This is a genomic window from Acidihalobacter sp. (assembly GCF_037381185.1).
Lineage (GTDB): Bacteria > Pseudomonadota > Gammaproteobacteria > DSM-5130 > Acidihalobacteraceae > Acidihalobacter_A.
In genome coordinates this window covers 1-57671 of sequence record NZ_JARRQY010000001.1, presented here as the reverse complement: position 1 = coordinate 57671, position 57671 = coordinate 1, and the positions used below count along the sequence as shown (strand labels likewise).

The following is a 57671-nucleotide window of genomic DNA, read 5'->3' as shown; positions in this document are numbered from 1 at the left end:
GGCCGGGTGCGCGTACCGATCGGCGTCGCCTATGGCACGGATACCCAACAGGTCAAGGAGATACTACTGCGCGTCGCGCGTGAACATCCGCTGGTCATCCAGGACAGCAGCGCCATTCCGAATCCCCATGTCCTATTCCTGTCCTTCGGCGACAGCTCGCTCAACTTCGAACTGCGCGCCTACATCCGCGATGTCGGCGAACGCCTGTCGGTGCACAGCGACCTCAATTTCGCCATCGACGCCGCCTTTCGCGAAGTGGGCATCCAGATTCCCTTCCCGCAGCGCGACATACACATCATTACGCCGCCGCAAGATCCGCACTCCAGGCCGGACCCCACTGCAGAGCGGGAACCGCCGGCATGAAACACGTCCTCGGCTGGCGCGAATGGGCCGCGCTGCCCGCGCTCGGCATCGAGCGCATAAAGTGCAAGGTCGACACCGGCGCCCGCACCTCCGCGCTGCACGCATTCTTCACTGAAACCTATATGGAGAACGGGCGGCAGCGCGTATACTTCGGACTGCACCCCGATCAGCGCTCAACCACGCGAGCCATCGAGTGTACTGCCGACGTGGCCGACGAGCGGACGATATCGGACTCCGGCGGCCATCGCGAGAAGCGCATCGTGATCGTAACCCCGCTTGTGATAGGCAGGATCGAGCGGTCCATCGAGATCACGCTGACCAGCCGCGACAGCATGCGCTTTCGCATGCTGCTGGGCCGCACCGCGATGCACGGAATCTTCACCGTCGATCCGGCCACCTCCTTTCTCGCCGGTTACCCCCATCTGCCCTGAAGAATCCCAGCATGAAGATCGTCATTCTTTCCCGCAATCGCCGGCTGTACTCGACCTCGCGCCTGATCTCCGCCGCCCAGGCGCGCGGCCATGAAGTTCTCGTGCTCGACCCGTTGCGCTGCTACATGAACATCACCTCTCTAAAGCCCTCAGTTCACTACAAGGGTGAGTCGATCGAGAACGTGGATGCCGTCATTCCCCGCATCGGCGCCTCCATCACCTTCTACGGCACCGCCGTACTGCGCCAGTTCGAGATGATGGGAGTATTCCCCGTTAACGAATCGGTCGCCATCACCCGTGCCCGTGACAAACTACGTTCGCTGCAGTTGCTGTCGCGCAAGGGCATCGGACTGCCGGTCACCGGCTTCGCGCATTCGCCGGACGACATCGACGACCTGCTCGACCAGGTCGGCGGCGCGCCGCTGGTGCTCAAGCTGATCGAGGGCACACAGGGTATGGGTGTGGTACTGGCCGAAACCCGCCAAGCCGCCGCCAGCGTGGTGCAGGCCTTCATGGAACTCAAGGCCAACATCCTGGTGCAGGAATTTATCAAGGAGGCCGGAGGCTCTGACATCCGCTGCCTGGTCATCGGCGGCAAGGTGGTCGCCTCCATGAAGCGTCAGGCCAAGGACGGCGAGTTCCGCTCCAATCTGCACCGCGGCGGCCAGGCCTGCGCCGTTCGCCTCACCCCGCAGGAACGCGCGACCGCGGTCAGCGCCGCCAAGATCATGGGACTCAACGTCTGCGGCGTCGACATCCTGCGCTCCAACCACGGCCCGGTAGTCATGGAGGTCAACTCCTCACCCGGCCTTGAGGGGATCGAAAGCACCACCGGCAGGGACATCGCCGGGGAGGTCATCCACTTCATAGAAACCAACGCGCGCCCGCATCGCACGCGCACGCGTGGGCAGGGCTGAAGCCCGATCGCTGAATCGCTAGAACCAGCCCGCGCGCCTGAACAACCATACTTCCACTGCAACCAATGCCCCCAACGCCCCGGAAAGCATCCAAAACGCACGCGGATTCTGACCTCCGGGAACCCCTCCGACGTTGACGCCGAGCAGACCGGTGATGAAACCCAAAGGCAGAAACACCAAGGACACCATGGCCAGCACGTACATCTTGCGATTCATCTGCTCCGAGACGCGCGATAGCAGCTCCTCCTGAACGACCACCGCCCGCTCGCGCAACAATTCGAGATCCTCGACACTACGTGCCGCCCGGTCCGCCTGTTCGCGCAGACGCAAGCGATCATCGTCCGTCAGCCAAGGCAGGCGTTCGGTGAACAACCGGTTGAAGGCCTCGCGCTGCGGCACCAGATAGCGCCTGAGGCTCACCGCCTCCCGCCGCACCGCGGCGATGCTTGTACGTATCTCGCGCAGTTCCCCCGCCAGCATCGACTCCTCCAAAGCATCGACATCCTCACCAAGTTCGCCGATGACCTCCGACAGGCGCACCACCAGACACTCCAGCACGAAGGCTACGAAGCCCCCCGGGCTGGCCGGCCCGCGGCTTTCCGCCAAAGCTATACGCACATCCTCGATCGACTGCAGCCGACGTCTGCGCACCGTGATGATGCGACGTTCCTCGACCCATATGCGCAACGCCACCATATCTTCCGGATTCGCACCGGGATTGAGGTTGGCTCCGCGCGCCACCACCAGCAGCCCCTGATCCATGGGCACGCTGCGCGGACGCGGATCATCCGCCAGCAGAGCCTGCGCGACCAGCGGCGACAGCCCGCTTTCGCGGCTCAACCACTCGCGCGCCCCGGGATCTGCGCGATCCAGATGCAGCCAGACGTAACCGTTCCCCGGCGCCGCTGCGTCCGCTGGCGGCAACTCGACACCATGACCGCCGGAGTCGATTCGGTAGCTCGCCACGAAAGGGGATGCTGGGGGCATGGCGGTATCTCCTCGCTACTATCTGGCTGAATATCGGCAGGTCTGGACAGAGCGCTTCGGCACAAGGAATATGTACATCCCAAAGCCAGCGCAGGCAGCTTGCAACATATGAACTTCAGCATGAAACTGATTTTCGAACGGGTGACCAGCGCCGTCTTCGCGGTCATGCTGGTGTTCCTCACGATCGGCATCATCATCGGCACCGGCCGCCTCTTTCTGCTGCTGCTCGAACTGTTCAGAGATGCCAATGTCGCCGAGGGCTATCTGCACGTCGTGTCCGAGGTCTTGTCGCTGTTCGTGCTGATCGAGCTGTCGCGCTCCCTGGTGGAGTACTTTAGCGTCAACCGCCTGCGCCTGACCTTCATCGTCGACGCGGCCATCGTCTTCGTACTGCGCGAGGTGATGATAGGCCTGTTCGAGACCAAGCTCGCAGTGGATAAAGTGTACGCCCTCAGCGCGCTGCTGCTGGTGCTAGGCCTGCTGCGCATCGGCTCGATCATCGTCCACCAGCGCTCGGTAGCCCTCGAACGCGAATCCTCGGAGCACCCCTGATCGACGCCACAAGCAAAGCGGTTGACGCGACACCGGTTTATCATAACGTCTCGCCCCGCCGCCCGGTGAACCAGCACGCCGAGTCCGGCCAGTAATCCATCTGCTAGGATTACTCTTCTCGATGGACGAGATGTCACGCAAGGAGATGGCGAAAAATGAGCAAAGACACCGTAACCCTTACAGATAACGCCACCGGCCGCCAAGTTGAACTGCCCGTGCTGCGCGGCAGTACCGGGCCGGCGACGATCGATGTGCGCAAGCTGTACAAGGAGCTTGGATATTTCACGTTCGATCCCGGCTTCATGTCGACCGCAAGCTGTGAAAGCGCGATAACCTTTATCGACGGCGACCAGGGGGTGCTGCGCTACCGCGGCTATCCGATCGAACAGCTCGCCGAACACAGCTCCTATCTGGAAGTCTGCTATCTCCTGCTCTACGGCGAATTGCCCAACGGCGGCGCGCTCGACAAGTTCGAACACAGCATCACCCGCCACACCATGCTGCACGAGGCTATGCGCCGCTTCGTTGGCGCCTTCCGCCACGATGCCCACCCCATGGCGACCATGGTCGGCGTAGTCGGCGCTCTTGCGGCCTTCTACGGCGAAGCGAGCAATGTCCACGACCCCGTCGAACGCGAAATGGCCGCCCACCGCCTGATCGCCAAGATGCCCACCATTGCCGCCTGGAGCTACAAGCACTCCATAGGCGAACCCTTCGTCTACCCCGACAACAGTCTGAGCTTCACCGAAAACTTCCTGCGCATGATGTTCTCGGTGCCTGCCGAACCCTTCGTGCCAGACGAGCGCTTCGTGCGGGCTCTGGACCTGATCCTGATCCTGCACGCCGATCACGAGCAGAACGCATCCACCTCCACCGTACGCCTGACCGGCAGCTCTGAGGCCAGCCCCTTCGCCGCCGTCTCCGCCGGTATCGCCTCGCTTTGGGGACCCGCCCACGGCGGCGCCAACGAGGCCGTCATCCGCATGCTCGACGAAATCGTCGCCTCCGGCAATCCGGTACAGCACTATGTCGATCGCGCAAAGGACAAGGAGGACCGCTACCGCCTGATGGGCTTTGGCCATCGCGTGTACAAGAACTACGATCCGCGCGCGGTCATCATCCGCAAGTCCTGTTACGAAGTGCTCGAAGCGCTGGGCCCGGGCAACGACAACCAGGCGCTGTTCGACACCGCCATGCAACTCGAGCGCATCGCCCTCGAAGACGATTACTTCAAGGAGCGCAACCTCTACCCCAACGTCGATTTCTATTCCGGCATCATCCTGCGCGCCATGGGCATTCCGCTGAACATGTTCACGGTGATCTTCGCCATGGCCAGGACCGTCGGCTGGCTCGCGCACTGGATGGAAATGATGGGCGACCCCAACGCGCGCATCGGCCGCCCGCGCCAGCTCTACACCGGCTACGAAGAGCGCAGCTACGTCGACGTGGACAAGCGCTGAGTGTGAAGCTGATATAAATATCATCAATTGCTAATATATGGTGCATCCAACTTTTCAGAGGAATCCACCATGTCCATAGAACGCATCGTCCTGGCTTTCGCAGGTGCCGTCATACTGATCAGTCTACTATTGGGGCATTTTCTCAGCCCCTACTGGTACTGGCTGACCGCCTTCGTCGGCTTCAATCTACTGCAGTCCGCGTTCACCGGACTGTGCCCACTGGCCAAGATCCTCAAGGCTATAGGGGTCAAACCCGGCGAAGCTTTCCGATGATGCTCGGAGCAAGCTGATCCAGAAACCAGAAAGGCCCGGCTAAACGTCCGGGCCTTTTTCATATGCGCCTCCATACACCCCATCCCGAGTGATCCACTCAAGTATTGACTGGATCAATAAAATTTGCTGATATATATATCAGATATCAAGAATATTTAAATTATCAGGAAACTCACACGACTCAAGGAGTGTAGGCATGATTGTTTTCCGCCAATTGTTCGATCCCGACACCTCGACCTATACCTACCTGCTCGCCGACGCACTGACTCGCGAAGGCGTCATCATCGACCCGGTCAAAGAACGACATGCGCGCGATCTCGACCTCATTCGCGAACTCGGCATCACACTGCGCTACAGCATCGAAACCCACGTCCATGCCGACCACATCACCGGCTCCGGTGCCATACGCGAGGCCACCGGAGCCCAGGTGGTAACCGGAGCGGCCACCCGGCTGGAGTGCTCCGACGTGCTGATCTGCGACGGTGAGCAATTAGCCTTCGGCAACGAAGTGCTGACCGCAATCGCCACCCCCGGGCACACCGACGGCTGCACCTCCTTCCGCTGGCGCGACCGGCTGTTCACCGGCGACACCCTGCTGATCAACGCCTGCGGCCGCACGGACTTCCAGCAGGGCGATCCGGAGCGCCTCTACGACAGCATCCAGAAACTGTTTGCGCACCCCGACGAAACGCTCGTCTTCCCCGGACACGACTACGAAGGCCGCCACGTTTCCAGCGTCGGCCAGGAGAAGACCATCAATCCACGTCTTGCAGGCAAAGGGAAACAGGAGTTTGTGGACATCATGAACGCGCTTGACCTGCCTTATCCCCGCCGCATCGACACCGCATTGCCCGCCAATCAGGCATGTGGGCACGCCGCCTGACCGCGCGGCGCGGATGACGAACCAGGAAATCACCATGAACAACGACGACAGCAATTGGATGCCGGACATGCCGCCGGCTTTTGCCGGCGGCATGCGCCGACATATGGGACGCGGACGGGGCCAAAGCATGGACGCCGGACGCATGCAGCGCCACGAACACGATCAGGCAATCTTTCACACTCTGCTGGAAAGACACCGCGAGTTGCAACGCGAGGTGGAAAATCTTCCCGACGGGATCCGCTCGGTAACCACCACCCGGAGCGCGGACCTGGCAGCCCTGCTCAAGGAGCATGCCCATGCGATGCATCGACGCCTGCAGGAAGGCTTCGGCCTGCGCTTCTGGGATGCCGCCTTCGCCGAAATATTCGCGCAGGCCGGCGCCGTCCGCATGCAGATAAACGAGCTGCCCGATGGCGTGGAAACCATCGAGACCAGTGACGATCCCAACGTGGTCAAGCTCATCCAGGCACATGGACAAGTCATCAACGCCTTCGTAAACGAGGGCTTCGAGGCCGCCCGTCGCACGAGCCCCCTACCCGGCGACTACCGCCCTGCCTTATCCTGACACCCTTCGGACAAACCGCCCCAACCCATGAAACACATCACCATCATCGGTGCCGGTTTCGGCGCCCTGAGCACGGTTCGCGAACTGCGCCGCCATGACAAGCACTCCGAGATCACGCTGGTCTCCTCCCGCGCGGAACTGATCTATCTGCCCAGTCTGATCTGGATTCCGTCCAGAGTGCGCAGAACCGACGATCTGCGCATCGATCTGAGCGGTTTCTTCGAGACGCATCGCGTACGCCATGTAGCCGCCCGCGCAATAGGGCTCGAGAACGGCGGCCGCCGCGTGCTGACGGACACCGGAGAATCGCTGGACAACGACGGCCTGGTCATCGCCAGCGGAGGCCGCTTCCTGAAAAAACTCCCGGGCATCGAACACGCCATCACGCTGTGCGAGGGTATCGATGCGGCGCGCAGCATCCGTGACAGACTGAGCCAAATGGAAGGCGGCACCATTGCCCTGGGTTTCGGCGCCAACCCCAAGGAACCCCAGGCGGTTCGCGGCGGGCCCATGTTCGAACTGATGTTCGGCCTGGATACGCTGCTGCGCCGGCAGCGCCGCCGCGAACGTTTCAAGCTGGTGTTCTTCAACGGCTCGCCACGCCCCGGCGCCCGGCTGGGCGAACGCGCCGTGGACGGACTGCTGCGCGAGATGCAGCGACGCGACATCGAAGCGCGGCTGGGGCACAAACCGGTCCGGTTCGAGGCGGACCGGGTGGTGACCGAAGAGGGTGAATTCGCCGCCGACCTGATTTTGTTCATGCCCGGCATGAGCGGTCCCGATTGGGCGGGTGAATCCGGGCTCCCGCTGTCGCCAGGCGGCCTGATCCAGGCCGATGAGCACACCCGGGTCGCAGGCGTCGAACGCGTTTACGTGGTAGGCGATTCAGGCAGTTTCCCCGGCCCGGACTGGATGCCCAAACAGGCGCATATGGCCGATCTACAGGCCGTTGCCGCGGCGCGCAACCTGCTCGCGGAACTGGACGGGCGCCCCGTGCAGGAAACCTTCAAGACCGAACTCGTGTGCATCATCGACACGCTGGAGAAGGGCATCCTGGTCTACCGCAGCCCGAAACGCACCTTGATCCTCCCGGCCTGCCGGCTGTTCCACTGGCTCAAGCGTGCCTTCGAGCACCACTATCTTGCGCTCTACCGCAAACCGAAGCCGCCGCGGTAGCGGCGGGGCTACAACCGCGCGGCCCGCGCTCGTCAGAGCGCGGTGCCGTGCTCTCGCGTGGCGTGGAACTCGATGTCCGGCCAGCGCTCCTGCGTCATCTGCAGGTTGACCCGCGTCGGTGCGATATAGACCAGGTCGCCACCATGATCCAACGCCAGATTGCTTGACGCCTTTTGTCGGAACTCGCGCAACATACGTTCGTCGGAGCAACTGACCCAGCGCGCAGTATTCACGTTCACCGCTTCGAACACGCAGTCCACTCCGTACTCGTCGCGCAACCGCTGAGCCACCACGTCGAACTGCAACACGCCGACCGCGCCCAGGATCAAATCGTTGTTATCCAGAGGGCGGAACAACTGAGTAGCCCCCTCTTCGCACAACTGGGTCAATCCCTTCAACAGCGCCTTCATCTTCAGCGGATCGCGCAGCTGCGCGCGACGGAACAGCTCGGGCGCAAAGTTGGGAATCCCAGAGAACTGCAGCGCCTCGCCCTGGGTGAAGGTGTCACCGATGCGGATGGTGCCATGGTTATGGATGCCGATAATGTCACCGGCATAGGCCCGCTCGACGTGCTCACGGTCCGAGGCCATGAAGGTCAGTGCATCGCTGATCTTGACGTCCTTGCCGATGCGCACCTGGCGTAACTTCATGCCGCGCTCGAACTCGCCCGAACACACTCGCACGAACGCGATGCGATCGCGATGCTGTGGGTCCATGTTCGCCTGGATCTTGAACACGAAGCCTGTAAAAGGCTGTTCCAGCGGCCCCACGGCACGGTCCGAGGTATCACGCGGCTGCGGCGCCGGCGCCCACTCGACGAAACCGTCCAGCAGCTCGGCAACGCCGAAGTTGTTGATCGCCGAACCGAAGAACACCGGCGTCTGCTCGCCACGCAGATAAGCCTCCAAGTCGAACACGTGGCTGGCGCCCTGCACCAGCTCGATCTCCTCGCGCAGCTCGTCCGCCTGCCCTCCGAGCACTTCATCCAGACGCGGGTTGTCCAGCCCCTGGATCAACTCACCCTCCTGCACGCGGCCGCCGTGTGCCGGCGCATACAGATGCACGGTGTCGGTGCCCAAGTGGTAGACGCCCTTGAAACGCTTACCCATGCCGATCGGCCAGGTCACCGGAGCGCACTCGATCTTGAGCACGTCCTCGACCTCGTCCAGCAGTTCGATGGGCTCACGGCCCTCTCGGTCGAGCTTGTTGATGAAGCTCATGATCGGCGTGTCACGCAGCCGGCAGACCTCCATCAGCTTGATGGTGCGCTCCTCGACGCCCTTGGCCGCGTCGATCACCATCAGCGCGGAGTCCACCGCCGTCAGCGTGCGGTAGGTATCCTCGGAGAAGTCCTCGTGTCCGGGGGTGTCCAGCAAGTTGACGATGCGTCCCTTGTACGGGAACTGCATCACCGATGAAGTCACCGAGATACCGCGCTGTTTTTCCATCTCCATCCAGTCGGAGGTGGCATGGCGCGCGGCCTTGCGGCCCTTGACCGAGCCGGCGAGCTGGATCGCGCCGCCGAACAGCAAAAGCTTTTCGGTGATCGTGGTCTTGCCCGCGTCGGGGTGCGAGATGATGGCGAAGGTGCGCCGGCGGGCGACCTCCTGAGCGAGTTCGGGCATGGTTAGGCCAGGCGGATTGAAAATTTGCCATTGTAACTCAATTGGATGCGCTGACGCTGACTTACTCGCTAAGCTGCTGGATGACTTGGCGCAACAGAACGTTTGGAACCGGGATTGCGCTTGGGAATTGGAGTTGGTTTCGATCCCGCACAAACTCCAATCATTCAACTGTAGGCAGTTCGTTTCGGGCGCCATTTGAAGTTTTGGGATTCAATCCGACTCGGTGATGCGCCCAAGCCTTTCCTTGACGTCGCGTTATTGAACCACCCCGGGGTTTTGCGGAGGCTCCAACACTTGAGAGAGTCGAACAAGTTTTCCCCGGAAGTGCGTGAGCGTGCGGTTCGCATGCTCCAGGAGCATCGCGAGGAGTATCCGTCGCTGTGGGCCAAGGTGGAGTCGATCGTCCCGAAGATCGGCTGTGTGCCCCAGACCTTGCTGGAATGGGTCAAACGTGTAGAAATCGATGCTGGGGCGCGCCTGGCTGCAATGGCCAACATCAGTACAACCAAGGATCGAGGCTTGCCAACGGTCAGTTTGAGTTGGACCTATAGCCATGATAGCCAGCCTGTCAGTCCCGGTCTGGGCATGAACAATCTGGCAAGCGAAACGAATAGCAATACGATCGCAACAAGGATCAACATACCGTTGTTCGACGGATTCGATCATGCCTGGAAAGTGCAAGAAGCACGAGACCATGCTACCCAGGAAACTGCGACTCTGGATGATACGCGCCGGAAGATCATACGAAACGTCTGGGCTGCCTACGAACAGTATCGTACCGCTACCGCCGAACTTCAAGATAGCCGAATGGTCGAGAATTACAGCACAGGCTGCGCTGTCAGCAGCGCAGAAAAGATACCGAAACGGGGTTGCATCTATACAAGACCAGACCTCTCTCGCAAACTCTCGACGCCAAAAGACTCAAGCGTTGACCGACTGGCTGATGGCCAGGCTCCAATTAGCTTATGCGGTAGGAACTCTAGGCAGTCAGTTGCCACCACGGTGAGCGAGTAGGTCACTGCATACCTCACTTCACAACCAGAAACGCCCCGAAAAGATCCCCAAACGTGCGCTAATAGCCTAGCTGTCGAGCAAAGCCAACGATTCCTCAAGCCCTGGAACGTCTCGCCTAAAGCGCCTTGGCCATCACCAAGGCATCCTCCCGTTTACCCCCATCCGCCGGATAGTAGTGCCGCCGAATACCCACCTCATTGAACCCTTCGGTATCGTACAGATGCCGCGCCGACGCATTCGATGGCCGCACTTCCAGAAACGCCGTATCGGCCCCGGCCTGCTCCGCACGCTGCAGCACGTTGCGCAACAGATAGCGTCCAAGTCCCTGTCCCTGCGATTCGGGTGCCACGGTGAGATTCAGGATATGGCACTCGCCCACCGCCACGGACGTCACCGCGTAACCGTTCAGAATCTCGTCCAGAGTCAACGCCCAGCAACCATAGCCCGAGCGCAGACAATCGCGGAAAATGCCCTCGGTCCAAGGATAGGGATAGGCGCGCACCTCGATGGACATCAGGAACTCGAGGTCCTCGACATGCAGTTCGCGCACCCGCTTCGCCTCCGGCCTGGGACGCGCGCTCATGCTTCCTCCTCCAGCAGTGCCCGCGCCAGACATAGATCGTCCCAGGCGCGCGCCTTCTGCTCGGGGCTGCGCAATAGATAGGCCGGATGATAGGTCACCACCAAGGGGATTCCCGCATCGCCATAGCGGTGCGCACGACCACGCAATTTGCCCACCGCCACATCGGTATCCAGCAGGTTCTGCGCCGCAATACGCCCCACCGCCAAAATCAGGCGCGGCTTTACCAAAGCAATCTGACGTTCCAGGTACGGCCTGCAGGCCGCGGCCTCCTCCGGCTTCGGATCCCGATTGCCGGGCGGGCGACATTTCACGATGTTCGCGATATATACCGCTTCACGCCTCAGCCCCAGGGCCCGCAGCATGTTGTTGAGCAGTTTCCCCGCGCGGCCCACGAACGGCTCCCCCTGCCGATCCTCCTCCGCGCCGGGACCCTCGCCGATGATCATCCAGTCCGCATCGTGCGCGCCGACCCCAAAAACCGTTTGAGTGCGTCCCGCGTGCAGCTCGCAGAGCGTACATTCCGCCACCCTGGCCTTTAACTCCGACCAGTCGAGCGAGGCGACAGACCTCGTCTCGGCACTTTCCGGCAAGCGAGGCTCTGGCGGCGAAACAGGGGGTTGAGCTTCCGCAACGACAGGTGGCGGTTCGGCTTGGGGCATGTCAGGAACCTGAGCCGATTCCGGCCGCAGACCAGGCAGATCGACACGGCGCTCCCATGCCTGGATGCCCATTGCCTCCAAATACCGCTCTCTCGTTCCGTTCACGTCGTCCCCGCCATTCGCGTTTTCACGTTGCGCACGCATGGCAATTGTAACGTCTCGTCACGTTCTTGCAGGAACAGGCTTTACCGAAGCAGCAAACGCTCTGGACGACGTACAAGACGCCCCGAGGCTTCAATCCGAGTCGACAAACAGAAAACGGGAACGCCCCGGCGGACCACCTGCTCGACCCGGGATTCCGTGCTCACTCCCGAGGCAGCTAAGCAGACGGTTCAGGAGGCACCTACCACCCGGCGCAAAAAGTCCCGTCGGCTCACAGCCGCCTGCTGCCGATGCATTTCGGCAAGCCGTTCCTGGCGATGACGGTCTCGGGCAGCCAACACGCCGTCCCACGCCCCCCATACGGCAGCGGCATCGGGATAGCGCGCGAGATTCTGCACCAGGGGCTGGAGCAGAAAATGGCCATAACCTTCCAGCCATTGCAGATGAAGACGATGCAGTTCTTCGCCGACGGCGACATCCAGCGCCGGCCCGATCAGCTGGACCGGCTGACCGGCGCGAGCCGGCGCACTCCAATCGACCGGCAACTCGACTGGCGGCGCATTCAGCGGAAGATATACCCGTGCCAGCATCCAGGGCATGAGGACGTAGGCGCTGTCCCAGCCGTCCTGCTCCGCCCGGCCGCGCCAGGCATAGCCGACATTCGAATTGCAGAAGGAACGTCCCGCCAATTCCGTGTCGCCAAAGCCGCGCAGTGCGGCGAGGAGAGCGTCGAGACGCCCTTCCGCCGTTTCCCCGGGCGGCAACTGCCAAACCGCGTCGGCTTGTGTGCTCATGTCGTGTGCCCGTGTTCGCCGGCGTGATCGTGCGACTCCTCCGCGGGAAGTCGCTCGAGCGTACCGTCCAGCCACGCGGAAACCGCCTGATCGGGATCGCGCTCCGACGTGGCGACCGCTTCAATGCTTCGTGCTTCCAGCTTGCGCACGAGCCCCGCCCCCATCCCGCCGGTAATCAGTACACGCACTCCGTCGAGGGGATGGGGCGCACGCACGTCGTGCTCATGGAATGATTGCTCTTTGGGCAAATCCAGCATCTCACGTCCGAGAATTTCTCCATTCTCGGTCGAATATACCCAAAACCTGCGGCAGCGACCGGCATGTCCGGTCACTTCCCGGCGATTCTGGCTGGCGACGGCGACTTTCATGACTGATCGAAACTCAGTGCGCTGCCGCGCCGGTCCGCCCTGTTTCAGGCGGCGCCAACGCGCCATGCAGGTTGACGAGACGTTCCCCGAGCTTGCGGTAGAACTGCAAACGGGCCTGTTTCTGCAGCTGCTCGTTGAACCGCGGCAGCCAGTCGGCAAGCAACGTCTGCCGGAATGCGGCCGCATCCTGGTACCGCCCGCCTTCGAGCAGCCACGCCTCGCACTCGAGCAGGCTGCCGAGATAGTCCCCCGGCAAGCCCGGGCTGAGCACGAAGCCCTGCTGCACATAGTACGCCTCGGCGGCACTCGCAGCGGCGCCGTTGAGCATTCCTTCGCGGTGGGCGGACGCAAATGGCGGCGCCAGCCCAGGCGCCACGAAGAGTCGCGCGTGCTCGCCCTGCCAAACCTCCAGATCCATCGCCTTCAATTCGACCAGCGGTTCGACAAGCCAGTGTTGCCAGGCCTCGGCCTCCGCCAGGCCCTCCAACGCCTCTGCAGAGGGCTCCGCCAGACAGGCCGCACAGAACCGCAGCTCCACTGCGGCCGTCTGGAACTCCATTTCCTCAGTGCAGGACATGCGTCACGACATCCGAACCGAGCACACCGAGATGGTGCGCATTGGTCCATGGGAAGTAATAAACACCGGCAGTGAGGAAGTAATGGCGCAGCAAATAGCCACCGATCAGTACCAGCACCGCAGCCAGCATCACCGGAGCGGGCGAGTTCCAAGCCCGCAGACTACCCTTGATTTCAAGCAGCAAGGGCACCAGCAGGCCGAGCACCAGGAAGCCTACGACCCACCCCATATTGCCCATCAGCAGCTCGGCGCTCGCGCGGCCCGACCCGCTTCCCGGCAGCACCCCGTAGAGCAGGAAACCGATCAGGATCATTTCAATGACGATGAGCAGGATATCGAAGCGCTCGTAGGCTCGGGCGAGCGGTCCATGTTCGCGCAACACGGCATATTGGACCAACAGCAGGTAGGCCAAACCGGTCGACAGCGCAGACACCGTGAACAACATGGGAATGACCGGATTATGCCACAGCGCCACGGCCGGAAAGGAACGCAGCAGCAAACCGGTGTAAACCGCTACGGCGATCGACATGACGATGGTCAGCCACGCCAAAGGTCCGGCGAAACGCCGGCAAATTTCCGCGACACGGTGCTCTCGCCCCCCAGCTTTCGGTTCCCGCAGTATCGGCCAGATATACAACAGTCCGAACACCATGGCCCATATCAGAAACTGCGTGCCCCAGGTGATCCAGGCCGTAGGATTCAGAAACACGTTCCACGGCAGCAGAACGCGCCATGCATGGGATGGATCGAGCAGATGGAACAGCAGCAGTAACGAACCGACGGCCAGGCCGACTTCACCGGAGATGACGCCCCACAGCGTGAGACGTGCCGAAGCCTTGTAATAGCGGTGACTGAAAATGGAGATAGCGACCAGCGCCGCTCCAAGGCCGCCGAGGAACAGATACCAGATCACCAATCCGGCCCAACGATTCTGCGTGGTAACCGTACCGAGCAAATGCAGCGTCTCATTCATTGGCCAGCCCCTCCGGAAGCTTGTCGACGTAGTAGACGTTGGGCCCGGTGCCAAGCTCCGGCAACAGGGTCTTGGCCTTGCCGCTGGCGACGATCTTCGTGACGAGGTCGTCCGGTTTGTCCAGATCACCGAAAATGCGCGAATGTGCCACGCAGGTTTCGACGCATGCCGGTTCCAGCCCCTGCTGCAGGCGATCCCAACAGAAGTCGCACTTGTCCACCGCCGGATGCGTGCGCTTGAGGAACTCCTCACCGTAATAGGCCTTTGCCTGCTCGACGTCCTCGCGGTCGATCGGATAGCGGGCATCGTACGGACAGGCCATGGCGCAGGCCTCGCAACCCATGCAGACGTCCGGATTCACGCGCACCGGACCACTCGGCTCCTTCCAGGTGGCCCCGGTCGGACACACCGTCACGCAGGGCGGGTTGTCGCACTGATTGCACAACCGTGGAAAGAACTGCCGCACCCAGCGTCCGTCCTTCTTGAACTCCTCGTCATGTACGTAGGTGCGGAACTTGCTCGAATCCCACACAGGCGTCTGATTGGCCTGCGAGCAGGCGGCCATGCAGGCATTGCAGCCCACACAGGTATCGACGTTTATCACCATCGCATAATGTGCCATCAATCGCTCCTCACAATGCGCGCACGCGCACGGTGTATTCCTGATTACTGGTTCCTCCGCTGACCGGCTCGGTCAGATCGCCCGTGATTCGGTTCAGGGCCGTACCCACGCCGCTTGCGTAACGCAACGCCGGGGTCTTGGCGCCGAAGCCGCTGTACATGAACAGCGTGTCTTCGCGCGTCAGGTGCGTCAGATACGCACTCGCCTCGGTGCGCTCGCCGGAAACGACATTGCGCAGCTCGATTTTCTGTCCCTGACGGATGCCCAGATGCTTGGCCCGATCGGGATGCATCCATACGCCGTGATAGACGTCGCCACGGAAAGCATTGATGCCGACCAACGGCAGGAAATCGTTGTTCGGCGAACAATGCGATACCGTCGGCACCATGCCGAAAGTGAAGAAGAACTCGTCATCTTCCAGCGGCGCATCGACCGCCTTGTTCGCGCGCTCCCGCGGCGGGATGTAGGTCGCCAGCACGTCGAAGAAGGGGTTGTCGTACAAGCCGAACGTGTCGCGCATATCGCCGTACAGCGTACTGAAGAACTCTGCTCGTCCGCTCGGCGTCGGCAAGGGCCGCTTCCACGGCATTCCGCCTTTATCCAACAGCTCCTGAGCCTGTGCGACAGGATAGACGCCCTGCTCGCGCAGCACCTTCTCCAGATGATCCGGCGCGACGTGCAGTTCCTCCGCCTTGCCTTCGAACCGCACCTGGCGCAGCGCCTGATTGAAGGGATCGCGCACCTTCTGCGCACGGAATTTCTCCGTAAGCGCGATGAGGCGGTCGGCCGGCAGGCCGGTAAAGCGTTCGAGCGCGCGCGGATAGTTGTGCTCGTCGCCGCTGAGAACACCGGTCAATTTCAGGAATACGTCCGGCAGCGTCTGCGTATCGAACAGCGGTTCGATCGCCTTGTTGCGCGTGATGAGCATATCGTCGGGATTGACGCCGTTGCCGTAGATGGACGGCTCATCGCGCTCCAGATAGCTGCTCTCGGGCAGGATGACATCGGCGTAGGCCCCTGTGTCCGAGGCCATGACGTCCATCACCACTACCAGTTCGAGCGCCGGATCGGACAGCGCGTCCTTCCACACTTTCTCGCGCGCATCGCGCATCGGGTTGGTGCCGTTTAGCAGTATGGCCTTGGCCTGATACGGCTTGCCCTTATACTTCAACTCGCCCTTGACCGCGGGCAGAAAGCCCACGTCCGTGGACGTCGGCATTGCCGCCCAATGAGCGCTGAGCTTTTCGATACTGTCGCGATGCACGACCGACCAGGCGGGGAAACCGTGGCTGAAATTGTTCGGGTCACCGAACCGCTTAGCGGTCCACTCGACGAACGGCATACCGGCACGGCCCATGGGCGGGAAACCAGGCTTGCCAATATGGTTCTGCATGTAGGCGACCTGATTGCGCCATTCCGCGCCGAACAGCCAGCCGCCGGCGCGGTCGATGCCGCCGACGAGCCCCTGGATCAGCGCCTGCGTGCGCCGCAGCATCTGCATGTTGCCGTAGCGTGCGCCGGACCAGCCCGGCTGCAGAAGCGGCTGCTTGGCCGCGCCGAACTCGGCGGAGATGCGCCGGATCGTGGCCGCCGGAATGCTGGTGATCTTCTCCGCCCACTCCGGCGTGTAGGATTCCAGCCCCGCGAGCTGGGCCTGGAACACGGTAACCAGCGCCTTGCCGTCCTGAGCGAACCCGGCCGGGGCCTGCAAGGCGGGATTCACGGCCTGCCCGGCAACGTCGGCATCGTTCCTGTTGGAAAAGGCCGGCAGGAAGCACAGCTGCCCGCTGGCGGCATCCAGAACCGCCGGCTCGCCGTTGGCCGAGCGGTAGAGTTGCCAAGCGTTGTGCTCATCGCGATAGCACAGGAAGGGCAGATTGCTGTGCACGCGCACGAAGGTGTCGTGGTAGTGCCCGCCCTGCATCAATTCGCGCAGCATCGCCAGCATGAAGGCCAGGTCGCTGCCGGGGCGCACCTGCAGCCACTCGTCGGCCTTGCTCGCGGTTTCCGAAGCGCGCGGATCGAGTACGATCACCTTGGTGCGTTTTTCCTTGGCTTCGGCGAAACGCACCGCACGGCAGGTGGACACGCCGCCGATGGAAGCGTTGCCGATGCAGGCGATGATGTAGTCGGAGTTGCCGTAGTCTTCGATCACCTCACCATGCACGACGTAGTTGCCGGTGAGCGAATTCGTGCCCAGGTGGCCGTTGAATACACAGTTCTGCGTCGGCGAGGTGATGAGGTTGGGGATTTCGTTGGCGAGCGTGAAGGTGAAGGTTTCGGGGATGTAGAAGGAGCAGGTGGACCAGCCGCCGTAAACAGTCCATTCGTAAGGCTTGATGGCCTTGGCCTTGCTCGCGATGTAGGCGTAGGCCTCTTCCCAGCTCGCACTGCGGAACGCCCACTCGCCGCGCTTGGAACCCGGAACACGAATCATCGGGCCCTTGATGCGGTCGACGCTGTAGACCTGACGGAAACCCGACTGACCGCGCGCGCACAGCTTGTCGCCATTGAGGGTCGAGCGCGGATTGCCGCCGAGCTTGACGATGCGCTCATAGCCGTTGCGCTCTTCTATCGTCGCCCGCACCGAGCAGAAAGAGGAGCAGTAGTTGCAAATGGAATACGCTTCACGCGTTTTCCATGTTTGCCCCCAATCGGCTGTTTCGTCCTTGGTGGGACCAGGAAGCTTGATCCATTCAGGCCGATATAGCGTGACACCGAACGCGCTAGCGCCTGTCCCCTTGAGAAAGGAGCGGCGAGTCATCTTCGGGAACTGCCAGGTCATAGCTCCACCACCTCGCTAATTATATTAGATTTTCATGAATCTCTAATATAAAGACGAGGCGATGAAGCACTAAGTGCTAAGAACCGTTTTATTGATCTAGCGCAAAATCCGTCGCCCAGGAGCGACAACTTCCATTAACAATAAAAAGGTTATATGCAGCGCAGCCCGGCTGTGCGATATCACACATCACCCAGTTGCGGATGCGCACGCCGCGTGTCGGTAGACAGTTTGTCCAATGCGCTGAGGTAGGCCCGGGCCGAGGCGATCACGATATCCGTATCGGCGCCCTGCCCGTTGACGATCCGCCCCTCTTTCTCCAGGCGTACGGTGACCTCGCCCTGCGCGTCGGTGCCGCTGGTGATGGCGTTGACCGAGTACAGCTTGAGTTCCGCACCGCTATCGACAATGGACTCGATCGCACTGAAGGTCGCATCCACCGGCCCGCTGCCTGCCGCCTCGGCCCGGTGCTCGACGCCCTCGATGGACAGGGTAATCGCCGCTACCGGAGTTTCACCTGTCTCCGAACACACCCGCATCGACACCAGCGCATGACGTTCGTGCTCCGCCGCCCCGGCCTCGGACACCAGCGCCTGCAGATCCTCGTCGAAAACCTCGTGCTTCTTGTCGGCCAAGTCCTTGAAGCGTGCGAATGCGGTGTTGAGTTCTTCCTCGGATGCGAACTCGATGCCCAGTTCCTTGAGCCGGGTACGCAGTGCGTTGCGCCCCGAATGCTTGCCGAGAACGATGCGATTGGCACTCCAGCCAACATCTTCGGCGCGCATGATCTCGTAGGTTTCACGCGACTTGAGCACCCCGTCCTGATGGATACCGGACTCGTGCGCGAAGGCGTTGGCACCCACGATGGCCTTGTTCGGCTGCACCGGGAAACCGGTGATGGTGGACACCAGACGCGATGCCGGTACGATCTGGGTGGCATCGATGCGCGTGTCGCAGGCGAACACGTCGCGGCGCGTGCGCACGGTCATCACCACCTCTTCCAGCGAGGCATTGCCCGCGCGCTCGCCGAGGCCGTTGATGGTGCACTCCACCTGCCGCGCTCCGTGCTGCACCGCAGACAGAGAGTTGGCCACCGCCAGACCGAGATCGTTGTGGCAATGCACCGAGAACACCGCCTTGTCGGCATTCGGGATCCGCGTCAGCAGCGTTTCGATCAATTGGCCGAACTGCTCGGGTACGTTGTAGCCAACCGTGTCCGGGATGTTGATGGTGGAGGCGCCCGCCTCGATGGCCGCCTCGATGATGCGGCACAGGAAATCCGTTTCGGAACGTCCAGCGTCTTCAGCCGAAAACTCCACATCGTCTGCGAAGCGGCGCGCATGCCTGACGGCCTTGATCGCCTGCTCGACCACCTGCTCCGGCTCCATGCGCAGCTTGTGCTGCATGTGGATCGGCGAAGTGGCGATGAAGGTATGGATACGCGGCGCGGCCGCTTCTTTGAGCGCCTCGCCGGCACGCTCTATGTCCTTCTCCAGAGCCCGGGCGAGTCCGCACACTCGACTGTCGCGTACCGTCTGCGCCACGGCGCGCACGGATTCGAAATCGTCCGGACTGGCGGCCGGGAAACCCGCCTCGATTACGTCCACGCGCATGCGCTCGAGTACCTTGGCGATGCGCACCTTCTCGTCCCGCGTCATGGAAGCGCCGGGGCTTTGTTCGCCGTCGCGCAGCGTGGTGTCGAAAATGATCAACGGTTGGGGGCTCATGCTTCCTCCGGGCGAAACAAGTCAGTTCCTGCGCGTCAAACGGCCGCCTGACGGCGGCGCTTGCGCCAGCGCCGCCAGACGCTGAGGACCGGACCGGACAAGGTGTACAGGCTGAACAGGGTGTACAGCACGATAGCGGGCCACAAGGCCACCAGCACGAACAAGCCCAGCATCAGCAACACGGCGATGAACGGCACCCGCTTGCGCAGATCGACATCCTTGAAGCTGTAGTAGCTGATGTTGCTCACCATCAGCCCGCCGGTGAGCAGCGTCAGCACCAAAGCCGGATACATCAAGGATTCGCCCGACAGCTCGAACTGCTGCGCCACCCATACCGAGCCCATCATCACCGCCGCGGCGGTCGGGATCGGCAGGCCCTGGAAGTAACGCTTGTCGGCAATGCCGATCTGGGTATTGAAGCGCGCCAGGCGCAGCGCGCCGGCCGCGGCGTAGAAAAACGCCACCAGCCAGCTGGCCTTGGCGGCGAACCAGCCCAGGCTGTGCAGGTGGACCAGCGACCACTGGTACATCACCAGCGCCGGCGCCAGGCCGAAGGAGACCATGTCCGACAGGCTGTCGTATTCGCCGCCGAATGCGCTTTGTGTATTGGTCATGCGCGCGACGCGCCCGTCGAGGCCGTCCAGCACCATGGCGATGAACACTGAGATCGCCGCCACGGTATAGCGGCCGTGCATGGCCGTCACGATGGCGTAGAAACCGCCGAACAGGGCGCCGGTGGTAAACAGATTGGGCAGCAGATAAATGCCGCGGCGTTGCTTGGCTTGGCCCGCTTGTTCAGGCTCTTGCGACACGGATAAGACCTCTCTCGCGCAGGGATCAGACAGCACGTCGCGCCGAGCACGACAGATGCACATTCTAGTGAAAAAAGCCGCCGTCAGCCCGTATGGCGCGCCAGTTTGGCCAGCGGTTGGCCGGCGCGCAAGCGGACTCCAGGCTCGACCTCGAGGCGCACATCCGGCGACAGGTAGAGATGCAGGCGCTGGCCGAATCCGGCGAAGCCGCACACCCCGCCTTGGCGTGTCCGCTCACCAGCGGACACTCCGCAGTGCAAATAGCGTATGAGGCGCCCATACCCGACCTCCAGCGTGAGATCGTCGCCTTCGTCCGTTTGTATCAGCAGCGCGACGGCGCGGGAGGAACCACGCAAGCGCTGCAGCTTGCCCTCGGTCGGAGCGTACACGACGTAAGGGCCGGACAGGCTCTGGCGCAAAGTGATGCGCAGCGCCGGTCGTTCCGTGAAGGGATCGCGCCCTTCCTCGACGGCCTCCACCCGCCCGTCCACGGGACTGAGCACCGCCAGCGGGGACGCATCGACCGCACGCGCGGGCTGGCGGAAAACGAAAGCCAGCAGGATCGCCAGCCCCCAGACGGCCCAGGTCGACGGCCAATCGACCGCGATACCGATGATCAAGCCGGCAACCACCACCAGGGTCAGTGGCCAGCGTCCTTCCCGCGCAATCGGCATACGACTCTCGAACGAACGACGGCCGCGGACGGCAATGCCGACCGCAGCCGCAAGGTCGATCAGTTCTTCGACTTGTCGACGATCTTGTTCGCCGCGATCCACGGCATCATGGAACGCAGACGCTCACCGACAGCCTCGATCTCGTGCTCGAAGCCCAGGCGGCGCTTGGCCTTCAGCGTGGCTGCGCCGGACTGGTTCTCGAGAATGAACTCGCGGGCGAACTCGCCGTTCTGGATCTCCTTGAGAATGCGGCGCATCTCATCCTTGGTCTCGTCGGTCACGACGCGCGGACCGCGGGTCAGATCGCCGTACTCGGCGGTGTTGGAGATCGAGTAACGCATGTTGGCGATGCCGCCCTCGTACATCAGGTCGACGATCAGCTTCAATTCGTGCAGACACTCGAAGTAAGCCATCTCCGGCGCGTAACCCGCCTCGACCAGGGTCTCGAAGCCGGCCTGCACCAGCGCGGTGGTGCCGCCGCACAGCACGGCCTGCTCACCGAACAGATCGGTTTCGGTCTCTTCGCGGAAGGAGGTCTCGATGACGCCGGCGCGCGCGCCGCCGATGGCCGAGGCATAGGACAGCGCGATGTCGCGAGCCTGCTCGCTGGAGTTCTGATACACCGCGATCAGCGACGGCACGCCGCCGCCCTGGGTGTAGGTCGAGCGCACCAGATGGCCCGGGCCCTTGGGCGCGATCATTATCACGTCGAGATCGGCGCGCGGCACGATCTGCTCGAAATGGATGTTGAAGCCGTGCGCGAAGGCCAGCGCCGCACCCTGCTTGATGTTGGGCGCGATCTGCTCGCGGTACAGCGCAGCCTGGTGTTCGTCGGGGGTCAGGATCATGACCACGTCCGCGGCGGCGACCGCATCGGCCACGGAGGCCACGGCCAGATCGGCGGCCTTGGCCTTGGCGGCGGACGCGGAACCCTCGCGCAGGCCGACCACGACGTCGACACCGGACTCCTTCAGGTTGTTGGCATGGGCATGGCCCTGCGAGCCGTAGCCGATGATCGCGACCTTGCGGCCCTGTATCAGGGAAAGATCGGCGTCCTTGTCGTAGTAAACGTTCATGAGGCTCCTTGTTGGTCGATTGCGCGAAATATATCGCTAATTAATTGATCAAATGAAAAATTCAAAGGCCTGCGATCAGACCTTCAGCACGCGCTCGCCGCGCGCGATACCCATGGCACCGGAGCGTACGACTTCCAGGATGCGGCCCTCTCCGACCGCATCCATGAAGGCATCCAGCTTCTCGCCAGTACCGGTCAGCTCGATGGTATAGATTTCGGAAGTGACGTCGATGATCCGCCCACGGAAGATGTCGGACAGACGCTTGACCTCCTCGCGCACCTCGCCATCCGCGCGCAGCTTGATCAGCATCATCTCGCGCTCGATGTAGGGGTACTCGACAAGCTCCATCAGCTTGACCACGTCGATCAGCTTGTTCAGCTGCTTGACGATCTGCTCGATGATGGCTTCGTTGCCGCGCGTCACCAAGGTCATGCGCGAAAGCGTCGGATCATTGGTCGGCGCGACGGTCAGGGACTCGATGTTGTAGCCGCGGGCGGAGAACAGGCCCGAAACGCGCGACAGCGCACCGGCTTCGTTTTCCATCAGGATGGAGATGATATGGCGCATGGTTCGTCTCCCCTCAGACCAGGATCATTTCGTTCTGGCCGGCACCGGCCGGAATCATCGGGTAGACGTTCTCGGTATCGTCCGTGATGAAATCCATGAACACCAGGCGGTCGTTCATCGCCAGCGCCTCCTTGAGCGCCCCGTCGACATCCTGCGGGCGTTCGATGCGCATGCCGACGTGGCCGTAGGCCTCGGCCAGCTTGACGAAATCAGGCAGCGCATCCATATAGGACATCGCATAACGCCCCTGATAGAAGAACTCCTGCCACTGGCGCACCATGCCGAGGTAGCGGTTGTTGAGCAGGACGATCTTGAGCGGCAGGCCGTATTGCAGACAGGTGGCCAGCTCCTGGATACACATCTGGATGCTGCCCTCGCCGGTCACGCAGGCCACGGTCGCTTCCGGATGCGCCATCTGCACGCCCATGGCGAACGGCAAACCCACGCCCATGGTGCCCAGCCCTCCGGAATTGATCCAGCGGTTCGGCTTGTCGAACTTGTAGTACTGCGCGGCCCACATCTGGTGCTGACCGACGTCGGAGGTGACGTAGGCGTCGCCCTTGGTCAGGGCGTGCAGGCGCTCGATCACGTACTGCGGCTTGATCAGCTCGCTGTCGCGGTCGTATTTCAGGCAATCCATCGAGCGCCATTCCTCGATCTGCTTCCACCACGACTTCAGCGCGGCCTCCTTGGGCTGCTTGCCAGAGTCGCGCAGCGCGGCTATCAGATCGGCGAGAATCTCCTTGACCTGGCCGACGATAGGCACGTCGACCTTGACCGTCTTGGAAATCGACGCCGGGTCGACGTCCATGTGCACGATCTTGGCGTTGGGACAGAACTTCTCGACGTTGCCGGTGACCCGGTCGTCGAAGCGCGCACCGATGGCGATCACCACGTCGGCGTGGTGCATGGCCATGTTGGCCTCGTAGGTGCCGTGCATGCCGAGCATACCGAGCGACTGACTGTCGCTCGCGGGATAGCCGCCCAGCCCCATCAGGGTATTGGTGATCGGATAGCCGAGTTCGCGGGCGAAGGTGGTCAGTTCTTCCGCCGCACCGCCGAGCACCACGCCTCCGCCGGCATAGATGATCGGCTTCTCGGCCTTGAGGATCATCTCCAGCGCGCGCTTGACCTGGCCGGGATGTCCCTTGATGGTCGGTTTGTAGGAGCGCAGCCGGATCGACTTCGGATACTTGAAGTTCGCTTTCGCCGCGGTGACGTCCTTGGGCAAATCCACCACCACCGGCCCGGGCCTGCCGCTGGAGGCGATGTAAAACGCCTTCTTGATGGTCTCGGCCAGATCAGCGACGTCCTTGACCAGAAAATTGTGCTTCACGATCGGCCGCGTGATGCCGACCGAATCGGTTTCCTGGAAGGCGTCGTTACCGATCAGATTCGTATGTACCTGTCCGGTGAATACCACCAGCGGCACGGAATCCATGTACGCATCGGCGATGCCGGTGATCGCGTTGGTCGCACCGGGACCGGAGGTCACCAGCGCCGCGCCGACCCTTCCGGTCGACTTGGCAAGGCCCTCGGCCGCGTGTACCGCCGCCTGTTCGTGGCGCACCAGTACGTGGCTGACATCTTCCTGCCTGTACAACGCATCGTAGATATGCAGGACGGCGCCGCCAGGGTATCCGAAGAGGATGTCGACCCCCTCCTCCTTGAGGCAACGCACAAAGATCTCGGCACCGGTCAATTCCACAGCGGTCTTCTCCGACAGACGATTACGCGGCGACGCCCGCGGGAGGGCGGCGCCACTTTATATATTTTGTGTTGCCGCCAACGGCGGCGCGAAACGACAGATACTAATATGTCGACACAAAAATATCATCGTCCAGCGGACCGATAATTGGCCGATTCGGCATATTCGCCGAAATTTAACGCCAAATCCCGTATGACGGGATCAACAGCCACCCCCAGGGTCCCGGGACTACCCTGACAGAGACATGGACGAGTCCGCAAAACTCCGCCAAAGTCCCCTGGCAGACATCCAAATACACCACGTTAGGTGACGAGCTATATCCTGCTGAGGATCAACGAGGCGTTGACACCGCCGAAACCGAAACCGTTGCAAAGTGCGTGCTGCACGCTCTGACTCCGGCTCCGCTTGGGCACGAGATCCAGATCCGCCATGGTTTCGTCCTGGCTGTCCAGGTTCAACGTCGGCGGCAGCCTGCCTTCCTTAACCGCCAAGGCCGAAAAGATGCTTTCGATACCGCCCGCCGCGCCGAGCAGATGGCCGGTAGCGGACTTGGTGGAGGAAATCGGCACGTCCGCCAGACGCTCGCCGAATACGCTTCTCAGCGCAGCAATTTCCCCGCGGTCGCCGACCGGCGTGGAGGTCGCATGCGCATTGACATAGCCGATATCGGCAGGTTCCAACCCCGCCATCCTCAGCGCTCCACGCATTGCTGCGGCGGCGCCCGAACCGTCTTCCGCACCGGCGGCGATATGGTAGGCATCGGCGCTGGTGCCATAGCCGCTGACCACGGCCAGCGGCTCGGCGCCGCGGGCGCGTGCATGCTCCAGGGTCTCGATCACCATCAACCCCGCGCCTTCGCCCATGACGAAACCGTCGCGTTCGCGGTCGAAGGGACGCGAGGCCTGCTGCGGCGCATCGTTGCGCGTCGACAACGCCTTCATCGCATGGAAGCCGGCCAGCGACAGTGGATCGATGCAGGCTTCGGCGCCACCGACCAGGGCAACCTCGGCCTCACCGCTGCGAATCATGCGCAGGCCGTCGCCGATAGCCTGCACACCGGCTGCGCAGGCCGTGACCGGGCAGCCTAATGGCCCCTTGAAACCGTAGCGAATGGATATGTTGCCGGCCGCCAGATTGGCGAGGAACGCCGGCACCACGAACGGCGATACCCGCTTCCAGCCCTTGTCCAACAGCGTCGTGTGCGCCTGCGTGATGGTTGGAAAACCGCCGATACCGGTGGCGACGATGGTCGCCGTCGCGCGCTGCTCGGCTTCCGTACGCGGCTGCCATCCGGACTGCTCCACGGCCTGCTGCGCAGCGGCGAGCGCGTAGAACGTGAACAAGCCCAGCTTCTTGAGTTCCTTGTGCTCTATCACGTCCTGCGGATTTAGGCCAGCTTCCACATCCTGCTCGCGGTCGGGCACCAGACCGGCGATGCGCACGGGAAAGTCCTCGAGATCGAATCGGTCGATGCCGCGGATGCCCGAGCGACCTTCCAGAAGCCGTTGCCATACCGCCTCGACCCCGCAGCCCAGAGGGCTGACAATGCCCATGCCGGTAATCACGACGGGAGAATCCATACTTCCTCCATGCTCAGATAACATGAAGAAAACCTTATACCGGCCTAATATATGTTCAAGATCATATTCTCGACCGGGGAAGCGCAATGCCCTATCCCAAGGAACATCGATACCGCACCAAGGAGCGCATCATCCAATGCGCGACCGAACTGTTCTGCCGCTACGGCTTCGACAAGGTCTCCATCGGTCAGATCATGAAACTGGCCCGCATGACCCACGGCGCGTTCTACGCCTATTTCGAATCCAAGGAAGCGCTGTACAACGAATCCCTGCACGAAACCCTGCGCCGCAGCCGCGTCGCACGTCTGGCCAAGGGACCGTTTTCCGTCAAGCACCTGACCTCGCTGGTCACCGACTATCTGAATCTGTGTGAACTCAAGGATAGGAACGGCCCCGGCCCCGAGGCCATTCTATTCAACGAAATCGGCAGCGAGCACACCGAGGTCAAGCGGCTATACGAGGAAGCCTACGAGCGCATGAAAAAAATCCTCGAGACCCGCCTCACCGCGCTCAGCCGCCTCAAGAAACTGCCCTTCAGCGCCGACAGCGAGACCATTGGCGAGAAATCCCGCGCCATCCTCGCCGCCCTGGTCGGCGCGGTGGCCATCGCCAAAAGCATCTCCCAAGAAGAGGAGCAGCACAGAATCCTACAGGCGGCGCAGACGCAGATCCTCGCAATTCTAGGCGTCAAGGACTTCGCAAAGGAAGCGGTGACCTCCTGAAGAGGCAGCATTGCCACCCGACCCACGTAGCGCATAGCCAGCGGGAGAAAGCATTGGAGCAAGCCCAGTTCTTGCGCGAAGTCCGCGCCTTCGACTTCATCGCCCGCCGTCTCTGGCCGCTGCTGCGTCCTGTCGCCCGCTCTCATCTGAAACCGCGCTGTCGCATCTGTGCCGCCCCCTCGGCATACGCCCCGCTGAACGCGGACGGAATCTGCAACGCCTGCCTGCAGCGCGACACCCACGCCACCGCCGACCACGGCCCGGACGAACGCCTCGCGGCCGAGGTGCACGCCACACTGTCGGCAGCGCAGGGCAGCGGATCCGACTACGATGCCGTGTTCCTGTTCAGCGGCGGCAAGGATAGCTGCTATCTGCTGCACCGCCTGCAGCAGGACTACCCGGGCCTGCGCATGCTGGCCCTGCTGGTCGACAACGGCTTCATGAGCCCGATCGCGTTGAAAAACGCCGCCAGCGCCATCGCGCACTTCGACATCGACTTCATCGCCTTCAAGCCCGATCCGGCTTTCGTAAACAGGCTTTTCGGCCTGGCCTTTCGCGAAATTCCCCGGCAACAGGGCTACAGCATCGTCGACATGATGGACGGACAGCTCACCTTCGACAGCGCCCGCAATCTGGCGGCCAAGCTGGAAGTGCCGCTGGTCGTCTGCGGCCTGGGCCGCACCCAGGTCGCCAACATTTTTGGTGGCGTCAGGGCCGAGTTCAGCGAAGAGGACGAACGCAACCCGCTGGTCGCACGCCAGGGTCTGGTCCTGGAGGAACATTTCACGCCCGGTGACATGCGCCATTGGTTCGACCGTACACGCTGGCCGCAGCACGGGAAGCCGCGCGTACTGATGCCGCTGGTCGCCTGGGATCCGACGGAGGCAGACATCATCGCCATGGTCGAAGAACTCGGCCTGCTGCGCCGCGGACACGGCAACCCGCTGCTCACCAACAACGCCTTCATCCCCGTCATCGCCATCAGCGAGGTGGCGAACTTCGGCTTCAACTCGTTCGAGGTCGAGTTCTCCCGGCTGATCCGCGAGGGACGGATTCCGCTGGAATACTGGCGCAACCTGTTCGAAATGGTCGAATATAGCGCCAGGACAGGCCGTTTCGTCAGCACGGGCGCGCTCGAAGTCTTGGAACGCCTCGGCCTGAACAGACAGGACATCGGACTGAGGTGAAGATCTCACTGGGGGAACTCGCCGTGAAACACGCCTATGTCACCGGAGCCACGGGTTGCGTCGGCCGCAATCTCGTCGACGTATTGCAGCAGGCCGGCTGGTCGATCACCGTGCTGCATCGACCGTCCTCCGACCTCTCGCGACTCGACGGCTGCGACGTCGCGTTCCAGCCGGTGGATCTGCATTCCCTGGAATCGGTGCGCAACGCGATCCCCGAAGGCGTCGACGCCATCTTCCACCCCGCCGGCAACGTTTCGCACTGGTCGGCCCATGCCGACGAGCAGTGGAAGGACAACGTGCTCGCCACCCGCAACCTCGTCGAGGCCGCGCTGGAAAAACGGGTCGGGCGCTTCATCTTCACCTCCACCGGCGCCGTGATGCTCTACGGCGAGGTCGATGAAGCCACGGCCAAGAACATCAAGCAGGGCTACATCCGTACCAAACGCCTGTCCGAACTGGAAGTGCTCAAGGGCGTCGAACGCGGCCTCGACGCCGTCATCACGCGCCCGATCATCGTCGTCGGCAAATACGACTACAACAACTACGCGCGCATCTTCAGGATGATCAAATACGACCGGCTGCGCATCGCCATGCCGGGCAAGATCGCCTTCTGCCACGCCGACGACGTCGCCAGGGCCCATCTGAGCGCCTACGAAAAAGGCCGCTGCGGCGAACGCTACATGCTGGCCGGCCCCTACGCTTCGTGGCGGGACTTCTTTCAGGAGGCGGCACGCTGCATGGGCATGGACGTGAAGATCAGGGCGGTGCCAAAACCGCTGTTCGCGCTGATGGCCAATGCCCAGGAATTCATCGCCCGCTTTACCCACAAGGAACCCGAACTGACCTCCGATGTCGTGTTCCTGCTGCAGGAAGTGCCCGAATCGTTCTTCGACGCGCAGCGCCTGTCCGAGCAGGAACTGGGCTACCGTTCCGCCTCGCTGCCGGCCATGATCAAGGACTGCTACGACTGGCTGGCCGAAACCGGCCGCATCTGAGCCCGCTCACCCATCCGCATCCTCGGCGGCGATACGTCGCAGATGCGTCCGGGCGCCGACGATCAGATCTCCCGGCAGGCCATTCTGCTCGGCGATGATCAGCCCCAGCGATTCTCCCGGCACCCCGATGCACAGCTCGTAAGTGGGGCGCAGCGTCTCGGCATCGAAACGCATCGAGGCGTTGCGCAGACCGGGACGATCCGCGGCGTATTCCTTCAACGGCGCCAGATGCGTGTTGACCACGCCCTGCACCCCGCGCGCGCCCAGTTCGTCCAGCACCGCCATGGCCAGCGCCGCCCCCTCCTCCGGATCGGTGCCCGTGCCGAGTTCGTCGAGCAGCACCAGGCTTTGTCCATCGGCTTCGCCCAGCACCCGCTTGAGCACCTCGACGTGGCCGGCGAAGGTCGACAGTTGGTGATAAAGACTCTGGTGGTCGCCCACGTCGACGATCAGGCGCGCATAGCTGCCGACCGTACAGTCGCGCTCGGCCGGGATATGCAGGCCGCAATGCGCCATCACCGCCAGCAGGCCCAGCGTCTTCAGTGCCACGGTCTTGCCGCCCGTGTTGGGGCCGGTGATGACCAGCAGCCGGTCCTGCACATCCAGGCGCAGCGACAGCGGCACCGGCTGCGGCCCGGAGCCGTCGGCGAACTGCACCAGCAACAGCGGATGATAGGCCTCGCACAGCTCGATTTCGGGCGCATCGGTCAGACGCGGCGCATGCGCGTTCGTCGATCGGCTCAGACGCCCGGCGGCCAACGCCAGGTCGATCCAGGTCAGCGCGGAAATCATGCGCTCCAGCGCACCCAGATGCCCGCGCACCGTGGCCGTGATGTCGCGGAACAGGCGCTGCTGCTCGGTGCCGATGCGGCCGTTCAGCGCCTCCAGGCGATTGTTGACCGCCACCGCTTCCATCGGCTCGACCAATACGTCGCGCCCGCCCATACGCGAGTCGCGGCGCACGCCCTTGACGCGTTCGGCATCTCCCGCGCGCAGGGTCAGCACGGCCCGCTCGTGATGCCAGGCAAGCTGCTTGCCATCCTCGAACAGACCGCGGACGTCCGCGCCGGCCATGCGCCGCTCGACCACGCGCTCGGCCTCCTCACGCAGTGTCTTGCGTTCGGCAAACAGCTCTGCGAGTTCCAGGTTGGCGTCGTCGCGCAGACTGCCGGCGCCGACCAGGGTCCGCGCCAGGCGTTCGACTATAGCCGGCGGGGGCAGCAGCTCGTCCAGTTCACCGGGATACACCCCGGAAAAGCCTTGCAGCTCCGCGTGCAGTTGCGTGCAGCCCTGCATCACCTGCTGCAGGTTGAATAGCGCCTGGCCGGACAGGGACGCCCCCACCGTCGCGGCCTGGCGTAGTGCGGCACGCACGTCCGGCAGCGCGCCCAGCGACAAACGCTGCTGCGCCTCGAAAAAGGCACGGGCGGCGCTCACCGCGTCCTGCATCTGCCGTGCAACCTCGAGGCTCGGCGCCGGTTCCAGCGCGCGGGCCGCATCGGCTCCGTAGGGCGTGGAGGTCAGGCGCTCCAACAGCCTGCGTACGGCATTGAATTCCAGCGGTTTGAGATCAGCCTGCATATCGTCTCCAGGTGATTCGGTTCCGCACGCGCGGTCGTGTCCCCCGCCGCACGTCGCTTGCGAGATTCGGGTTGTCCTCAGGCCTTCTGATACATGGCCAGATAGATTTTGCGCTCCATCGGCGGAATGCGCGCCACGGTCAGCAGGTCGTCAAGGTGTTCGGGCGTGCTGATGCCGACCAGCGAAGTGCCCAGTCCAGGCGTGGAGCGATTGAACTGCATGGCGCGCTGCGCCGGGTTGGCGAGGCAGGGCATCGCCTGCGCGATGCCGTCCAGCGACTGCTGCGCTAGATGCCCCTTGAGCATCGTATGGCTGGCCATGGTGTAGACCTCGAGCTGGTGCGCCGCCTGAATCGGCGAGGCGACGTTGCCCTGCCCCGTGGCCGTGTTGAAGCGGGTGAATGCCTCCGGCATGACCTGATTGAAGGGCATCATCACGATCTTGAAGTGATGGCGGGCGTGCTCGTCGCCGCCCGCTTCCTGCGCGGCGCGCTCGGCCAGTCCGATCATCGAAGTGATGGACTGGAACATGGGATTGTCCGTCTCCACCCGCAGACCCTCGAAGGTACTGATACCGTAGCTGCGCAGACGCTTCTCGCGCACGGCGCGCTCCAGCACCTCGAATACCGCGGTCAGGCGGCGGTTGGTCATCTCCTTGCCGATGACGGGAATATGCACCTCCGGCTGGTCGATGAGGAACGCATCCAGCGTTTCCACGCCCATCAGGCGGCGCGACAGCTCCAACTGGTAGTCTATATAAGCCGGGGTGAGCAGATGCGCGCCCTTGGCCAGATCCTCCTTCGTACCCAGGCCCTGAGCGACGATCTCACGCTCGAACCACGCCTGCATGTCCGCCGGCTGCCCGCCTCGCAGGGTGAGAAAACCGCCCTTGGAGATCAGGAACATCGCCTCGCGCGGCACGCCCTGCGCCACCGCGGTACGCACCCCGGCCCCGACGGCGGCCAGCGAGCGGCCGTAGCGGTAGTGCGCCGCGGTATCGACGACGTTGATGCCTTCGAGCAGTGCGCGCGTGACCACCGCCGAAATCTGTGCATCGACCTCGGGCGTGGCCGCACCGCCGAAGGTGCCCACGCCCAGGCTGGACAGGCGCATGCGGGCGCGCAGGAATTCGCTGTAGTGGCCCGCGGCGGCGTGCCCGGCCGCCTGCTGCGATTCGGCATAGGCCTGGGTGGCCTTGGCGTTGGCGTAGCCGGGGATCAGGGCGTTGGCGGTTTCGGCGGTCACGGTGTGGGGGATCCTTTGGCGATTGGGCGATGCGTTAGAAATGGATATCCAGGGGGAACATAGGCGTAGGTCGCCAGTTCGACAGGCTTGGCGCCGTCATAAGATAGTTGGACAGCCCGGGAGTATATTTCGTGCGCGATTCGAAGGGAGCGACTTCGTTCAATCGCGGTGACGCGCCCGAGCACCTTTCTATGACCGCGCAAAGGAAGAGGCGAAAAAAGCGACCGAAAGGCCTTGGCCCTGACGGGAACCGGGGAGTTAAAACAGAACGTACCTCAAACCTGTGAGCTGCGCATTCGCGTATCGAGGGGGTAGGTTGGGGTAAGCGAAGCACACCCCAACGCGGGCGGTGCAGTTCGTGTTGGGGTGCGTTGCACTCACCCCAACCTACGGAAACCGGGTTTTGACGTTCGATCCCCCCTGATCGCTTGCCTCGCGAACGTGCGTCTGGGCGGGGATGGCCGGCAGGGATGCCGGCCAAGCAGCCTTTCGCCCGGACGGCGAATGGCTGCGAGCCCCGTTCAGGCGTGCGTTCGCGAGGTTGCCCGTAGGGACAAGCGATCTCGGGGGTGCGTTTCTTTCGCCGGTTTCTTTGCGCACTCAAAGAAATCGGCTCGGGCGCGTCACCGGGGTCAATCAAAAATACCGTCCGCCGATTCGCGCCCGAAAAGAACTCCAAGCGCGGATGAATACGTGAACTCAATTCACCACAACCGACCAGGACCGCAGACCTAGGCTCACACCCGAGCCCATCCCCAAAACGCCAACCGCCACTCACCTCGCACCCTCACCAGCGAAAGCAGCAACCATCCCCCTCCGCAACCGCGGATGCCCATCCAGCAATCCATCCACCCGCTCATCGATGTCGGCGCGGACATCCCCTTCCTGCGGCCGGTCGATGCGATGGGTGAGCAGCTCGCCATAGGGCGTACCGGCGCGTTCGATTTCCTCTTCCTCGTCATCGTCGTACTCGTCCGCTCCCCAACGCACTTCGCCCAGCAGGCGCTGACCCTCGGGCGGAATCTCCTCGGCCAGATCGCGGTCACTGAGCAAACCCCAAACGCCGGTCCAGCAGCGTGCCAGCACCAGCGGGTGATAACCGCCGCCTCCTGTAATCGCCACGCGCGGCGTGCCGTCGGCATGGCGCGGAGCGTCGGCCAGAACGCGCGCCACGATCTCCAGGAACAGCTGGGTGGAAAGCCTGAACTTGCCCAGCGGGTCGGGCATGATCGGATCGGTGCCCGCCTGCAGCACGATCGCCTCCGGCTGCACCGCCTCCAGCACCGCCGGCCACACCCGGGCGAAAGCATGGCGGTATTCGGTGTCGTTGGTCCCGCGCGGCAACGGCAGATTGAATGCCGTGTCGTGCGGGCCGCGGTTCTCGCTGCCACCGCCCTCGAAGGGATACGCGTATTCGGCGTCCATGTGCAGCGACAGCGTGAAGGCCTCGGGATCGTCGCGCAGCGCCACCTCGACTCCATCGCCGTGATGGGCGTCGATGTCGACATAGAGCACGCGCAGACCCTCACGGCGCAAGCGCATCACCGCCAGTGCGGTGTCGTTGAAAAAGCAGAAACCCTGCGCCCGGTCGGGCATGGCGTGATGCATACCGCCCGCCGGGCTGAACGCCGCCCGCCCTTCCAACACCTGCTCAGCGGCCTGGATGCTGCCGCCGGTGGCGGTGGCCGGGGTAGAGAAGAAATCGTGGAACCAGGGGTTTTCCAGATTGCCGATATTATGGCGCTGACGATAGCGGTCGGTCACCTTACCCAGTGCTTCGCAGCGCTGCATGGCGCTGACGTACTCGCGGGTGTGAAACCATTCGAGTTCGGCCGCCGTGGCGCGGCGCGAACTCAGGTACTCGCCGTCCTCAAGCGCACCGTAGGCACGGATCAGGTCGACGGTCAGCGACACCCGCGGGATGTCCAGCGGATGGTTGTTACCATAGCTGTGGCGCCGGTAGCGCGAAGCGCCGATGAGCACGGCGCCGCTCATCGGCGCAGCCTCAGGTAGATTTCCGGCAGCCGCGCCGGAAGTTCGTCGACGCGGTCGAGCACGGTGTAGTGGCCGGGGCCGAATATCGTCGGCAGATACTGCCCGCCACGCGGATCGAGCGTGATGCAGAAGGGATGCACACCGGCATCCGCCGCCTCCTTCATCGCCATGCGCGTGTCTTCGTTGAGATAGCGCGGATCGCCGCCGTCGTCATAGTCAGCCGGACGGCCGTCGCTGAGCAGCAGCAGCAGGCGATGGCGCGCGTCGACCTCGTCGAAGCGCTTGATCGAATGGCGGATGGCGGCGCCCATGCGGCTCGCCAGTCGCCCGGACACGCCGGCGATGCGCGCGTTGATCTCGGCGCCGCCCGCCTCCGCGAAGTCCTTGAGCACGTAGTAGTTCACGTTGTCATGATACTTGGAGGCGAAGCCGCAGATCGCGTAGGCGTCACCGAGGCTGGACAGCGCCTCGGAGAACAGGATCAGCCCGGAGCGGATGCGGTCGATCACCTTGCCCTCGCCACTGGGATGGCGCGCCATGATCGAAGTCGACATGTCGGCCAGCAACAGCACCGCGGTATCACGTTGCTGCACGGCACGGCGGCGGTAGATCCGCCCCTCCGGCGACAGGCCGGCGCGCTTGTCCACCACGTAGCCGATTGTCGCTTCGATGTCGAGTTCGTCGCCCTCGGGCTGGCGGCGCAGCGGCGCCATGCGCGAGGGGCGTTGCAGTTCCAGCGCGGCACGCAGGCGCTTCAGCGCGCCGGCATGATCCTCGAGAATGTTGGCGGCGCGCTTGGGTTTGCCGTCGGTAACCGGGCGTTCGATGACCTTGGCCCACTCGTGCAGATAGCGCTGCTCGCGGTAGTCCCATTCCGGATAGGGAAGCACGCCCTCGCCGGCCTCGCGGCTGGCGCCGCGCGTGTGCACGTCCTTGGTCGGCATGGGAATGCCCACGCCCACGCGCCCGCCGCTGCCGCTGGTGTTCTCGGGCGGCACGTTGATGTCGGAATCCGGATCGTTCTGACGCTGCTCGGGCGTCTGCGGCGGCGTCTCGCCCTGCTGCTTTTCCTTGGTCTGGCGATGCTCGGCGTAGGCATCGGCATGCGGCGCGTCGTGAATCTCGGCATAGGTGCGGCGCGGATAGACCGCATGCCCGGTATTGAGCCCGTGTCCCGGCAGATAGGCCTCGCTGCGGGCCTCGATGGCGATATCCGGAAAGCCTTCGTCCGCGAACAGCGCCTGCCCTGCCTGGAAGGCATCGAGCAACCGCGCTTCGCCGGCAAGCAATCCCTGCAGCCTGGAGTCCAGCGCATCTCCGCGCAGCAGCCGCTCGTACTGTTCACGGGCGAAGCTGAAGAAGATACCCGGCTCACCTTCGGGCGTTTCGGCGCGCGCGAGCAGGCGCCGCAGGCGCGTGGCGTAGCCGGGCACGTCTGCGCACAGGCGCGCATCCACGCGCAGGTCCTCGCACAGATCGAACAGCACCTGGAAACGGAACATGCGCTCGGCATAGGGCGCGAAGAGGGGACGCCAGGTGATGCGCTGGTCCTCGTCCAGCGACGGGTGTTCGGTGTCGCTGACGACGAACAGCGCCTCGATCTCGCGGGACGCGTAGGTGTCGTAGCGCAGATGGCCGGCGGTATGCAGCGCGGCGACCACCGCTTCGTCGCGGTCATCGAGCACTGCGGGCATGAAAATGGTGCGCCCGTCGCACTCCATCGCCGGCCGGCCGCGCCCGGGGCGCCAGTCGCTGTCGGCCAGCGGAATCTCCTCGTCGAACCAGGCGAGCAGCAGCAGCTGCAGGAAACGGCTGTGGCGGCGCGGCCGATAGCCCGGCAGCTCGTCCAGCAGATGGCGCACGCCTTCGGCGTTCTCCAGCCGGAAGTAGGCCTCGCCACGCGAACGGCCGGTCTGCATGAGGTCGACCCCGCGCCGCGCCCAGGGCCCCAACCCCGGCGTGCCGACCACGCTGCGCGCGATCAGGGCGCCGGGCAGATAGGTCTCCAGCGTCAGCCGCGCTTCCTTGGCGAGCATCTCTGCAGGCGCCATCAGCGCTTCGATGCCGGCGATGCCCTCACCATCGGAGAGCTTGGCGTAATCCGTACCGAAATACGCACGGGCGTCCTCGACGCTGCGCTCGCACCAGCGCATACCTATGTCGTACCAAGCCTGCTCGGCGGCGCCACCGTGTTGGGCGTAGACCTCGCCGGCCTGTTCGAGAAAACCCTCCAGCGCGCGCCAGGAGTTCACCCAGCGCGTGAAGACCAAGGCCTGCGCCGTCCAGCGGCGCACGTCGGGCCACCGGGCGTACAGCTCGGGCGTCGCCCGCATGAAGGCCTTGCCGGCCTCGCGATCGTGGAAGAACAGGTCGCGCGCGGCCTGCAGCCAGAGCAGCCGGGTCTGCGCGTCCTCGCCGTCCAGCGCGGGCAGCGCCTCGCGCGCATCGCGCTGGGCCACGAAACTGATCGCCTCCAGGTGCTGCAGCACCTCTTCGATCTCGACCAGCGCCTCGTTTTCGCCGTTAGCCATGGAGCGGAACCGGGGCTTCAGGCGGCGTTGCCGAAATGCGCCTCGATGATTTCCTCCAGCGCTTCGACCAGCGCCGGATCGTCGGTCAGCGGATAGACCATGGCTGCGCGTGCGGCCGACACCGGCGCCAGGCCTGCATTCATGAGTTCGGCGGCGTAGCACAGCGCACGGGTCGAAGTGGCCTCTTCCAGGCCGTGGTCCTTGAGTCCGCGCGCGCGGCGCCCCGCAGCAACCAGCTTCTCGACCAGTTCCGGTCTCTGACAGCCCGATTCGCCGGCCACGATCCTGCGCTCGAGATCCTCGTCCGGATAATCGAAATTGATGCCGATGAAGCGCTGCTTAGTTGACGGTTTCAAGTCCTTCAGCACGGTCTGGTAACCGGGGTTGTAGGAGATCACCAGCATGAAGTCGGGATGCGCATCGACCATCTGGCTCTTCTTGTCCAGCGGCAGCTGGCGGCGATGGTCGGTCAGCGGATGGATGACCACGGTGGTGTCGGTGCGCGCCTCGACCACTTCATCGAGGTAGCAGATCGCTCCCTCCTTGGCCGCGCGGGTCAGCGGTCCGTCCTGCCAGACGGTTTCGTCGCCCTGCAGCAGGAAACGCCCGACCAGATCGGAACTGGTAAGATCCTCATGACAGGACACGGTCACCAGCGGCTGGTGCAGCTGGCTGGCCATGTACTCCAGAAAGCGCGTCTTGCCGCAGCCCGTCGGGCCCTTGAGCATGACCGGCAGGCGCTTGGACCAGGCCGCACGGAAGATCGCCACCTCGTCCTTCTGAGGCAGGTAGAAAGGCGCCTTGGACGCGCCCGGGCGCTGGATGACGTCGTGCTCGACGCCGCGCATCGGGTTGGACATGGACTCGATCCTCCTCGGTATGTAGTGGCTACGAGCGGGCGCCTCTGCGGGCACTCCGCTCACGGCAGGCGCTGTTCCTGAGCGCAGCGCGTGCGCAGATAGAGATAGATGTGTCGCGCCGTGTGCGCGGTCATCAGCGCGGGATTCGTCGGCAGTGCGTCGGCACGCCCCTCCGCCAGACAGTTACGGTAATAGACCAGCTCGCGCACGTTATCGCGGATCGCGTTCAGACTGGGATCACCCTTGACGAAGACCTTGAAGACCTGGAGCGGGTCGTCGCTGACCGGCATCGGCTTACCGGCATGAGTCGCGTAGGCGCACAGCAGGCCGTTGACGATCCCGATCGTCTCATCGACCAGACCGGGCAGCCCGGTCTCACCGGCACCGGCGCGCACCTCACTCTCCAAGATCGCGATTCGATCGTCGAAAGCGGAGAGTTCCTCGGCCAGGCGCTGCGCAGACGGCATTGATTCGCTGTGTTCGGTAGACATATATGGCTGGAATCCGCTACAAACGTGCTATCATTTTCTGCTTATATCATAACCAACTAATATGCTCGGTCATACCCCATCCACCGCGGGAGGCATGATGAACATGGTGAAACTGGTCAAACTGAACAACCTCCAGTACAACGTCAATCGGGATCCGAACGTCTACCGCCGTGCGGTAAACAAGGAATTCCGCCTGCAGGCGCTGCTCGATGGCGTCGGCACCGCCAAGAGCGTGTTCACTGTCGACGGCGAGGCCCTGGATCGGCTGACGCCCGAATACTACCGCGCGGCCCCAACGGGTCGCGCGGCGGTATTCATCATCCCCCCCAGTCGTACTGCCGCAGAAACTCCGGCAACTTCTCGACCATTTCATCCCGGCCGAAGAAGCGATCCGCGCGCGCCAGGCGCATCTCGTCCTGGATATCCTCGTCTCCGCCGAAACAGAACGCCGGCGTATTGATCTGGTACTGCATGCGCAGCGCACGGATCACGTCCAGTGGATCGAACACCTCCCATTCGTCCAGATCGAGCAGCATGAAGCGGTACAACAATACATCGCCCCACTCGCCCAGTTCCTCGAAATCCGTGCACACCACCTGCGTCCACTCAGGAGGCGTCACGGCCTGCAAGAGACCGATCATGTCCTGATCCGTCGTCATCAACACGTACTTGCGCTTCATGCGCTCGGCCACGGTAGGTGCCGCCATCTGTCCATCTCTCCGTCGTCAAATAGTCCTTGGAGTTTCAACGCCCCGCGTCGCGGCACAACTCCAGCACCCGGGATTCCAACTCAGCAGCTGCCGCCTTGGACATTCCGGACCGTATACCGGCCCGCGACACCAGCCCTTCGCGCAACGACTCGCCGACACAAAGCTGCAGCGCCTGTTCCGCTCCGGCATCCTGCGCCGCCGCACGTTCGACAACGCCGTCGCGCCAAACCAGACGCAGCCACGGCGCAGCGGCGTCCTCCAGCAGATAGCTGTGCCGATTGATTTTGATGCCGGCACGCACCAACCGACGCCCTCCGGTTTCCAGCGGCTCGCCCAGTTCCTTGGCAGCCTCGGCCACGGCCCTCCTCGCCGCGTCGTCGAAGCTACCATCCACGATCGTCCAACGTCTCCGGCAGGACGAACTCAGCGCTTCGACCAATTCCGGCTCAGTGGCCCGGATACCTAGCCGCGACAGATCCGTCATGCCGCGTTCCAGCAGCTCACTCAGCCAACTCCGGAAGCCAGGGCTCGGCGCGGCGACACAGGCCATAAACCGCCCTGCGTCGAAACGCTCCAACAAGCTGGCTCCGAACACCTGTGCCGCACCGATGGCCGCCCCGCCGCTGCCCAGCAACTTCGCACCGCGACTCCAGATATCCTGTTGCCCGACCCGCTCGACCTCCAGGCCCAGACGTCCAAACGTTTCGCACAGTACATCGAGGCAGTCCGCGAAGAAATCCTCGCGTGTGCCGCTGACGGCGGCTGGCAGGATGAAGAACACGCACAGCTGAGCGTCGTCGACCCACACCGTACCCCCGCCCAGGCGTCGCTGGATCACCGGTACGCCAGCCGCGTGACAGGCTGCAAGGTCGAGTTCGGCATCGGCATACTGACTCGCACCGAGTGCGATGTGCCCCCGAGCGCTACGCGCCAGCAGCAACCATCCTGCCCGTTCGTCCGCGGACAATGCCTCGGCAAGCCCCGTGTACGCCGCATGCAACTGCAGCGGCGGAACGCGTCCGAGGTTCAGCAGGCGCAGAGACGGGGCCTTGGAACTCATCTCAAGCACAAACCGCGTTGCTGCCTCCGGCGATCGCCATCACGCGCCCGCGGCGTCCTGCAACGACTTCCGCTCATTCGCTCCCGGCCGGCTCGTCCTCAGCCGCCTTCCCTGAACGCTTGTCGCCGGAACGGTAAAACCGGTCGAAGTAGAAATCGCGCTGACGCAGGTCCTGATACAGCGCGGCGCGTTCCTCCATTCCCTGACGCAGTATCCGCGTCAGCGCTTCGGCCTGCTCGCCGTCGACGATATGCATCTGGCCGACGAGATCCTGATCGACATCGAGGAAATGATTCTGAAAGTCTTCCGGAAAATCACAGTACAGCATGAAAGCCTTGCACTCGGGGTCTTCGCGATCCAGCGGATGCATCACGATCTTGCCGAGCCAGGCCAAGCGCGCCACCTGATTGAACTGATGAATATCGAACTTCTTGCCGCGCTTATACTTGTTCAACTCGTTGCGTATTTCACCCAGATTCGTGACTTTTATTGATTTCATAAAAAACTCCTGCAGGCATAAACAGAACCCTTCTCAAGATACCCGGTTACTTCGACGACTGCTGCCGACGCAACGGGGGGCGAGAAACGTGGTCTGGGGCATTCCGGTGAACGCCGGACGTCAAAGCGGGCGGGGACCTACGCCTTGTCACCCGCACCGGTCGCTGGCAGCGAGGGAAATGGTTCACACGGTATCTTGAGATAGGCTTTCGGCATTCTCTCGAATGCGCCGCACCAAAAAAACCCCGGCACGCCGGGGTCAATGCATATGCGGCCTCGTTGATTGAGGACTGCTCAGTAGAAGGACGACCCGGACTGGGAACCGCCGGCGACCTTGGTCAGCGTGTTCTTGATCGCATCCGGCGCCGACATCAGCGTCATGAACGAATGCTTGCCCATCATCGACAGACCGGGGAAGAACACCGCCATACGGAAACGCAGGTTGAGTGCTTCGACCTGCTTGCCCTTGACCAGAATCTGATAGGGTAGATAGGCGGTCTGCTTCAGATCCCCGAAGTCGACCACCGACATCAGATAAGCGTCGTTGGCGTTGCCGTCGCTCTGGCTGTCCAGGCCCACGCCGAATACGGTCTGGTCAGTACCCGGTACGTCCAACTGATAGACGAATTTGGTGCCGTCCTTGCCCGCTTCGAGCGCCTTCTTGACTGCCGCCACGGCCTGGGCGTGGGAACCGAAGCTGTTGAGCTCCATCGGCTCGTCGACATGTAAGCAACCTGGACCTGCCCATTCATCTGCGTCACGGACACCGACAGCACCGCCCCGTAACCGCCGCGCGGCGTCTTGGCGGCCGCCGCCTGCAGCGCAGGGTTGGTCACCACCAGCACCGTCGCCGCCTGATAGGGATGGTACTTGCTCATGTCCGGACCATAAGTGCCCAGGAGTTGGAAACCAGCCGCCTTCAACGCAGCTTCGACGTCCTGCACCTTGGACATGAAATCGCCCTTGGACACGGATGCCAGCACGAAGGGCTTGATCGTGTCGGCGGCCTGCGCCCCACCCATGAATGCCAGGCCGAAACCCAGCACAACAAATTGCAGGAGTTTGCGAATCGTCATATTTGTGGACTCCTCGTAGTTACCGTCGCGTTATGTAGTCAATGCGCATCGTGACGTGCGCTTTTTCGGCAGACAGCAAAAGGGGCTATGTCTCCATGGCCCCTTTTGAGATGGATCGCTTCAGATGGAAACGAAATTACCCATCGACATCGGCTCAGAACTTGTAGCCGATGTTGAAGGACACGGCCGTTTCGCTCAGGTCGATCTTCTGACCCTTGTTCGGATCGGTCGAAGACGTCGTCATCGGCGCCGTGTAGGTCTTCTTCGGCGCATACATGAAGGCACCACCGAGCTTCCAGTGGTTGTTGAGCTGGTAGTCGAACCCGGCCGTGTAATGACTCTCGACCACCGCCGGCAGGATCATGTTGTAACCGATCGCGTGGCCCTCAATCGGCGACTTGCCGTAGTTGTAGCCGGCACGCACCTGCAGAGCGGGCGTCACCATGTAGTTGGCCGCAATCGCATAGACGGTCTGATCCTTCCACTTCGGCATAAAGCCGCTGTAGTCCTTCGGGCCCGTGATGCTGAGCTTGTCCATCACGTCCTTCCAGCCGATGTACTTAACCTGGCCGGAGATGGACAGCGCGGGTGTGGCGTGCATGGTCACGCCAATCGCCGCCATCTGCGGGGTCTTCATGGTCAGGGTGTACTGCCCGCCCGGATACGACGAACCACCCGCCACGATGTCGCCGGAAGCGAGGTTGTACTTAAGCTTGTAAGTCTGTTCGCTGGTGTAGGACGCGCCAACAGTCCACATAGGATTGATCTTGTACAACATGCCCAAGGTGGCACCAAGCGCGAAAGCGCTGGCCGAACGCGACATGTTGACGCCGTTGATGACCCCCATTCCACTGTTATAAATCTGCTGCTGGAACGAAGCCGACATGTAGCCTATATCCAGCGCGGCGCCCAGGCTCAGCTTGTTGTTGACCTTCCAAGCGAGGGCAGGAGCCATCTGCCAAAGCGATAGGTTGCTGTAGCCACGGAAATAGTTGGTGCCGCCGCCCATCGCCGAGGGATTGGGGCCGTAAAGCGTCTGCGGATAATCCACGCCCATACCGGAGGTGCCGTACATGCCACCACCGAAGTACACATTGGAGCCGTCGGAGGTCGGCGCAGACCAGCCCAGTGCCGGAATGCCATACATGTCGGTGTTGCTCTTGGACTTGCCGCCGCCGGTCGCGTTGAAATTGATGTTCCGCTCCGGCATGAACGCTTCCATGCTGAAGTCGGCCTGCGGGGTGATCTCGGTAAGACCGGCCGGGTTGGTGATGGCGGTCATGGCCGAACCGGGCGCGGAAACCACCGCTCCCGCCATCCCCATCTGATAGCTTCCGATACCGATCAATTCGTAGCCGTTGGTGGCATGTGCGCTACCCATCGCGCCGATGGCTGCAGCGACGGATGCTGCCAGGAGCGAACGCTTCACGATCTGTTTCATCCAGGTGTCCTCCGGTATTCGAAGTATTGGATTATGCTAATATTATGATATATCTGGAATTTCCCCAGTGCGAGCAAGCCTACGCGCAGCCCGGAAAATGTCAAACATCTTTGACTTATCTGTCAATCAAATAAATTCATGCTACAAAACGAGGGCTTATCACAAATAAACCTTCGGACTCCGACTCCCTGCATTGCACAGCAACTCGTAGCTGATGGTCTGCGCATGGCGCGCGACTTCGTCCACAGCGACGCTTCTCCCCCAAAACTCCACCTCATCGCCCACCTGCGCTCCCACCTCGCGCAAATCGACTGTCAGCATGTCCATGGAAACACGGCCGGCGAGGACTGCACGCACGCCGTTTACCGCCACGGGGGTACCAGTGCCCGCATGGCGGGGATAGCCGTCGCCATAGCCGATCGCGACGACGCCAACCGGCATGTCCTCCGGACACGTGAAGGTCGCACCGTAACCCACGCTTTCGCCGCGGCGATGCCGGTTGATCGCGATCAGCGGCGCACGCAGGCTCATTACCGGGCGCAGATCTAGCTCCGCCGCGCTTGTCTGCAGCAACGGCGAACTGCCGTAGAGCATGATGCCGGGGCGTACCCAGTCACGGTGTGCGGTCGGCAGCGACAGCACGGCAGCGGAATTGGCCATGCTGTGCTCGCCCTCCAACTCGGCGACCGCCGAGTCGAAACGCTGCAGTTGTGTGGCGGACAGCGGGTGCCCAGGTTCGTCGGCACAGGCAAAGTGGGTCACGAAGCCGGGCGGCCTCGGCAGACCATTCAGTTTCATCAGCGCGGCATGCACCTGCGGCAACCGTTCGGGCACGAAACCCAGGCGATGCATGCCGGAGTCCACTTTGATCCACAAACCGGGCAGACGACGCGAATTCGCGTTCTCGAGCAGTGCGAGCTGATGAGCTTCGTGCACGACGACATCGAGTTCCTGACTCGAAGCCGCCTGCAGTTCATCCTCGTTCTTGAAGCCCTGCGTCACCAGAATCCGCCCCGGGATACCCGCCTCGCGCAACGCCAGCGCTTCGGGAACGCAGGCGACGCCAAGAGCGTCCGCGCGGCCCGCCAGATAAGCGGCGACATTGAGCAGGCCGTGTCCATAGGCGTCCGCCTTGACCATGGCCACGACGCGGCTGTGCGGTGCGCTGCGACGTGCCTGCGTGAGGTTATGTCCCAGCGCCGCGAGGTCGATGTATGCGCTGGCTGCCCGTCTCACTCGAAGCCGCCCCCGTCTGCATAGACGTCCGACACATGGTTCTCGAAACGGGTGAACTGGCCGAGGAAGGTCAGGCGCACGGTGCCGATCGGTCCGTTACGCTGTTTGGCGATGATGATCTCCGCGGTGCCCTTGTCCGTACTGTCCTCGTTGTAAACCTCGTCACGGTAGATGAACATGATGAGATCCGCGTCCTGCTCGATAGCCCCCGACTCGCGCAGATCGGACATCACGGGCCGCTTGTTGGGACGCTGCTCGAGGCTGCGGTTGAGCTGCGACAGCGCGATCACCGGCACCGACAGCTCCTTGGCCAAGGCCTTGAGCGAGCGCGAGATCTCGGAAATTTCAGTCGCGCGGTTCTCGCTTGACCCAGACACCTGCATCAGCTGCAGGTAGTCGATCACGATCAGGCCGAGACCGTGCTCGCGCTTGAGTCGGCGCGCGCGGGCACGCAGTTCGGTCGGCGTCAGCGCCGGCGTATCGTCGACGAAGATCGGTACCTCGTTGAGCATCTGCACCGCGCTGGTCAGGCGCGGCCAGTCGTGCTCGTCGAGCTTGCCGGTACGCAGACGATGCTGGTCGATGCGTCCGAGCGAGGACAGCAGGCGCATGGTCAACTGCTCGCCGGGCATTTCCATGCTGAACACCGCCACCGGACTGCGCTGCTTGACCGCGCCGTATTCGGCGATATTCATGGAGAAAGTGGTCTTACCCATCGACGGACGCCCCGCGACAATCACCAGATCGCCCGGCTGCAAGCCCGATGTGCGCTCGTCCAGCTCGTCGTAGCCGGTCGCAAGACCAGTCACCGCATCGTCGCGCTCGTTGAGCATCTCGATGCGATCCAGCGCCGGACGCAGCAGCGACTTGATGCTGACGAAGCCGGCACGACCGCGCGCGCCCTGCTCGGCGATCTCGAACACCGCCTTTTCCGCGTCGTCGAGGATATCCTTGGAATCGCGCCCGTTCGGATTGAAGGCGTTGTCGGCAATGCGCGTGCCGACGCTGATCAGCTGGCGCAGCACGGAGCGCTCGCGCACGATATCCGCATAGGCGCGGATGTTCGCCGCGCTTGGAGTTTCCTTGGCCAGCGCGCCCAGATAGGCGAGACCGCCGGCATGCTCCAGCTCGCCCTCGCGCGCCAAAGCCTCGGACAGCGTCACCACGTCGAGCGGGTGCCCTTCTTCGGCCAGGCGCTCGATGGCGCGGAAGATCAGCTTGTGGTCATGGCGGTAGAAGTCCGTATCGGTGATACGGTCAGCGACCTGGTCCCAGGTGGAATTGTCCAGCATGAGACCGCCGAGCACCGCCTGCTCGGCTTCCACGGAGTGCGGGGGGATCCGCAGGGATTCGGGCGACGGAGCGCCGCCGCGTTGTTGTGCCCTGGAAACGATTTCGACCATACGCCCACGTGCGACACAGACCAACGAATAAAGACCCGGCGCCCGCCCTGTGCCGATCACGGCAAGCACCGGACGGCCGTTCCGGGAACGACCGCGCCGCGCCGTCCCGTTCAGAACGTCGCGGCGGCTGGTGCCGGAACGCCTCCTCGGCGCCCGGCTGGATACCTACATCGGCTGAACGCCGATGTCGATCATTCCACGTTCTCGGCCTTCACCACAAGCTTGATCGTGGCGTTGACGTCGCTGTGCAGATGCAGCGCGATCTCGTATTCGCCGGTCTGGCGGATAGCGCCTTCGGGCAGACGAACTTCGCGGCGCTCCAACTCGACGCCGGCCGCGGTCACGGCATCGGCGATGTCCTGCGTGCCGATCGAACCGAACAGCTTGCCTTCGCTGCCGGCGTGCGCGCTCAGCTCGACTTCGAGCCCCTCGAGCTGCGCGGCACGCGCCTGCGCTGCGCTCAGTGCCTCGCCCGCGGCCTTCTCGAGTTCCGCGCGCTTGGCCTCGAACTCGGCGATGTTCGCCGACGTAGCGTACTTCGCCTTGCCCTGAGGGATCAGGAAGTTACGCGCATAACCGGGCTTGACGCGAATCTTGTCGCCCAAACCGCCCAGATTTTCCACTTTTTCCAGCAGGATGATTTCCATGATACCTACCCTTCAATCAATAGTGACAGCCGCCGCACCCGCCTCACGAACGCTTGGCCAAACGACTCCGAATATCCACGAAACAGTCCGCAATACCCACGGCAGCCAACAAGGCCGCCATCTGCAGCATCGCGAACAGCAACAGGGCGTACAGCCCAACCAACCAACCCACGTTGAGCCCGGCCCGCTTCACCAACCCGTGCACCAGTCCCAGCGCCTGCATCAGAAAGGGCACCAGCCCCACGATCATCAGCTCCACCAGCAGCGTATTGCGCGACAGCAACGCAACCGCCGCCACGACCAGCATCGCTCCGGCCAGTAAAGGACTCATACGCCACCGGGTGAACTCCGCGCGGAAACCACCAGGGTTGTAAAGCATCGCCTGCCAGGCCCTGGCAAGCACCAGACTCATGCTGATGCTGAGCACAAGTGAGATGGCAAAAATGCCGGTGAAATACTGCGCCATATGCTTGATCGCAGTAGCCGCCTGATCCGCATTCATCCCCACCCGCTGCAATGTATCCTGTAGGGACTCTTGCAGCACACTGTGCCAAAACTGCGCAATGTTGGGATACCGCACATGGACCGCCAACACCCCGACGACGCCAACCACCCCCAACGCCTGCATCACCAACGCCCAAGATGCCGTGCGCCGCAGTAACAGCGCGAAGGCGAGCACCGGCAACCACTGCGCCAGACCGTAGAACAGACCAAACTGCAGCTGTCCAAGCAGCCCCAGAGACAGCATTGCGAGCAACGCCGTCCCCCAACCCGTGACCAACAGCGCCTGCGTGCCCCCCTTGCGCAACGCCACCAGCGCCACGGCTGAACCGCTCAGCAGGGTCAAAGGCGGCACCACCATGCTCAGGATGGAGAGGAGGACGGCCACGGTCACCGCCTGCAGCCGCCCCGCCATTATGAAGGCCGCTATCTTGCGCATAGTGCTTGCGCCCGCAGAACCGGGCTCAACGATTAGTGCTGATCGGTATACGGCAGCAGCGCGAGATAGCGTGCGCGCTTGACCGCCTGCGCCAGCTGACGCTGGTAGCGGGCGCTGGTGCCGGTCACGCGGCTGGGCACGATCTTGCCGGTCTCGGTGATGTAACCCTTGAGCGTGGCGAGATCCTTGTAATCGATCTGCTCAACGCCTTCGGCGGTGAAACGGCAGTAACGGCGACGACGAAAGAAACGGGACATGATGTCTTACCTCTGAAATGAGCGGGTGATGTTCACTCTTCCTCGGACGAAGCGGCGCTGGCCGAGGCTTCCTCGGAGCGCGGCCCACCGCGGCGTTCGCCGGCGGACTCGCCGCTGTCGCCTTCATCCTTGGACTTGGCCAGCGGAGAAGGCTCGGTCTCGGCCTTCTTGGTGCGCATGATCATGTTGCGCAACACCGCGTCGTTGAAACGGAACGCCGTTTCCAGCTCTTCCAGAGCAGGCTCGCCGCACTCGATATTCATGAGCACGTAGTGAGCCTTGTGCACCTTGTTGATAGGGTAAGCCAGCTGGCGACGCCCCCAGTCCTCGAAACGATGCACCTTGCCGCCATCGCCTTCGATCATGCTGCGGTAGCGCTCGACCATGGCCGGCACCTGTTCGCTCTGGTCAGGGTGGACCAGAAACACCACTTCGTAGTGACGCACGTTGACAACTCCTTTCGGATATAAAGCCTCCCGCCGACGAACGGCGGTGAAGCAAGGAGAGGGCTACCGGCGATCAAGCCGATTACCCGGTAAAAGGCGCGCAATTCTACGGGCTTGCCGGTAGACATTCAACTGTTTGAGGACTTCGACCGGGAAAGCCCGCACAAAAGAGGACAAACAGCGGAAACTACACCCGCCGCTGCCTCACCGCCTCGAACAGACAAACCCCCGCAGCGACCGAAACGTTCAGACTCTCCATCGCCGGCTCGATCGGAATTCGCACCAGCGCGTCGCAGGCTTCAGCAGTCAATCGCCGCATCCCGGATCCCTCGGCTCCCAACACCAGCGCCGTCGAACCGCGCAAATCCTGCGCGTAAAGATCCTGCTCTGCGTCTCCGGCGGTGCCGATCACCCAAATGCCAAGCTGCTTGAGCGACGCCAGCGTGCGCACGAGATTGGTTACCGCCACGAACGGAACCGCCTCGGCAGCGCCGGAGGCCGCCTTGCGTGCAGCCGGCGTCAGCGAGGCCGCCCGGTCGCGCGGTGCCACTACTGCCAGCGCGCCCACGGCAGCGGCCGTGCGCATGCAGGCACCCAGGTTGTGAGGGTCGGTAACGCCATCGAGCACCAGCAGCAGCGGCGCCGTCGCAGCCTCGACCCGATCGAGCAACTCTACCTCGCCAAGCGGCGGCGGCGGACGGTAGTCGGCCACCACGCCTTGATGACGCCCGTCCGGCACGCGCCTGTCCAACGCCTTGCGCGACGTCGGCTGCACCGATATGCCCAGCGTCTTGGCCTGCTTGACCAAAGCGCCCAGACGACGGTCGTCCCGCCCCGCATCGACCCACAGCGTCAGCACCCGCTCCGGGCCATGCGTCAACACCGACTCGACCGCATTGATGCCGTGCACCAACGCGTCGTCGCGCGCCTCCCGGCTCACCGGCTCTTGCGCCGCGGCTTGCGTCGGTGCCTGGAGCGCGGTGCCTCGGCAACCTTCGCCGCTTCCTGCGCTGCGGATTCGGGCATAAAATCGATCTTGCGCTCGTCGAGATCGACGCGCGCCACCCGCACCTGCACCGGATCGCCCAGACGATACATGCGCCCGCTGCGTTCCCCGCGCAGGCACTGCGTCACCGGATCGAACTGATAGTAGTCGTTGCTCAGCGCGGTAACGTGTATCAGCCCCTCGACGTAGACGTCCTTGAGCTGCACGAACAGACCGAAGCTCGTCACCGTACTGACCAGTCCGTCGAACACCTCCCCGACCTTGTCCTGCATGTACTCGCACTTGAGCCAGTCGACCACGTCGCGCACGGCCTCGTCGGCGCGCCGCTCGGTCATCGAGCAATGCTCGCCCAGCGTCACCATGTCGCCATGGCTGAAACGGAAGGTGCCCGGCTTCTTGCCGCTGAGCACGTGATAGATGCCGCGATGCACCAACAGGTCGGGGTAGCGCCGGATCGGCGAGGTGAAGTGCGCGTAAGCTGGATGAGCAAGCCCGAAGTGACCGCTGTTGTCCGGCGCATAGACCGCCTGCTGCAGCGAACGCAGCAACATGGTCTGCACCAGCTCGGTGTCCGGACGTCCCTGGATCTGACGCAGCAGCACAGCGTAATCCTTGGGCGTAGGCGTATCGCCGCCACCCAGGCTGAGGCCGACGCCGGCCAGGAACGCATGCAGCTTTTCCAGCCGCTCGACCGACGGCCCTTCGTGGATGCGGTACAGCGTGGGCATCTTGCGCCGCCCCAGCAGACGTGCGGCGGCCACGTTGGCGACGATCATGCATTCCTCGATGATGCGGTGCGCGTCGTTGCGCACCGTCGGCACGATGCGCTCGATCTTGCGCCCCTCGCCGAACAGGATGCGCGTCTCCTGGGTCTCGAAATCGATCGCTCCGCGCTTGCGCCGGGCGCGCGACAGGGCCTTGAAAAGCTCATACAGCGCATCGAGATGCGGCAGCAGCGCCTCGCGCCGCGAACGATCCTCACCCGTCCGGTCGACCACGATCCTGGCGACCTCGGTATAGGTCAGGCGCGCCGCCGAGCGTATCACTGCCGGATAGAATTCATGACTCTTGAGAGCGCCACCCTTGGACACCGTCATATCGGCCACCAGCGCCAGACGATCGACCTGCGGGTTGAGCGAGCACAGTCCGTTGGACAGGGCCTCTGGCAACATCGGAATCACCTGCCCCGGAAAATACACCGAGGTCCCGCGGCGGCGCGCCTCGACGTCCAGCGCGCTGTCCGGCTGCACGTAATGACTCACATCGGCGATCGCCACCAACAGACGCCAGCCACCGTCGTCCAGCGGCTCGCAGTAGACCGCATCGTCGAAATCACGCGCGTCTTCGCCGTCGATGGTCACCAAGGGCAAGTCACGCAGGTCGATTCGATCGTGCTTGGCGTCCTCGGCCACCTCTGCGCCAAACCTCTGCGCCTCGGCCTCGACCTCGCCCGACCATTCGAACGGCAGTTCGTAGCTGCGCAGCGCGATGTCGATTTCCATGCCAGGGTCCATGTGCTCTCCCAGCACCTCGACCACGCGGCCGATCGGCTGCTTGTGCTTGGTCGGCTGCTCGGTGATCGCGGCCAACACGATCTGGCCGGAGCGTGCGCCGTTGGACTCCTCCGGCGGAATCAGCACGTCGAGCGGAAGGCGCTTGTTGTCCGGCGACACGTAGCTCACGCCACGTTCATCCACGAAGCGTCCGACTATCTGGTGCGTATTACGCTCCAGCACCTCGATCACTGCGCCTTCCGGCCGGCCGCGGTGATCCAGCCCCATGACCCGCACCACCGCGCGATCGCCGTGGAACAACCCGCGCATCTGCCGCGGCGCGAGGAAGACGTCGTCTCCCCCCTCGTCCGGCGCCAGGAAGCCGAAACCATCCGGATGCGCGATCACCCTACCGCGGATCAATCCCTTCTCCGACACCGGCAGGAAAGCGCCGTTGCGGTTGCGCACCAGTTGTCCGTCGCGCTGCATAGCGCGTAGACGCCGATCCAACGCATCCACGTCCACCGGCTCGGAAAGCTTCAACGCGCCGGCGAGCGCGTCGAAGCGCATCGGGCCGTCGGCGGCGTCCAGCAGCTGCAGGATCAGTTCGCGGCTCGGAATCGGACGTTCGTACTTCGCCGCCTCGCGATCAGCATGAGGATCAACGGGAGGCTTGTTGCGTGATTTGCGTTTGCTCATAGATATCCTGAATGCGACGCGAAGGTCCGTTCCCGAACCGACACGCCTTGAAAATCAAGCGCTCCCGCGCAGGGAAACGCCAATGAAGCCAAAACACCATCATAATGCATTGACAAGCACGAAAGCGCGCTGTAAATTGCGCCTCCTGTTGCGGGCCAGCCCCGCAATGCCGAGGTGGCGGAATTGGTAGACGCGCTAGCTTCAGGTGCTAGTGGGGGAAACCCCGTGGAGGTTCAAGTCCTCTCCTCGGCACCATTTCTATCGAAAATTCAGCATCCCTGAGAATCGTCCGATCAGGAATCGCCGGTTTTCGCGCAGGGTCATCACACGTCCGTGTGACACGTCAGACTCCCGGATAACATCGAGATCCGCAGCCGGTCGCACGGCATCGTGCATCGTTATGCCTCCCAGCGTAGCCGGCACCGATTCCGCCAAGTCGGAACGCGCGCAGGCGCGCGCTCCGCCCCGCTCGTCGACTAGCCGATCGCCATCAGACTGGCATTGCCTCCGGCCGCCGCCGTGTTGATCGAAGTGGCCACTTCCTCCAGCAGCCAGTTGAGGCAGTAGGCCTGCGGGTCCTGCAGCAGCTCCTGCGTCGTCGCCGCCTGCATCAGGACCAACGGACCGGACAGCTCCGCAAGTCTGCTGCTGACCTGTACGACCTGCCCGTCGTCGCCTTCGACCAGAGCGCCGGAGAAGGGTCCGTCCTGCTCCCAGTCCTTCGTCCAGGACACGCGTCCGCGTACCGCCTCGGGCAAGCCCGAAAGAACCGCTTCCAAACCCGATCCGGCATCGATCACAGCCGAATTACCGGTCGCCAGCACGGCCGCGAGTTGCCGGTACAGCCCCTCTTCGGTCTGTGGCACCAGCAAAATCCGGCCGCGGGGATGCAATGCGTAGAGATTCAGCTCGCCGACCGGGCCTGGCAGTTCCTTCTCGAGACCGAGCGAGGACCGATCGGAGCAGGCTCGCACCGCCCTCGCTGCATCCCCCTCCCCCTTGCCGCCGAGCCAGGAAACATATGCGGTCAGGAGCGGATTCACCTGGACGGTCTCGTCCCGCGGCGCCACAGGGGCACGTTGCACGATACGGCCGATGTAGAGCGGGCCACCGGCTTTCGGACCGGTGCCGGACAGACCGCGCCCACCGAAAGGCTGCACGCCGACCACGGCCCCGATGATGTTTCGATTGACGTAGAGATTGCCGACCTTGACCCGGCCGGTCACATGCTCGATGGTCTCGTCGAGCCGGGTATGCAAACCGAAGGTAAGGCCGTAGCCGGACGCGTTGATATCGTCGATCAAACGATCGACCTCGCTGCGGCGATAGCGGATGACGTGCAGGACGGGACCGAACACCTCCCGTTGCAGGTCGGACAGCTCCTCCAACTCGATGATGGTCGGCGCGACGAACGTACCCTCCTGCGCGCCGTCCGGCAGCGTCAGCTGCTCGACCGGCCTGCCAAGACCACGCATCCGCTCGATATGCCGTTCGATGTCCGCCTTGGCTTCCGCACTGATGACCGGCCCGATGTCGACGTTGAGGCTATCGGTGCACCCAAGGCGCAGCTCTTGCAGCGCACCCTTGAGCATCTGCAGGGTCCTGTCCGCGATCTCCTCCTGCAGGCAGAGCACCCGCAGCGCCGAGCAGCGCTGGCCGGCGCTGTCGAACGCCGAAGCGATCACGTCGGCCACGACCTGCTCGGCCAATGCCGAGGAATCGACGATCATGGCGTTCTGGCCACCGGTTTCGGCAATCAGCGGAATCGGCTTGCCTTGGTCGGAAACGCGCGCGGCCAGTTGTTTCTGGATCAACTTGGCCACTTCGGTGGAACCGGTGAACATGACGCCGGCGGTCTCTTGCGCGCCGACCAGCGCCGCGCCCACGCTGCCGTCACCGGGCACGAACTGCAGAACGCCCCTGGGGATACCGGCGGCATGGAGGATCTTCACGCCCTCGGAGGCGATGATAGGCGTCTCCTCGGCGGGCTTCGCGAGCACGGGATTGCCTGCTGCCAGTGCCGCGGACACCTGCCCGGTGAAGATGGCCAGAGGGAAATTCCACGGGCTGATGCACACCACCGGGCCAAGCGGAGTCTGCCCGGTGGTCAGGGTATCGCGCGCCTGTTGCGCGTAGTACCTCAGCATGTCGATCGCTTCGCGTACCTCGCCGACGGCATTCGCCGCCGACTTGCCGGCCTCGCGCATGGCGATGCCCATCAGCGTCCCGATGCGGGACTGCATGATGTCCGCCGCGCGCTCCAGGCAGGCGGCACGCTCGGCCGGGGACACGGACGCCCAGCTTGCCGCGCTGTCGGCCGCGGTCCTCACCACGCCTGCGGCGTCCTCGGCCCTGAGTTCGGTCACCTGGCCAACCTGATCGCGATGATCGGCGGGATTGAGGATCGGACGCGTGACGCCGTCCGTCGAACCGTCGGCGAGAATAGGAAGCGCGTGCCACTGTGCGGCGGCGCTATCGGCAAGCGTCTGCGACAGATCGGCCAACGCCGCTTCGTTGGAAAGATCGATGCCTTTGGAATTCACCCTCGCCTCTCCGTACAGGGAGGCCGGGGAGGAAATCAGTTCGTGCGGCGCTCCCGGCGACGGCATCGCCTCGACGGTCTCCACCGGATCCGCGATCAGCGTATCAACGGACACCTTCGAATCCGAAATGCAGTTCACGAAGGATGAATTCGCGCCGTTCTCCAACAGACGGCGCACCAGGTAGGCCAACAGGGTTTCGTGCGTACCAACCGGCGCGTAAATACGGCAGGGCCGGTCCAACTTCCCCTTGCCAACGACCTCGTCGTACAACGGCTCACCCATGCCGTGCAGACACTGGAACTCGTATTCTCCAAGCTCGAAATCCGGCCCCGCCAGATGATAGATGCTGGCCAGCGTCTGGGCGTTGTGCGTCGCGAACTGCGGGAACACCGCATCCAACGCTCCCAACAGCTTGCGGGCGCAGGCGATATAGGCGACGTCCGTATGAACCTTGCGGGTATAAACGGGAAAATCCTCCAGACCGTCCACCTGGGCCCGCTTTATCTCCGCATCCCAATACGCGCCCTTTACCAGCCGCAGCATGATCCGACGCCCCGCCCGCCGCGCCAGATCGATGACATAGTCGAGCACATACGGACAGCGCTTGCCGTACGCCTGCACCACGAAACCGAGGCCATTCCAGTCCTTCAGGTCAGGATCAAGGCAAAGTTCCTCCAGCAGGTCCAGAGACAATTCCAGGCGGTCGGCTTCCTCGGCATCGATATTGAGACCGATGTCGTACTGTCCGGCCAGCACCGCGAGCGCCTTGACCCGGGGCAACAGCTCGCCCATCACTCGATCCGCCTGGGCGCGAACGTAGCGCGGATGCAACGCCGACAGCTTGATGGAGATGCCAGGACCTTCGTAGACGCCCCTACCGTCGGAGGCACGCCCAATAGCGTGGATAGCCTGCTCGTAGTCGTCGTAATAGCGCTGCGCGTCGGCTGCGGTCATGGCGGCCTCCCCGAGCATGTCGTACGAATAGCGATACCCGCGAACCTCCAGGGAACGGGCGCGCTTTAGAGCCTCTCCTATCGTCTGACCGGTGACGAACTGCTCGCCCATCATCCGCATCGCTCGATCCACGGCGCTGCGAATGACTGGTTCGCCGTAACGGGCTACGATGCGGGTCAGAGCGCTCAGCAGATTGCGCTCGCTGACCGTTGCGGTGAGCCTGCCAGTCACCACCAGGCCCCAGGTCGCAGCGTTAACGAACAGCGAGCGCCCGTCGCCGATATGCGATTTCCAATTTCCCGTGGATATCTTGTCCCGAATGAGCGCATCGCGCGTCGCGGCATCTGGAACGCGCAGCAAGGCCTCGGCAAGACACATCAACGCCACACCTTCCTGGCTGGACAGCGAATACTCCTGCACCAGACCCTGAACGCCGCCGCCGCCGCTGTGCTTGGCGCGCAGCGCCGTGACCAGCTTACGCGCGGTTGCCGCAATGCTCTCCTTCAAGGGCTCGGCGAAGCTGGCCGCCTCGATCAGCGGTTCCAGACACTCGGGCTCCGGACGCCGATACGCCGCCGTAATGGCCTGACGCAGTTCGCTTTGCGGCCTGATCGGCGGCGCGAAGCGCGCAAACGGAGGCCGTACGCCGGTATCGGAGGAAATCGAATCGATCTGTGGATTCTGCATGGGAAAGCCCGCCGGATGATTGTGGAACGTCAAATGCCGACAACCCTGCAAGCCCCGGCAATCCATGGGCTTGGCGGATTTCGATACGCAACCGTGGACACGCCTTAGATACTCATAGCATGGCAGGTGCGCATACGCTCGGCCGTACCGTCCGAAGGGTGCGAGACTTGCGATCGCGGTTCAGACGCTATTGCAGCGCCCTTCGAACAGGCTCCTATCGGCCCGGAGAACCAAGTTCATCGCAAAAGCTCGTCTCCCGCCGATTTGCGCCCAGAATAAATCAGGCGGCGAAGTCTTTTTTACCTTAATTAAAAGCATCAAAGCTATAATGACTTTATTTTCACATTACATCTAATATAAATGCCCACAAAACTCCAAAATAAAAGTGAAATTGACTCGTTCGATGCAAAAATCCTCGACACGCTTGCCGAGGACGGACGCATCTCGATCACGGACCTAGCCGCCCGCGTCGGGCTATCGAAAACCCCCTGCCAGGTCCGTTTCAAGCGCCTCGTCCGCGAGGGCTATATCGATGGATTCAAAGCCGTCCTGAATCCCGCCAAGATCGGGCTCGAACACGTCGCCTTCGCCGAGGTCAAGCTCACCAACACCCAGGAAGACGCGCTCAAGCGATTCAACGCGGCAGTGAAGCAAATCAAGGAAGTCGAGGAATGCCACATGATCGCCGGCCACTTCGACTATCTGCTCAAGGTCCGGACCCGCGACATCCACCGCTACCGGCACGTCCTGGGCGAACTGATCTCCACCCTGCCTTACGTTTCCAGCACCTCCACCAACGTGGTCATGGAAGCGGTGAAGGAAAACTGGAACGACTCATCCAGCGGCAATACCTGACGATGGCCGAAGCTGCGGCAGTTCCTTCATAAGGTCCGAAAACAGCCATTCCGGGGCTTGCTGGTCTTCTATACTGCCCGCATGCATACCGACCTCGACCACGATGCCTGCTACCGGGCGCTGCTCACGCGCGACGCCCGTTTCGACGGTGTTTTCTACACCGGCGTCGTATCGACCGGAATCTACTGCCGACCGATCTGCCCCGCCACTCCGCCGAAACCCGAAAACTGCGTGTTCCTACCCAGCGCCGCGGCAGCCCATCGCATGGGTCTGCGGCCCTGCCTGCGCTGCCGTCCCGAGCTGACGCCCGGCATCGCCGGCTGGCGCGGCACGGCCAGTACGGTTTCCCGCGCGCTTCATCTCATCTCGGAAGGCGCGTTCAACGAAACCGGCGTGGACGGTCTCGCCGAACGGCTAGGCGTGAGCGCGCGCCATCTGCGGCGCCTGTTCGATCGCCACGTCGGTGCCTCGCCCATCGCCGTCGCCCAGGCGCATCGCATCCTGTTCGCCAAGAAACTTCTCGGGGAGAGTTCACTGAACATGGCCGACATCGCCGTGGCGGCCGGATTCGGCAGTGTGCGCCGTTTCAACGCCGCCATGCAGCAAACCTACGGACGCCCGCCCGGCGAGCTGCGCCGCGGCCTGCGGCCCGAGGGTAACGACGCCGCCGGCGTGACGCTGAAGCTGCCGTTCAGCCCACCCTACGACTGGCCGGCCATGCTCGATTTCCTGCGCCTGCGCGCAATCCCCGGGGTGGAAGCGGTCGACGACCAACGCTATCGCCGAAGCTTTTCCCTGAATGGTTCCCAGGGTGTGCTTGAAGTGCGCCACCCGCCACAGACCCATCACCTGCTGGCGACCATCCACGGCGGCAGCGTCTCCACACTGGGCAGCGTGGTCGCACGGCTGCGCAGGCTGTTCGACCTCGATGCCGACATCACCGCCATCGACGCCCACCTGGCCTCCGATCCATTGTTCGCCGCACGCGTAGCGCAGCGCCCCGGCCTGCGCGTACCGGGCGCCTGGCACGGCTTCGAGCTGGCCGTTCGCGCCATTCTCGGCCAGCAGATCAGCGTCGCCGCGGCCACCACGCTGGCCGGCCGACTGGCCGCAGCCTTGGGCGAAGCGATCGCAACGCAGCCGCCAGGCGCCCCGCAAGACGTACACACCTTGTTCCCCGCGCCATCGGCCCTGGCCGCGGCGGACCTGACCGGCATGGGGCTAACGCGCTCGCGCGCCGAAACGCTGCGCAAGCTGGGCCGGGCAATGACGGAAGACGCGCAGCTGCTGCGCCCGTTCGAAACCCTGGAAGAGACCGTCGCCAAGCTCGTCGGATTGCCCGGAATCGGTCCGTGGACGGCGCAGTACATCTCCATGCGCGCACTGCGCGAACCCGATGCCTTTCCCGCCTCCGACCTCGGCCTGCTGCGCGCACTGGAAACGCCCGCGGGCCGCCCAAAGCCGGCCCAGCTCCTGGCCAGGGCCGAGGCATGGCGGCCGTGGCGCGCCTATGCCGCTCTGCGCCTATGGCTGCAACCCGATCCCACACCTTACCCAAGCACGCCGACATGAACGCACTCGTACTGCACAGCGAACGCCTCACCAGCCCGATCGGCGAAGTGCTGATTCTCACCGATGCCGAAGGCCGCTTGCGCGTTGTCGAATTCGCCGATCATCCCGACCGGCTGCAACGCCTGCTCACCCGTCACTACGGCGCGCAGGGCTACCGGCTGGTTCCGGCCACCACGCCAAGCCCGGCCGGCCAAGCCCTGACCGCGTATTTCGCCGGGGACCTCGGCGCGCTCGACGCCGTGCAGTCCGTCGCCACCAACGGCACGCCTTTCCAGCGCGAGGTCTGGCGCGCCCTGCGGGACATTCCCGCGGGACAAACGCTCAGCTACGGGGAACTGGCCTCGCGCCTCGGCCGGCCCAAAGCCGTACGCGCCGTCGGCCTGGCCAACGGCGCCAATCCCATCGCCATGGTGGTTCCCTGTCATCGCGTCATCGGCGTCAACGGCACACTCACCGGCTACGGCGGCGGCATCGAGCGCAAACGCTGGCTGCTGCGCCACGAAGGCATGCGCGTCGAGGGCGACAGGGTCGGTTTTTAGAACATTGCGAGGCCGCGACAAACGTTGCTGCAGGCTACACCTTGAACTGCCCGACCAGGCCCTGCAGCTGCGCCGCCAGGCGCGCCAGCTCCTCGCTCGCCGCCGCCGTCTGCTGCGACGCACCCGCCGTCTGCTGCGTCGAGGCGCTGATGC

52 protein-coding genes, 1 tRNA gene and 2 pseudogenes (1 of these 55 running past the window's edge) are annotated in these 57671 nt (G+C 63.3%); 18 read left to right on the top strand and 37 right to left on the bottom strand.

The window, feature by feature from the left end:
• The 3 genes in view from P8014_RS00275 to rimK are tightly spaced (at most 11 nt apart) and all read left to right on the top strand, a layout consistent with a single transcriptional unit that may run on beyond the window.
• Window positions 1-363, top strand: the end of a protein-coding gene (locus P8014_RS00275) for a mechanosensitive ion channel domain-containing protein (protein ID WP_337815297.1). The gene continues 1977 nt to the left of window position 1, outside the view; the window shows 363 of its 2340 coding nt (coding positions 1978-2340); the start codon falls outside the window, past its left edge; its stop codon occupies window positions 361-363.
• Complete coding sequence (locus P8014_RS00270) at window positions 360-794, top strand: RimK/LysX family protein (protein ID WP_337815296.1); 435 nt, start codon at window positions 360-362, stop codon at window positions 792-794. The genes P8014_RS00275 and P8014_RS00270 overlap by 4 nt, the downstream gene beginning before the upstream one ends.
• An 11-nt stretch (window positions 795-805) precedes the next feature.
• The gene (gene rimK / locus P8014_RS00265) at window positions 806-1711 is read left to right on the top strand and encodes a 30S ribosomal protein S6--L-glutamate ligase (RefSeq protein ID WP_337815295.1); all 906 of its coding nucleotides are present in this window, start codon (window positions 806-808) and stop codon (window positions 1709-1711) included.
• Window positions 1712-1729: 18 nt separating this feature from the next.
• Here the strand turns inward: rimK and P8014_RS00260 are convergent, their stop codons facing one another.
• Complete coding sequence (locus P8014_RS00260) at window positions 1730-2698, bottom strand: zinc transporter ZntB (protein ID WP_337815294.1); 969 nt, start codon at window positions 2696-2698, stop codon at window positions 1730-1732.
• A 120-nt stretch (window positions 2699-2818) separates the two neighbouring features.
• On the opposite strand from P8014_RS00260, the gene P8014_RS00255 reads away from it, so the two are divergent.
• The 6 genes from P8014_RS00255 (at window position 2819) to P8014_RS00230 (ending at window position 7607) form a co-directional block, all read left to right on the top strand.
• Window positions 2819-3250, top strand: a complete 432-nt coding sequence (locus P8014_RS00255; RefSeq protein WP_337815293.1) for a phosphate-starvation-inducible PsiE family protein — start codon at window positions 2819-2821, stop codon at window positions 3248-3250.
• A gap of 155 nt (window positions 3251-3405) precedes the next feature.
• Window positions 3406-4710, top strand: a complete 1305-nt coding sequence (locus P8014_RS00250) for a citrate synthase (protein WP_337815292.1) — start codon at window positions 3406-3408, stop codon at window positions 4708-4710.
• Between the two features lie 69 nt (window positions 4711-4779).
• Window positions 4780-4983, top strand: a complete 204-nt coding sequence (locus P8014_RS00245) for a DUF2892 domain-containing protein (RefSeq protein ID WP_337815291.1) — start codon at window positions 4780-4782, stop codon at window positions 4981-4983.
• 196 nt (window positions 4984-5179) lie between these two features.
• Window positions 5180-5866 (top strand): MBL fold metallo-hydrolase, encoded by a 687-nt coding sequence (locus tag P8014_RS00240; RefSeq protein WP_337815290.1) that lies wholly within the window; start codon window positions 5180-5182, stop codon window positions 5864-5866.
• 34 nt (window positions 5867-5900) lie between these two features.
• On the top strand, window positions 5901-6431 hold the full coding sequence (locus tag P8014_RS00235; protein ID WP_337815289.1) for a hypothetical protein: 531 nt from the start codon (window positions 5901-5903) through the stop codon (window positions 6429-6431).
• A gap of 27 nt (window positions 6432-6458) precedes the next feature.
• Window positions 6459-7607 carry an FAD-dependent oxidoreductase gene (locus P8014_RS00230; RefSeq protein ID WP_337815288.1) on the top strand — a complete coding sequence of 383 codons (1149 nt, stop codon included), beginning with the start codon at window positions 6459-6461 and terminating at the stop codon, window positions 7605-7607.
• Window positions 7608-7639: 32 nt separating this feature from the next.
• Here the strand turns inward: P8014_RS00230 and P8014_RS00225 are convergent, their stop codons facing one another.
• On the bottom strand, window positions 7640-9232 hold the full coding sequence (locus P8014_RS00225; protein ID WP_337815287.1) for a peptide chain release factor 3: 1593 nt from the start codon (window positions 9230-9232) through the stop codon (window positions 7640-7642).
• A gap of 294 nt (window positions 9233-9526) precedes the next feature.
• Here P8014_RS00225 and P8014_RS00220 point away from each other — a divergent pair.
• Both P8014_RS00220 and P8014_RS00215 read left to right on the top strand, forming a co-directional pair.
• Window positions 9527-9709, top strand: a pseudogene (locus tag P8014_RS00220) (IS3 family transposase); the annotation flags it as partial.
• A gap of 9 nt (window positions 9710-9718) precedes the next feature.
• Window positions 9719-10246: a TolC family protein gene (locus P8014_RS00215; RefSeq protein WP_337815374.1), complete on the top strand. Its 528-nt coding sequence runs from the start codon at window positions 9719-9721 to the stop codon at window positions 10244-10246.
• A 115-nt stretch (window positions 10247-10361) separates the two neighbouring features.
• Here the strand turns inward: P8014_RS00215 and rimI are convergent, their stop codons facing one another.
• The 15 genes from rimI to fabF form a co-directional block, all read right to left on the bottom strand.
• Window positions 10362-10829: a ribosomal protein S18-alanine N-acetyltransferase gene (gene rimI, locus P8014_RS00210; protein ID WP_337815286.1), complete on the bottom strand. Its 468-nt coding sequence runs from the start codon at window positions 10827-10829 to the stop codon at window positions 10362-10364.
• Window positions 10826-11632: a uracil-DNA glycosylase gene (locus tag P8014_RS00205; protein ID WP_337815285.1), complete on the bottom strand. Its 807-nt coding sequence runs from the start codon at window positions 11630-11632 to the stop codon at window positions 10826-10828. The genes rimI and P8014_RS00205 overlap by 4 nt, the downstream gene beginning before the upstream one ends.
• 188 nt (window positions 11633-11820) lie before the next feature.
• Window positions 11821-12384, bottom strand: coding sequence for a [NiFe]-hydrogenase assembly chaperone HybE (gene hybE / locus P8014_RS00200; RefSeq protein ID WP_337815284.1), 564 nt, complete (start codon window positions 12382-12384; stop codon window positions 11821-11823).
• Window positions 12381-12752 (bottom strand): NifB/NifX family molybdenum-iron cluster-binding protein, encoded by a 372-nt coding sequence (locus P8014_RS00195; protein WP_337815283.1) that lies wholly within the window; start codon window positions 12750-12752, stop codon window positions 12381-12383. Before P8014_RS00195 ends, hybE begins: the two co-directional genes overlap by 4 nt.
• Before the next feature lie 13 nt (window positions 12753-12765).
• Entirely contained in the window at window positions 12766-13329 is a 564-nt protein-coding gene (locus P8014_RS00190; RefSeq protein WP_337815282.1) for a molecular chaperone TorD family protein, read from the bottom strand.
• Window positions 13316-14302 (bottom strand): NrfD/PsrC family molybdoenzyme membrane anchor subunit, encoded by a 987-nt coding sequence (gene nrfD, locus P8014_RS00185; protein ID WP_337815281.1) that lies wholly within the window; start codon window positions 14300-14302, stop codon window positions 13316-13318. The genes P8014_RS00190 and nrfD overlap by 14 nt, the downstream gene beginning before the upstream one ends.
• The gene (locus P8014_RS00180) at window positions 14295-14924 is read right to left on the bottom strand and encodes a 4Fe-4S dicluster domain-containing protein (protein ID WP_337815280.1); all 630 of its coding nucleotides are present in this window, start codon (window positions 14922-14924) and stop codon (window positions 14295-14297) included. The genes nrfD and P8014_RS00180 overlap by 8 nt, the downstream gene beginning before the upstream one ends.
• 10 nt (window positions 14925-14934) lie before the next feature.
• Window positions 14935-17709 carry a molybdopterin-dependent oxidoreductase gene (locus P8014_RS00175; protein ID WP_337815279.1) on the bottom strand — a complete coding sequence of 925 codons (2775 nt, stop codon included), beginning with the start codon at window positions 17707-17709 and terminating at the stop codon, window positions 14935-14937.
• Window positions 17710-17888: 179 nt separating this feature from the next.
• Window positions 17889-19433 carry a 2-isopropylmalate synthase gene (locus tag P8014_RS00170; protein ID WP_337815278.1) on the bottom strand — a complete coding sequence of 515 codons (1545 nt, stop codon included), beginning with the start codon at window positions 19431-19433 and terminating at the stop codon, window positions 17889-17891.
• 35 nt (window positions 19434-19468) lie between these two features.
• Window positions 19469-20245: a CDP-diacylglycerol--serine O-phosphatidyltransferase gene (gene pssA, locus P8014_RS00165; protein WP_337815277.1), complete on the bottom strand. Its 777-nt coding sequence runs from the start codon at window positions 20243-20245 to the stop codon at window positions 19469-19471.
• Window positions 20246-20328: 83 nt separating this feature from the next.
• Window positions 20329-20919 carry a phosphatidylserine decarboxylase gene (locus P8014_RS00160; RefSeq protein ID WP_337815276.1) on the bottom strand — a complete coding sequence of 197 codons (591 nt, stop codon included), beginning with the start codon at window positions 20917-20919 and terminating at the stop codon, window positions 20329-20331.
• Between the two features lie 59 nt (window positions 20920-20978).
• A complete protein-coding gene (gene ilvC / locus P8014_RS00155; protein WP_337815275.1) occupies window positions 20979-21995 on the bottom strand; it encodes a ketol-acid reductoisomerase in 1017 nt (338 codons plus the stop codon).
• A gap of 75 nt (window positions 21996-22070) precedes the next feature.
• Complete coding sequence (gene ilvN, locus P8014_RS00150; RefSeq protein ID WP_337815274.1) at window positions 22071-22562, bottom strand: acetolactate synthase small subunit; 492 nt, start codon at window positions 22560-22562, stop codon at window positions 22071-22073.
• Window positions 22563-22575: 13 nt separating this feature from the next.
• Window positions 22576-24288 carry an acetolactate synthase 3 large subunit gene (locus tag P8014_RS00145; protein WP_337815373.1) on the bottom strand — a complete coding sequence of 571 codons (1713 nt, stop codon included), beginning with the start codon at window positions 24286-24288 and terminating at the stop codon, window positions 22576-22578.
• Window positions 24289-24584: 296 nt separating this feature from the next.
• Window positions 24585-25850 carry a beta-ketoacyl-ACP synthase II gene (fabF, locus tag P8014_RS00140; RefSeq protein ID WP_337815273.1) on the bottom strand — a complete coding sequence of 422 codons (1266 nt, stop codon included), beginning with the start codon at window positions 25848-25850 and terminating at the stop codon, window positions 24585-24587.
• Window positions 25851-25936: 86 nt separating this feature from the next.
• Between fabF and P8014_RS00135 the strand changes: the two genes are divergently transcribed.
• The 3 genes from P8014_RS00135 to P8014_RS00125 are packed head-to-tail and all read left to right on the top strand — an operon-like array spanning window position 25937 to window position 28754.
• Window positions 25937-26572 (top strand): TetR/AcrR family transcriptional regulator, encoded by a 636-nt coding sequence (locus tag P8014_RS00135; protein WP_337815272.1) that lies wholly within the window; start codon window positions 25937-25939, stop codon window positions 26570-26572.
• Window positions 26573-26625: 53 nt separating this feature from the next.
• Entirely contained in the window at window positions 26626-27759 is a 1134-nt protein-coding gene (locus P8014_RS00130) for a hypothetical protein (protein ID WP_337815271.1), read from the top strand.
• Window positions 27756-28754 (top strand): NAD-dependent epimerase/dehydratase family protein, encoded by a 999-nt coding sequence (locus P8014_RS00125; protein WP_337815270.1) that lies wholly within the window; start codon window positions 27756-27758, stop codon window positions 28752-28754. The genes P8014_RS00130 and P8014_RS00125 overlap by 4 nt, the downstream gene beginning before the upstream one ends.
• Window positions 28755-28760: 6 nt before the next feature.
• On the opposite strand, the gene P8014_RS00120 is transcribed toward P8014_RS00125, so the two are convergent.
• From P8014_RS00120 to rnr, 19 genes and pseudogenes are all read right to left on the bottom strand, one after another.
• Window positions 28761-30335: a DNA mismatch repair protein MutS gene (locus P8014_RS00120; protein WP_337815269.1), complete on the bottom strand. Its 1575-nt coding sequence runs from the start codon at window positions 30333-30335 to the stop codon at window positions 28761-28763.
• A gap of 77 nt (window positions 30336-30412) precedes the next feature.
• Entirely contained in the window at window positions 30413-31579 is a 1167-nt protein-coding gene (locus tag P8014_RS00115) for an aldo/keto reductase (RefSeq protein WP_337815268.1), read from the bottom strand.
• 774 nt (window positions 31580-32353) lie between these two features.
• A complete protein-coding gene (locus P8014_RS00110; protein WP_337815267.1) occupies window positions 32354-33574 on the bottom strand; it encodes an acetoin utilization protein AcuC in 1221 nt (406 codons plus the stop codon).
• Complete coding sequence (locus P8014_RS00105; RefSeq protein ID WP_337815266.1) at window positions 33571-36105, bottom strand: VWA domain-containing protein; 2535 nt, start codon at window positions 36103-36105, stop codon at window positions 33571-33573. Before P8014_RS00105 ends, P8014_RS00110 begins: the two co-directional genes overlap by 4 nt.
• A gap of 17 nt (window positions 36106-36122) precedes the next feature.
• Window positions 36123-36974, bottom strand: coding sequence for a CbbQ/NirQ/NorQ/GpvN family protein (locus P8014_RS00100; RefSeq protein WP_337815372.1), 852 nt, complete (start codon window positions 36972-36974; stop codon window positions 36123-36125).
• A 50-nt stretch (window positions 36975-37024) separates the two neighbouring features.
• Window positions 37025-37456: a hypothetical protein gene (locus tag P8014_RS00095; protein WP_337815265.1), complete on the bottom strand. Its 432-nt coding sequence runs from the start codon at window positions 37454-37456 to the stop codon at window positions 37025-37027.
• A gap of 317 nt (window positions 37457-37773) precedes the next feature.
• Entirely contained in the window at window positions 37774-38163 is a 390-nt protein-coding gene (locus P8014_RS00090; protein ID WP_337815264.1) for a hypothetical protein, read from the bottom strand.
• Window positions 38164-38200: 37 nt separating this feature from the next.
• On the bottom strand, window positions 38201-39226 hold the full coding sequence (locus P8014_RS00085) for a biotin--protein ligase (protein ID WP_337815263.1): 1026 nt from the start codon (window positions 39224-39226) through the stop codon (window positions 38201-38203).
• Between the two features lie 73 nt (window positions 39227-39299).
• A complete protein-coding gene (locus P8014_RS00080) occupies window positions 39300-39725 on the bottom strand; it encodes a hypothetical protein (RefSeq protein WP_337815262.1) in 426 nt (141 codons plus the stop codon).
• Between the two features lie 293 nt (window positions 39726-40018).
• A complete protein-coding gene (locus P8014_RS00075) occupies window positions 40019-40435 on the bottom strand; it encodes a hypothetical protein (protein ID WP_337815261.1) in 417 nt (138 codons plus the stop codon).
• A gap of 519 nt (window positions 40436-40954) precedes the next feature.
• Window positions 40955-42241 carry an outer membrane protein transport protein gene (locus P8014_RS00070; protein ID WP_337815260.1) on the bottom strand — a complete coding sequence of 429 codons (1287 nt, stop codon included), beginning with the start codon at window positions 42239-42241 and terminating at the stop codon, window positions 40955-40957.
• A 159-nt stretch (window positions 42242-42400) separates the two neighbouring features.
• The gene (gene alr, locus P8014_RS00065; RefSeq protein WP_337815259.1) at window positions 42401-43477 is read right to left on the bottom strand and encodes an alanine racemase; all 1077 of its coding nucleotides are present in this window, start codon (window positions 43475-43477) and stop codon (window positions 42401-42403) included.
• Window positions 43474-44880, bottom strand: coding sequence for a replicative DNA helicase (gene dnaB, locus P8014_RS00060; protein ID WP_337815258.1), 1407 nt, complete (start codon window positions 44878-44880; stop codon window positions 43474-43476). The genes alr and dnaB overlap by 4 nt, the downstream gene beginning before the upstream one ends.
• 191 nt (window positions 44881-45071) lie before the next feature.
• Window positions 45072-45527, bottom strand: a complete 456-nt coding sequence (gene rplI / locus P8014_RS00055; RefSeq protein WP_337815257.1) for a 50S ribosomal protein L9 — start codon at window positions 45525-45527, stop codon at window positions 45072-45074.
• Between the two features lie 43 nt (window positions 45528-45570).
• Window positions 45571-46467 carry a DUF2232 domain-containing protein gene (locus tag P8014_RS00050; protein ID WP_337815256.1) on the bottom strand — a complete coding sequence of 299 codons (897 nt, stop codon included), beginning with the start codon at window positions 46465-46467 and terminating at the stop codon, window positions 45571-45573.
• A 32-nt stretch (window positions 46468-46499) separates the two neighbouring features.
• Window positions 46500-46724 carry a 30S ribosomal protein S18 gene (rpsR, locus tag P8014_RS00045; RefSeq protein ID WP_337815255.1) on the bottom strand — a complete coding sequence of 75 codons (225 nt, stop codon included), beginning with the start codon at window positions 46722-46724 and terminating at the stop codon, window positions 46500-46502.
• A 32-nt stretch (window positions 46725-46756) separates the two neighbouring features.
• Complete coding sequence (rpsF, locus tag P8014_RS00040) at window positions 46757-47170, bottom strand: 30S ribosomal protein S6 (RefSeq protein ID WP_337815254.1); 414 nt, start codon at window positions 47168-47170, stop codon at window positions 46757-46759.
• Window positions 47171-47357: 187 nt separating this feature from the next.
• Window positions 47358-48110 (bottom strand): 23S rRNA (guanosine(2251)-2'-O)-methyltransferase RlmB, encoded by a 753-nt coding sequence (gene rlmB, locus P8014_RS00035; protein WP_337815253.1) that lies wholly within the window; start codon window positions 48108-48110, stop codon window positions 47358-47360.
• Between the two features lie 89 nt (window positions 48111-48199).
• Window positions 48200-50368: pseudogene (gene rnr / locus P8014_RS00030) on the bottom strand (ribonuclease R); the annotation flags it as partial.
• Between the two features lie 168 nt (window positions 50369-50536).
• On the opposite strand from rnr, the gene P8014_RS00025 reads away from it, so the two are divergent.
• A tRNA-Leu gene (locus tag P8014_RS00025) sits at window positions 50537-50623 on the top strand.
• Window positions 50624-50844: 221 nt separating this feature from the next.
• Here P8014_RS00025 and putA read toward each other — a convergent pair.
• Window positions 50845-54552 carry a trifunctional transcriptional regulator/proline dehydrogenase/L-glutamate gamma-semialdehyde dehydrogenase gene (gene putA / locus P8014_RS00020; RefSeq protein ID WP_337815252.1) on the bottom strand — a complete coding sequence of 1236 codons (3708 nt, stop codon included), beginning with the start codon at window positions 54550-54552 and terminating at the stop codon, window positions 50845-50847.
• Window positions 54553-54912: 360 nt separating this feature from the next.
• Between putA and P8014_RS00015 the strand changes: the two genes are divergently transcribed.
• The 3 genes from P8014_RS00015 to ogt all read left to right on the top strand — a co-directional run bounded on the left by P8014_RS00015 (window position 54913) and on the right by ogt (window position 57518).
• Entirely contained in the window at window positions 54913-55407 is a 495-nt protein-coding gene (locus tag P8014_RS00015) for an Lrp/AsnC ligand binding domain-containing protein (RefSeq protein WP_337815251.1), read from the top strand.
• Window positions 55408-55488: 81 nt separating this feature from the next.
• Entirely contained in the window at window positions 55489-56979 is a 1491-nt protein-coding gene (locus tag P8014_RS00010; RefSeq protein ID WP_337815250.1) for an AlkA N-terminal domain-containing protein, read from the top strand.
• A complete protein-coding gene (gene ogt, locus P8014_RS00005; protein WP_337815249.1) occupies window positions 56976-57518 on the top strand; it encodes a methylated-DNA--[protein]-cysteine S-methyltransferase in 543 nt (180 codons plus the stop codon). The genes P8014_RS00010 and ogt overlap by 4 nt, the downstream gene beginning before the upstream one ends.
• Window positions 57519-57671 lie beyond the last annotated feature (153 nt).

Bases quoted from the DNA above. Each gene is read 5' to 3' on its own strand.
- P8014_RS00015 (WP_337815251.1), top strand. From the start codon at position 54,913: ATGCCCACAAAACTCCAAAATAAAAGTGAAATTGACTCGTTCGATGCA.
- P8014_RS00205 (WP_337815285.1), bottom strand. From the start codon at position 11,632: ATGCGTGCGCAACGTGAAAACGCGAATGGCGGGGACGACGTGAACGGA.
- P8014_RS00070 (WP_337815260.1), bottom strand. From the start codon at position 42,241: ATGAAACAGATCGTGAAGCGTTCGCTCCTGGCAGCATCCGTCGCTGCA.
- P8014_RS00250 (WP_337815292.1), top strand. From the start codon at position 3,406: ATGAGCAAAGACACCGTAACCCTTACAGATAACGCCACCGGCCGCCAA.
- P8014_RS00235 (WP_337815289.1), top strand. From the start codon at position 5,901: ATGAACAACGACGACAGCAATTGGATGCCGGACATGCCGCCGGCTTTT.
- ilvN (WP_337815274.1), bottom strand. From the start codon at position 22,562: ATGCGCCATATCATCTCCATCCTGATGGAAAACGAAGCCGGTGCGCTG.
- rimK (WP_337815295.1), top strand. From the start codon at position 806: ATGAAGATCGTCATTCTTTCCCGCAATCGCCGGCTGTACTCGACCTCG.
- P8014_RS00080 (WP_337815262.1), bottom strand. From the start codon at position 39,725: ATGAAATCAATAAAAGTCACGAATCTGGGTGAAATACGCAACGAGTTG.
- P8014_RS00225 (WP_337815287.1), bottom strand. From the start codon at position 9,232: ATGCCCGAACTCGCTCAGGAGGTCGCCCGCCGGCGCACCTTCGCCATC.
- rpsR (WP_337815255.1), bottom strand. From the start codon at position 46,724: ATGTCCCGTTTCTTTCGTCGTCGCCGTTACTGCCGTTTCACCGCCGAA.
- P8014_RS00050 (WP_337815256.1), bottom strand. From the start codon at position 46,467: ATGCGCAAGATAGCGGCCTTCATAATGGCGGGGCGGCTGCAGGCGGTG.
- P8014_RS00255 (WP_337815293.1), top strand. From the start codon at position 2,819: ATGAAACTGATTTTCGAACGGGTGACCAGCGCCGTCTTCGCGGTCATG.
- P8014_RS00195 (WP_337815283.1), bottom strand. From the start codon at position 12,752: ATGAAAGTCGCCGTCGCCAGCCAGAATCGCCGGGAAGTGACCGGACAT.
- P8014_RS00270 (WP_337815296.1), top strand. From the start codon at position 360: ATGAAACACGTCCTCGGCTGGCGCGAATGGGCCGCGCTGCCCGCGCTC.
- rplI (WP_337815257.1), bottom strand. From the start codon at position 45,527: ATGGAAATCATCCTGCTGGAAAAAGTGGAAAATCTGGGCGGTTTGGGC.
- P8014_RS00105 (WP_337815266.1), bottom strand. From the start codon at position 36,105: ATGGCTAACGGCGAAAACGAGGCGCTGGTCGAGATCGAAGAGGTGCTG.
- P8014_RS00170 (WP_337815278.1), bottom strand. From the start codon at position 19,433: ATGAGCCCCCAACCGTTGATCATTTTCGACACCACGCTGCGCGACGGC.
- P8014_RS00010 (WP_337815250.1), top strand. From the start codon at position 55,489: ATGCATACCGACCTCGACCACGATGCCTGCTACCGGGCGCTGCTCACG.
- fabF (WP_337815273.1), bottom strand. From the start codon at position 25,850: ATGGATTCTCCCGTCGTGATTACCGGCATGGGCATTGTCAGCCCTCTG.
- P8014_RS00260 (WP_337815294.1), bottom strand. From the start codon at position 2,698: ATGCCCCCAGCATCCCCTTTCGTGGCGAGCTACCGAATCGACTCCGGC.
- rimI (WP_337815286.1), bottom strand. From the start codon at position 10,829: ATGAGCGCGCGTCCCAGGCCGGAGGCGAAGCGGGTGCGCGAACTGCAT.
- P8014_RS00245 (WP_337815291.1), top strand. From the start codon at position 4,780: ATGTCCATAGAACGCATCGTCCTGGCTTTCGCAGGTGCCGTCATACTG.
- ogt (WP_337815249.1), top strand. From the start codon at position 56,976: ATGAACGCACTCGTACTGCACAGCGAACGCCTCACCAGCCCGATCGGC.
- P8014_RS00240 (WP_337815290.1), top strand. From the start codon at position 5,180: ATGATTGTTTTCCGCCAATTGTTCGATCCCGACACCTCGACCTATACC.
- P8014_RS00120 (WP_337815269.1), bottom strand. From the start codon at position 30,335: ATGCAGGCTGATCTCAAACCGCTGGAATTCAATGCCGTACGCAGGCTG.
- P8014_RS00085 (WP_337815263.1), bottom strand. From the start codon at position 39,226: ATGAGTTCCAAGGCCCCGTCTCTGCGCCTGCTGAACCTCGGACGCGTT.
- P8014_RS00090 (WP_337815264.1), bottom strand. From the start codon at position 38,163: ATGGCGGCACCTACCGTGGCCGAGCGCATGAAGCGCAAGTACGTGTTG.
- P8014_RS00160 (WP_337815276.1), bottom strand. From the start codon at position 20,919: ATGCCGATTGCGCGGGAAGGACGCTGGCCACTGACCCTGGTGGTGGTT.
- P8014_RS00175 (WP_337815279.1), bottom strand. From the start codon at position 17,709: ATGACCTGGCAGTTCCCGAAGATGACTCGCCGCTCCTTTCTCAAGGGG.
- dnaB (WP_337815258.1), bottom strand. From the start codon at position 44,880: ATGGTCGAAATCGTTTCCAGGGCACAACAACGCGGCGGCGCTCCGTCG.
- P8014_RS00135 (WP_337815272.1), top strand. From the start codon at position 25,937: ATGCCCTATCCCAAGGAACATCGATACCGCACCAAGGAGCGCATCATC.
- P8014_RS00215 (WP_337815374.1), top strand. From the start codon at position 9,719: ATGGCCAACATCAGTACAACCAAGGATCGAGGCTTGCCAACGGTCAGT.
- putA (WP_337815252.1), bottom strand. From the start codon at position 54,552: ATGCAGAATCCACAGATCGATTCGATTTCCTCCGATACCGGCGTACGG.
- P8014_RS00095 (WP_337815265.1), bottom strand. From the start codon at position 37,456: ATGTCTACCGAACACAGCGAATCAATGCCGTCTGCGCAGCGCCTGGCC.
- P8014_RS00110 (WP_337815267.1), bottom strand. From the start codon at position 33,574: ATGAGCGGCGCCGTGCTCATCGGCGCTTCGCGCTACCGGCGCCACAGC.
- P8014_RS00180 (WP_337815280.1), bottom strand. From the start codon at position 14,924: ATGGCACATTATGCGATGGTGATAAACGTCGATACCTGTGTGGGCTGC.
- ilvC (WP_337815275.1), bottom strand. From the start codon at position 21,995: ATGAACGTTTACTACGACAAGGACGCCGATCTTTCCCTGATACAGGGC.
- nrfD (WP_337815281.1), bottom strand. From the start codon at position 14,302: ATGAATGAGACGCTGCATTTGCTCGGTACGGTTACCACGCAGAATCGT.
- hybE (WP_337815284.1), bottom strand. From the start codon at position 12,384: ATGAGCACACAAGCCGACGCGGTTTGGCAGTTGCCGCCCGGGGAAACG.
- P8014_RS00190 (WP_337815282.1), bottom strand. From the start codon at position 13,329: ATGTCCTGCACTGAGGAAATGGAGTTCCAGACGGCCGCAGTGGAGCTG.
- P8014_RS00075 (WP_337815261.1), bottom strand. From the start codon at position 40,435: ATGGAGCTCAACAGCTTCGGTTCCCACGCCCAGGCCGTGGCGGCAGTC.
- P8014_RS00230 (WP_337815288.1), top strand. From the start codon at position 6,459: ATGAAACACATCACCATCATCGGTGCCGGTTTCGGCGCCCTGAGCACG.